This is a genomic window from Hoeflea sp. EC-HK425 (assembly GCF_902498795.1).
Classification (GTDB): Bacteria; Pseudomonadota; Alphaproteobacteria; order Rhizobiales; family Rhizobiaceae; genus Hoeflea; species Hoeflea alexandrii.
Genome location: NZ_LR701572.1, coordinates 3552805 through 3610239, shown reverse-complemented (window position 1 = coordinate 3610239; position 57435 = coordinate 3552805). Strand labels below are relative to the sequence as shown.

53 protein-coding genes (2 of these 53 cut by a window edge) are annotated in these 57435 nt (G+C 60.9%); 35 read left to right on the top strand and 18 right to left on the bottom strand.

The annotated features are described in order from the left end of the window. The 7 genes from gcvA to SPHINGO391_RS19985 all read left to right on the top strand — a co-directional run. On the top strand, positions 1-271 hold the 3' end of the coding sequence (gene gcvA / locus SPHINGO391_RS20015) for a transcriptional regulator GcvA (protein ID WP_152010494.1). 719 nt of this gene lie to the left of the window's left edge; 271 of the gene's 990 nt are visible here — the last part of the coding sequence; its start codon lies beyond the left edge, outside the window; it ends in the stop codon at positions 269-271. An 11-nt stretch (positions 272-282) separates the two neighbouring features. Continuing rightward, positions 283-1458 (top strand): aminotransferase, encoded by a 1176-nt coding sequence (locus tag SPHINGO391_RS20010; RefSeq protein ID WP_152010493.1) that lies wholly within the window; start codon positions 283-285, stop codon positions 1456-1458. A 401-nt stretch (positions 1459-1859) separates the two neighbouring features. Further along, positions 1860-4352 carry a TonB-dependent siderophore receptor gene (locus SPHINGO391_RS20005; protein ID WP_210385802.1) on the top strand — a complete coding sequence of 831 codons (2493 nt, stop codon included), beginning with the start codon at positions 1860-1862 and terminating at the stop codon, positions 4350-4352. Between the two features lie 64 nt (positions 4353-4416). Then, complete coding sequence (locus SPHINGO391_RS20000; protein WP_152010492.1) at positions 4417-5100, top strand: Fe2+-dependent dioxygenase; 684 nt, start codon at positions 4417-4419, stop codon at positions 5098-5100. A 2-nt stretch (positions 5101-5102) separates the two neighbouring features. Next, on the top strand, positions 5103-5990 hold the full coding sequence (gene exbB / locus SPHINGO391_RS19995; RefSeq protein WP_152010491.1) for a tonB-system energizer ExbB: 888 nt from the start codon (positions 5103-5105) through the stop codon (positions 5988-5990). A 5-nt stretch (positions 5991-5995) separates the two neighbouring features. After that, positions 5996-6469 (top strand): TonB system transport protein ExbD, encoded by a 474-nt coding sequence (gene exbD, locus SPHINGO391_RS19990; RefSeq protein WP_152010490.1) that lies wholly within the window; start codon positions 5996-5998, stop codon positions 6467-6469. Beyond that, the gene (locus SPHINGO391_RS19985; RefSeq protein ID WP_152010489.1) at positions 6466-7311 is read left to right on the top strand and encodes an energy transducer TonB; all 846 of its coding nucleotides are present in this window, start codon (positions 6466-6468) and stop codon (positions 7309-7311) included. Before exbD ends, SPHINGO391_RS19985 begins: the two co-directional genes overlap by 4 nt. Here SPHINGO391_RS19985 and SPHINGO391_RS19980 read toward each other — a convergent pair. The 3 genes from SPHINGO391_RS19980 to SPHINGO391_RS19970 form a co-directional block, all read right to left on the bottom strand. Further along, positions 7296-8393: an alpha-hydroxy acid oxidase gene (locus SPHINGO391_RS19980; RefSeq protein ID WP_152010488.1), complete on the bottom strand. Its 1098-nt coding sequence runs from the start codon at positions 8391-8393 to the stop codon at positions 7296-7298. The genes SPHINGO391_RS19985 and SPHINGO391_RS19980 overlap by 16 nt on opposite strands. Further along, on the bottom strand, positions 8390-8584 hold the full coding sequence (locus SPHINGO391_RS19975; RefSeq protein WP_152011648.1) for a hemin uptake protein HemP: 195 nt from the start codon (positions 8582-8584) through the stop codon (positions 8390-8392). Before SPHINGO391_RS19975 ends, SPHINGO391_RS19980 begins: the two co-directional genes overlap by 4 nt. A 251-nt stretch (positions 8585-8835) precedes the next feature. Beyond that, the gene (locus SPHINGO391_RS19970) at positions 8836-9795 is read right to left on the bottom strand and encodes a LysR family transcriptional regulator (RefSeq protein WP_152010487.1); all 960 of its coding nucleotides are present in this window, start codon (positions 9793-9795) and stop codon (positions 8836-8838) included. 107 nt (positions 9796-9902) lie between these two features. Between SPHINGO391_RS19970 and SPHINGO391_RS19965 the strand changes: the two genes are divergently transcribed. The 11 genes from SPHINGO391_RS19965 to recQ all read left to right on the top strand — a co-directional run bounded on the left by SPHINGO391_RS19965 (position 9903) and on the right by recQ (position 21161). Then, on the top strand, positions 9903-10769 hold the full coding sequence (locus SPHINGO391_RS19965) for an ABC transporter permease (protein WP_152010486.1): 867 nt from the start codon (positions 9903-9905) through the stop codon (positions 10767-10769). Then, a complete protein-coding gene (locus SPHINGO391_RS19960; protein ID WP_152010485.1) occupies positions 10769-11554 on the top strand; it encodes an ABC transporter permease in 786 nt (261 codons plus the stop codon). The genes SPHINGO391_RS19965 and SPHINGO391_RS19960 overlap by 1 nt, the downstream gene beginning before the upstream one ends. Positions 11555-11591: 37 nt before the next feature. Next, the gene (locus tag SPHINGO391_RS19955; RefSeq protein WP_152010484.1) at positions 11592-12737 is read left to right on the top strand and encodes an extracellular solute-binding protein; all 1146 of its coding nucleotides are present in this window, start codon (positions 11592-11594) and stop codon (positions 12735-12737) included. A 64-nt stretch (positions 12738-12801) separates the two neighbouring features. After that, entirely contained in the window at positions 12802-13890 is a 1089-nt protein-coding gene (locus tag SPHINGO391_RS19950; RefSeq protein WP_152010483.1) for an ABC transporter ATP-binding protein, read from the top strand. Further along, complete coding sequence (locus SPHINGO391_RS19945) at positions 13887-15233, top strand: aspartate aminotransferase family protein (protein ID WP_244615272.1); 1347 nt, start codon at positions 13887-13889, stop codon at positions 15231-15233. Before SPHINGO391_RS19950 ends, SPHINGO391_RS19945 begins: the two co-directional genes overlap by 4 nt. Before the next feature lie 11 nt (positions 15234-15244). Beyond that, positions 15245-16171 carry a 3-keto-5-aminohexanoate cleavage protein gene (locus tag SPHINGO391_RS19940; RefSeq protein ID WP_152010482.1) on the top strand — a complete coding sequence of 309 codons (927 nt, stop codon included), beginning with the start codon at positions 15245-15247 and terminating at the stop codon, positions 16169-16171. Between the two features lie 2 nt (positions 16172-16173). Next, a complete protein-coding gene (locus SPHINGO391_RS19935) occupies positions 16174-16659 on the top strand; it encodes an N-acetyltransferase (protein ID WP_152010481.1) in 486 nt (161 codons plus the stop codon). Then, positions 16656-17678, top strand: a complete 1023-nt coding sequence (locus SPHINGO391_RS19930) for a histone deacetylase family protein (protein WP_152010480.1) — start codon at positions 16656-16658, stop codon at positions 17676-17678. The genes SPHINGO391_RS19935 and SPHINGO391_RS19930 overlap by 4 nt, the downstream gene beginning before the upstream one ends. After that, positions 17675-18793, top strand: coding sequence for an FAD-binding oxidoreductase (locus SPHINGO391_RS19925; protein ID WP_152010479.1), 1119 nt, complete (start codon positions 17675-17677; stop codon positions 18791-18793). The genes SPHINGO391_RS19930 and SPHINGO391_RS19925 overlap by 4 nt, the downstream gene beginning before the upstream one ends. Positions 18794-18797: 4 nt before the next feature. Further along, complete coding sequence (locus tag SPHINGO391_RS19920) at positions 18798-19145, top strand: RidA family protein (protein WP_152010478.1); 348 nt, start codon at positions 18798-18800, stop codon at positions 19143-19145. Between the two features lie 153 nt (positions 19146-19298). Further along, positions 19299-21161 carry a DNA helicase RecQ gene (recQ, locus tag SPHINGO391_RS19915; protein WP_152010477.1) on the top strand — a complete coding sequence of 621 codons (1863 nt, stop codon included), beginning with the start codon at positions 19299-19301 and terminating at the stop codon, positions 21159-21161. Positions 21162-21225: 64 nt separating this feature from the next. On the opposite strand, the gene SPHINGO391_RS19910 is transcribed toward recQ, so the two are convergent. Then, positions 21226-22122 (bottom strand): hydrogen peroxide-inducible genes activator, encoded by an 897-nt coding sequence (locus SPHINGO391_RS19910; protein WP_152010476.1) that lies wholly within the window; start codon positions 22120-22122, stop codon positions 21226-21228. Between the two features lie 262 nt (positions 22123-22384). Between SPHINGO391_RS19910 and katG the strand changes: the two genes are divergently transcribed. Next, positions 22385-24556: a catalase/peroxidase HPI gene (gene katG / locus SPHINGO391_RS19905; protein WP_152010475.1), complete on the top strand. Its 2172-nt coding sequence runs from the start codon at positions 22385-22387 to the stop codon at positions 24554-24556. A gap of 90 nt (positions 24557-24646) precedes the next feature. Here the strand turns inward: katG and SPHINGO391_RS19900 are convergent, their stop codons facing one another. From SPHINGO391_RS19900 to SPHINGO391_RS19870, 7 genes are all read right to left on the bottom strand, one after another. Then, positions 24647-25864 carry a glycosyl transferase gene (locus SPHINGO391_RS19900; protein WP_152010474.1) on the bottom strand — a complete coding sequence of 406 codons (1218 nt, stop codon included), beginning with the start codon at positions 25862-25864 and terminating at the stop codon, positions 24647-24649. Position 25865: 1 nt separating this feature from the next. Then, positions 25866-26687, bottom strand: a complete 822-nt coding sequence (locus SPHINGO391_RS19895) for an HAD-IIB family hydrolase (RefSeq protein WP_244615270.1) — start codon at positions 26685-26687, stop codon at positions 25866-25868. Positions 26688-26698: 11 nt separating this feature from the next. Then, the gene (locus tag SPHINGO391_RS19890) at positions 26699-28483 is read right to left on the bottom strand and encodes a sugar phosphorylase (protein WP_152010472.1); all 1785 of its coding nucleotides are present in this window, start codon (positions 28481-28483) and stop codon (positions 26699-26701) included. A gap of 126 nt (positions 28484-28609) precedes the next feature. Next, positions 28610-29602: an aldo/keto reductase gene (locus tag SPHINGO391_RS19885; protein ID WP_152010471.1), complete on the bottom strand. Its 993-nt coding sequence runs from the start codon at positions 29600-29602 to the stop codon at positions 28610-28612. A gap of 140 nt (positions 29603-29742) precedes the next feature. Next, positions 29743-31113, bottom strand: coding sequence for an aspartate aminotransferase family protein (locus tag SPHINGO391_RS19880; RefSeq protein WP_152010470.1), 1371 nt, complete (start codon positions 31111-31113; stop codon positions 29743-29745). Positions 31114-31135: 22 nt separating this feature from the next. Continuing rightward, positions 31136-32644, bottom strand: coding sequence for an NAD-dependent succinate-semialdehyde dehydrogenase (locus SPHINGO391_RS19875; RefSeq protein WP_152010469.1), 1509 nt, complete (start codon positions 32642-32644; stop codon positions 31136-31138). An 88-nt stretch (positions 32645-32732) separates the two neighbouring features. Then, positions 32733-33233, bottom strand: coding sequence for an Lrp/AsnC family transcriptional regulator (locus SPHINGO391_RS19870; protein ID WP_152010468.1), 501 nt, complete (start codon positions 33231-33233; stop codon positions 32733-32735). 194 nt (positions 33234-33427) lie between these two features. On the opposite strand from SPHINGO391_RS19870, the gene eutB reads away from it, so the two are divergent. The 4 genes from eutB to doeB are packed head-to-tail and all read left to right on the top strand — an operon-like array spanning position 33428 to position 37613. Then, positions 33428-34432: a hydroxyectoine utilization dehydratase EutB gene (gene eutB, locus SPHINGO391_RS19865; RefSeq protein ID WP_152010467.1), complete on the top strand. Its 1005-nt coding sequence runs from the start codon at positions 33428-33430 to the stop codon at positions 34430-34432. 1 nt (position 34433) lies between these two features. Continuing rightward, positions 34434-35426 (top strand): ectoine utilization protein EutC, encoded by a 993-nt coding sequence (eutC, locus tag SPHINGO391_RS19860; protein WP_152010466.1) that lies wholly within the window; start codon positions 34434-34436, stop codon positions 35424-35426. 3 nt (positions 35427-35429) lie between these two features. Further along, positions 35430-36617 (top strand): ectoine hydrolase DoeA, encoded by a 1188-nt coding sequence (doeA, locus tag SPHINGO391_RS19855; protein WP_152010465.1) that lies wholly within the window; start codon positions 35430-35432, stop codon positions 36615-36617. A gap of 6 nt (positions 36618-36623) precedes the next feature. After that, positions 36624-37613 (top strand): N(2)-acetyl-L-2,4-diaminobutanoate deacetylase DoeB, encoded by a 990-nt coding sequence (gene doeB / locus SPHINGO391_RS19850; protein WP_152010464.1) that lies wholly within the window; start codon positions 36624-36626, stop codon positions 37611-37613. Positions 37614-37715: 102 nt separating this feature from the next. On the opposite strand, the gene SPHINGO391_RS19845 is transcribed toward doeB, so the two are convergent. Further along, a complete protein-coding gene (locus SPHINGO391_RS19845; protein ID WP_152010463.1) occupies positions 37716-39206 on the bottom strand; it encodes an aldehyde dehydrogenase family protein in 1491 nt (496 codons plus the stop codon). A gap of 3 nt (positions 39207-39209) precedes the next feature. Beyond that, on the bottom strand, positions 39210-40325 hold the full coding sequence (locus SPHINGO391_RS19840; RefSeq protein ID WP_152010462.1) for a mandelate racemase/muconate lactonizing enzyme family protein: 1116 nt from the start codon (positions 40323-40325) through the stop codon (positions 39210-39212). A gap of 116 nt (positions 40326-40441) precedes the next feature. Here SPHINGO391_RS19840 and SPHINGO391_RS19835 point away from each other — a divergent pair, with 116 nt between their 5' ends. From SPHINGO391_RS19835 to SPHINGO391_RS19805, 7 genes are all read left to right on the top strand, one after another. Next, the gene (locus SPHINGO391_RS19835; RefSeq protein ID WP_152010461.1) at positions 40442-41923 is read left to right on the top strand and encodes a PLP-dependent aminotransferase family protein; all 1482 of its coding nucleotides are present in this window, start codon (positions 40442-40444) and stop codon (positions 41921-41923) included. Positions 41924-42139: 216 nt separating this feature from the next. Further along, positions 42140-43216, top strand: a complete 1077-nt coding sequence (locus tag SPHINGO391_RS19830; protein ID WP_152010460.1) for an extracellular solute-binding protein — start codon at positions 42140-42142, stop codon at positions 43214-43216. Between the two features lie 112 nt (positions 43217-43328). Further along, positions 43329-44441, top strand: a complete 1113-nt coding sequence (locus SPHINGO391_RS19825; protein ID WP_152010459.1) for an ABC transporter ATP-binding protein — start codon at positions 43329-43331, stop codon at positions 44439-44441. A 13-nt stretch (positions 44442-44454) separates the two neighbouring features. Beyond that, positions 44455-45321, top strand: coding sequence for an ABC transporter permease (locus SPHINGO391_RS19820; protein ID WP_152011646.1), 867 nt, complete (start codon positions 44455-44457; stop codon positions 45319-45321). Next, complete coding sequence (locus SPHINGO391_RS19815) at positions 45321-46178, top strand: ABC transporter permease (RefSeq protein WP_152010458.1); 858 nt, start codon at positions 45321-45323, stop codon at positions 46176-46178. The genes SPHINGO391_RS19820 and SPHINGO391_RS19815 overlap by 1 nt, the downstream gene beginning before the upstream one ends. Positions 46179-46206: 28 nt before the next feature. Further along, positions 46207-47829: a GMC family oxidoreductase N-terminal domain-containing protein gene (locus SPHINGO391_RS19810; protein ID WP_152010457.1), complete on the top strand. Its 1623-nt coding sequence runs from the start codon at positions 46207-46209 to the stop codon at positions 47827-47829. 1 nt (position 47830) lies between these two features. Then, positions 47831-49135: an FAD-binding oxidoreductase gene (locus tag SPHINGO391_RS19805; protein ID WP_152010456.1), complete on the top strand. Its 1305-nt coding sequence runs from the start codon at positions 47831-47833 to the stop codon at positions 49133-49135. A 12-nt stretch (positions 49136-49147) separates the two neighbouring features. Here SPHINGO391_RS19805 and SPHINGO391_RS19800 read toward each other — a convergent pair whose 3' ends face one another. Genes SPHINGO391_RS19800 through SPHINGO391_RS19780 form a run of 5 tightly spaced genes read right to left on the bottom strand, consistent with a single transcriptional unit; the run spans position 49148 to position 53998 of the window. Then, positions 49148-50614, bottom strand: coding sequence for an aldo/keto reductase (locus SPHINGO391_RS19800; protein ID WP_152010455.1), 1467 nt, complete (start codon positions 50612-50614; stop codon positions 49148-49150). Further along, positions 50611-51576, bottom strand: coding sequence for a branched-chain amino acid ABC transporter permease (locus SPHINGO391_RS19795; protein WP_152010454.1), 966 nt, complete (start codon positions 51574-51576; stop codon positions 50611-50613). Before SPHINGO391_RS19795 ends, SPHINGO391_RS19800 begins: the two co-directional genes overlap by 4 nt. Further along, complete coding sequence (locus tag SPHINGO391_RS19790; RefSeq protein WP_152010453.1) at positions 51577-52491, bottom strand: branched-chain amino acid ABC transporter permease; 915 nt, start codon at positions 52489-52491, stop codon at positions 51577-51579. Continuing rightward, positions 52488-53219, bottom strand: coding sequence for an ABC transporter ATP-binding protein (locus SPHINGO391_RS19785; protein ID WP_152010452.1), 732 nt, complete (start codon positions 53217-53219; stop codon positions 52488-52490). The genes SPHINGO391_RS19790 and SPHINGO391_RS19785 overlap by 4 nt, the downstream gene beginning before the upstream one ends. Then, positions 53216-53998: an ABC transporter ATP-binding protein gene (locus SPHINGO391_RS19780; protein ID WP_152010451.1), complete on the bottom strand. Its 783-nt coding sequence runs from the start codon at positions 53996-53998 to the stop codon at positions 53216-53218. Before SPHINGO391_RS19780 ends, SPHINGO391_RS19785 begins: the two co-directional genes overlap by 4 nt. A gap of 99 nt (positions 53999-54097) precedes the next feature. Here SPHINGO391_RS19780 and SPHINGO391_RS19775 point away from each other — a divergent pair, with 99 nt between their 5' ends. The 5 genes in view from SPHINGO391_RS19775 to SPHINGO391_RS19755 are tightly spaced (at most 40 nt apart) and all read left to right on the top strand, a layout consistent with a single transcriptional unit that may run on beyond the window. Then, positions 54098-54823: a GntR family transcriptional regulator gene (locus tag SPHINGO391_RS19775; RefSeq protein ID WP_152010450.1), complete on the top strand. Its 726-nt coding sequence runs from the start codon at positions 54098-54100 to the stop codon at positions 54821-54823. Further along, a complete protein-coding gene (locus SPHINGO391_RS19770; protein WP_152010449.1) occupies positions 54820-55176 on the top strand; it encodes a TIGR04076 family protein in 357 nt (118 codons plus the stop codon). Before SPHINGO391_RS19775 ends, SPHINGO391_RS19770 begins: the two co-directional genes overlap by 4 nt. Continuing rightward, the gene (locus tag SPHINGO391_RS19765; protein ID WP_152010448.1) at positions 55163-56212 is read left to right on the top strand and encodes an aldo/keto reductase; all 1050 of its coding nucleotides are present in this window, start codon (positions 55163-55165) and stop codon (positions 56210-56212) included. The genes SPHINGO391_RS19770 and SPHINGO391_RS19765 overlap by 14 nt, the downstream gene beginning before the upstream one ends. Next, positions 56213-56620, top strand: a complete 408-nt coding sequence (locus SPHINGO391_RS19760; protein WP_152010447.1) for a hypothetical protein — start codon at positions 56213-56215, stop codon at positions 56618-56620. It begins immediately after the preceding gene. A gap of 40 nt (positions 56621-56660) precedes the next feature. Beyond that, positions 56661-57435 carry the 5' portion of an ABC transporter substrate-binding protein gene (locus tag SPHINGO391_RS19755; protein ID WP_152010446.1) on the top strand. The gene runs 482 nt beyond the window's last position, so the window shows 775 of its 1257 coding nt (coding positions 1-775); the start codon lies at positions 56661-56663; the stop codon falls past the right edge of the window.

Below are 57435 nucleotides of genomic sequence, written 5' to 3'. Positions count from 1 at the left end.
GTTGACGGCAGCAAGCCTGTTGACGAGGGGACAGGTGATCGTTCCCTTCAAGCTCGCCGTGCCGGCGGTGGATGCATTCTATGTCGCCTGCAGCAATGATGTGCGGTCGACACCCGCGGTAGAGGCCTTTATCGACTGGCTGTTCTCAAGCCTCGAGGAAGACGACGCCAAGGCCGAGCCGATGATTGCGGCCCGCCGGACCATTCGCCGGGCACAGGCCGCCAGCCCCGCCCATGACGACGCAACTTCCTTCGAACCGTCCAATCCATGAAAGCGCCTGCCATGCCTAGTCCCCGCATCAATCCGCTTGTTGCAACACTGTCTGCTCCACCGATCCCCGAGGTTCAGGCCTGGAAGAAGGCCTATGATGGGAGTCTGGGTCCGCTGATCGACCTGTCCCAGGCTGTACCCGGCTACCCGCCGCATGCCGATATGTTGGGCTGGCTCGGCGAGGCCGCCGGTTCGGTGGCCTTGGCCGGATATGGAGATATCGAGGGCGAGCCAGACTTGCGTGCGGCCTACGCATCCTGGGTGAGTAATGTCTATGCGGCCGAGATCGGTCCTGCAAACATCCACATCACCTCGGGCTGCAACCAGGCCTTCATGGCGGCGATGATGGCTATTGCCGGGCCAGGCGACACGGTGCTGCTGACCAATCCCTGTTACTTCAATCACGAGACGACGCTGGCGATGAGCGGGGTCGAGGTGCGGTATGTCACTTGCGATGCCGAGAACGGATTCCTGCCCGAACCTGCTGCCGTCGAGGCGATGATCTCCAGCGGGGTTCGGGCGCTGGCGGTGGTCACGCCGAACAATCCGACGGGGGCGACCTATCCGGACGGGCTGCTGCAGGCGTTGTTCGGTCTCTGCCGGGAGCATGGCATCTGGATGATTGTCGACGAGACCTATCGCGACTTCCTGCCGCTCGATCTCGGCAGGCCGCACGGGCTCTTTGCGTCGCCCGGTTGGGAGGACAATCTGATCGGGCTCTACAGTTTTTCCAAATCCTTCTGCATTCCCGGCCACCGGGTGGGCGCCATCACGGCGGGAGAAGCGGTTGTCGAACAGATTGCAAAGGTGATGGACAATCTGCAGATCTGCGCGCCGCGCCCGCCTCAGGCGGCACTGGCCCGAGCCATTCCCGCACTCGGCGACTGGCGCAGGGCAAACACGCTGGAAATCTCTGCGCGGGCTGCTGCACTGCGTGATGTAGTGGCGGGGGTCGGAGGCTGGGACATTGCGGCGATTGGCGCCTATTTCGCTTTCGTCCGGCACCCCTTTCACAACCTGAGCAGCCATGAAGCCGCCCACCGGCTTGCGCGCGATGCCGGGGTCATCACCATTCCCGGATCCTTCTTCGGCCAGGGGCTCGAACGCTATCTGCGGGTGGCCTTTGCCAATGCGGACGTTTCCACAATCGGCGGGCTGGGTGGCCGGTTCGCATCCTGCAGCGGTTGATGCAGACGTATTGCCGTCCGTTTTGCAGGCATTGGAGGTTTTCTTGCTGACGCGCAAGGACGTGATCTTGTTTCCGTGACCTGTCGCTGATTTGCCACATCGCTGCGGCGCGTTGGGTGTCGGCAGCTTTTTCCAGCAGATGTCCGTTTTGTGTTTTCCCATAAAAAACAATAACTTAAAAATCTCTTCTGGGGTTGTACAGCTGGCGCGGCATGTCGATTTCCACCCATTGGCTGCTTTTCGCGTCTTTACTTGACTGATTTGGTCAACTATTGAGTCGCTCATTGTAGCCCGCCAACCATCCCCTTTCGCGGATCGTGAGCCAGCCAACTCGTTACTCCTTGCGGCATTTCCGTGCGGGAGGCTCACCGATCTTTGTACATTTTTTAGGGGGATGGGACATGACAGTCTCGCTCAGGGGCGTGCCGGTTTCCGGGAATCGCAAAACTTCACACTCGCAGATCTCCGATATGCTCAGCGCCACGGTGGCAGCAGCCTGCTTCGTGGCCGTGGGAACACATCCGGGACTCGCTCAGGACGGTGATGCCATCGTTCTTCCGACGGTCGAAGTGGAAACGACGCAGCAAAAGGAACCCGCGGCTGCGGCTGCAGACCAGCAATCGGCGGCCGCAAGCCAGCGCGCAGCGCAACGGGCTGCGGCCGCAAGGGCCCAGCGCCAGGCTGAAGCCGCGGCCGCTCGCGCGGCGGCGCTCGAGGAAGCCAACCAGCGCGCGGAAGCCGAAGCCAGGGCTGCTGCCGAAGCGGCGGCAAAGGCCAAGGAAATCGCACGCGGCAACCCCTATGCCGATCCGGATGCCCCTTTCAAGAGCGACCGGCTTGCCAATTCCCGTCTGCCAGGGGCCATCGCCGACACGCCGCGCACCGTCACCGCGATCGGCAAGGAAGTGCTGGAGGCCACAGGCATGACCTCGGTCCGTGAGATCGCACGCACCACCCCGGGCATCTCGCTGGGTTTCGGCGAGGGCGGCAACTCCTACGGCGACAACATCTATATTCGTGGCTTCAAGGCCAACAACGACCTTTATGTCGACGGGGTGCGCGATTCCGGGATCAGCGTCCATGAAACCTTCAACACTGAACAGATCGAGGTGATCAAGGGGCCGGCAGGGACGATTGGCGGACGCGGCACCACCGGCGGCGCTCTCGACATCGTCAGCAAGAAGGCCAAGGACGTGTCGTTCTTCGAGGCTTCCACAACCGTGACCAGTGCGAAGACGAAGCGCGCAACGGTCGATTACAACCATGCCTTCAACGAACAGGTTCAGCTTCGCCTCAACGGGCTGGTGCAGGATGGCAAGGTCGCCGGGCGTGACAATGTCAATGATGACCGCCGCGGCCTCGCCGCTGCCGTGACCATCAAGCCGATCGATCTGTTCACGATCGAGGCGGACATTGCGCACACGGTGATCAAGCAGACGCCGGACTGGGGTGTTCCCTACCTGTCAAACAATGGCGGGCCGGTGACCGAGTACGGCGTTGACCGTTCGACCTTCTACGGCGTGGTCGGCCGCGACTACCAGGACGTGACCCAGACTGTCGGAACCATCAGGACGATCCTCGAATTCTCCGACAGCGCGAAACTGACCAACACCGCGCGCTACTCCCGCTCGATCAATGATTATGTGCTGACAGCTCCGAGCAGCCTGATCACCAACAACTCGACCGACATCAACGACTGGCAGGTGTCTCTGAGCTTCAAGAGCCGCTACCAGGAGACCGATGTATTCTCCGATGTTCTGGAACTGACCGGCGAAACCTCGCTGGGCGGGCTCTCGCACACCTATGTGGCGGGTCTGAGCTACAGCGACGAGAAGGTGAACACCTACTCTTACCAGAACCTGCAGAGCGAAGATTACCGGCCTCCGGCAGGGCAGCGCGGCTGCACGGTCAGCGCGGTCAATCCTGATCCGATCGCCCAGGGCTGCTGGTCGGGCGAAGCGCCGGTTCGTGGAACCGCCGCCACCACGACACGGGTGCGCTCGACCTCGCTCTATGCCCTCGACACCGTCGAGCTAAACGACCACTGGCTGGTCAATGGCGGCGTTCGCGTCGATTTTTACGACAACAAACGCAGTTCTGGCACCACCGACCTTGAGCGCAAGGACACCTTGTTCAACTGGAATGCCGGCGTGACCTACAAGCCGTGGGAGCACACGAGCTTTTACGCGGCGATTGCGAGTTCATCGAACCCGTCCGGACAGGAAATTGCTGCCGGCGGCAGTTTCTACGGCGGTCTTGATGATGGCGGCGTGTTGCTGGCTCCGGAACGCAACATGTCCTACGAGGCAGGCGTCAAGTACGAGTACAATGACGATCTGCTGCTGACGGCCGCGGTTTTCCAGACCGTGAAATCCAGCGCACGCGAGGATTATGATCCTGACGGTCGTGGCGGACCTGCGGCGACCCAGTACCTGGATACCCTCAAATACAGCATGACCGGCGTGGAGCTTGGTGTGTCGGGCAACCTGACCGACCGGATCAGCCTGTTCGGTGGGGCCGTCCTGATGGACAGCAAGATCCTGGAAAGCAAGACGACTGCGGATATCGGCAAGGATATTGCCAATATCGCGCATCATCAGTTCAGCCTTCTGGGTACCTATGCGTACAATGAGAAGCTGACCCTGGGCGCGCGCGTGACCTATGCCGGCGGGCGCAAGCTCGGCAGCGTAACGGCCAACGGCAACACGCTGCCGGACTACACCACGCTTGATCTGCTGGCGACGTACAAGTTCTCTGAAAACGCCGAGCTGCAGTTCAACGTCACCAATGTGGCGGACACCACCTACTATGACTCCGGTTACCGTTCCGGTTCGCCCTTCACCTATGTGGCGCCTGGCCGCGAGTTCTCGTTCAACCTGAAAGCCAAGTTCTAGGGCTTGCTGAAAAACCAGCGTTCCGGGCGGTCATCGTCCGGAACGCTCATGATGGGATAGCCAGATGCTGATCACAATTCCCGATCTCCTGAGCAAGGATGAAGTGCGTCATTTCCGGGAGGTGCTCGACAAGTCCGAATGGGAAGCCGGTTCCAAGACCGCCGGCGTGCAATCGGAAAGCGTCAAGCGAAACCAGCAGATGCCGGTCGGAAGCGATGCTGCGCTCAAGCTCGGGCAGTACCTGCTGCAGAAACTGTCCGCCAATCCGGTGTTTCTGTCCGCGGCGCTGCCGCTCAGAATCCTGCCTCCGATGTTCAACCGCTACGAGACCGACGAAACTTTCGGTGTGCATGTCGACAATGCCATTCGCCTCAACCACCTGACGCAGGAACGTCTGAGAACGGACCTGTCGATGACGGTGTTCCTCAGCGAACCGGATGAGTATGACGGCGGCGAACTCATCGTTGAAGATCATTACGGCGCCCAGGAGGTCAAGCTCGAAGCCGGGCACATGGTGCTCTATCCCTCGACCAGCCTTCACCAGGTGGTGCCGGTGACCCGCGGAGCGCGTGTTGCGTCCTTCTTCTGGCTGCAAAGCATGATCCGGTCGGATGCGCACCGCACCATGCTGTTCGATCTCGACCAGACCATACAATCGCTCGCCGTGCGCCTGGGTACGGGGGACAGCGAAGTGGTTCGGTTGACCGGGATCTATCACAACCTGATCCGTACCTGGGCAGAGACTTGATCATGAAGACGAAGCTGATCCAAATATGCATTCCGGGTATTCTCATGGTGCTGGCGGGCAGTGCCCTTGCCCAGGACGCGGTTCAGTCCGCAGTGCCCGGAGGCTGGCTCGAAGGCGTTGCTGCAGGGCTGAACGCCTGGCTTCATGAGGCGGGAGAAGACGAGTTGAGCGCCATGGGGATGTTCATGGCGGCCGACTGGGTGGTCAAGGCGGTGATGATCTCGCTCGCCTTTGCCTCGGTGCTGACCTGGTTGATCTTCTTCGCCAAGACCGCTGACCTGTTGTGGCAGCGATCCAGGTTGAAGCGCGGCTTTCGGCGCATGGATGCCCATGCGACGCTGGCCGGTTCCACGTCGATCTCCAAACACAGCAAGGGTGTCGTCGGACGGATGGTGGACGCGGCCGTGCGTGAGCGCGACCGCAGTGTCTCCGCAGGCCTCGACAAAACCGGCATCAAGGAGCGCGTGTCCTCGGAACTGACGCGGATAGAGGCTGGTGCTGCCAGAAGCATGATGTCGGGCACCGGCATCCTCGCCAATATCGGCTCGACAGCGCCTTTCGTCGGATTGTTCGGGACTGTGTGGGGCATCATGAACAGCTTCATTTCGATCTCCGAGAGCAACACCACCAACCTTGCCGTAGTGGCTCCCGGGATCGCGGAAGCCTTGCTCGCCACGGCGATCGGTCTGGTGGCGGCGATCCCCGCGGTGATCTTCTACAACCTGATTGCGCGTGGACTGGGCGGGTACAAGGTGATGCTCGCCGATGCCGCGGCGCTGGTCGAGCGGACGCTGTCGCGCGATCTCGATCTTGCCGAGCAAGCCACCAGGGGTGTGGCGGTGAGCCAGGAATTGACTTCGGCTTCTGATCTTGCCGAGGCTGCGGAGTAGGCGCCATGGCGGGCAAGATCAGCGACGACGACGAACTTTCGGAAAACCACGACATCAATATCACGCCGTTCATCGACGTGATGCTCGTGCTGCTGATCATCTTCATGGTCGCGGCGCCGCTTTCGACTGTGGACATTCCCGTCGAGCTTCCGGTAGCCGTGGCGGAGCCGCCGCAGCGCCCGCTGAAGCCGGTGTTCATCACGATTGCAGAGGATCTTTCGCTGTCGGTCGGCGAAACCGAAACCACATTCGAGCGGCTTTACATCGATGTCGGCATTGCCACTCTGCAGAAGCGTGACACCAGGCTTTACATCCGGGCTGACAAATCTGTGCCCTATGGCGAGTTCATCCGCGTGATGAACATTCTCAGGGCCGACGGGTTCTTGAAGATCGGACTCGTGGGACTGGATGAAAGTGCGGTCGGGCCGGACCAGCCGGGTCCGGCGACCGGCAACACGGGAGCAGGGCTGGAGCCATGAGCCTGGTCTATCAGCGGGGTGCATCGGGCGTCTGGGTCTGGGCTTGTGCTGCGGTCCTGAGTGGCGGTCTTCACGGCGGCCTGTCTTATCTGGCCTTGCAGGACCAGCCTGCCGCGGTGGCGGTGCAGCAGGTGGATGCCGGGATCACCGGCGCCATCATGTTCGATCTGTCGGACCTGATCGCCGCGCCGGCGGACATGGCTGAAGACAGCGCCGAAGCGGCGGAATCGGCTGAGGCCCCGACCATTACCGAAAGCCCCGAAGTGGTCGATCCGGCGAAAGCCGCGGATGAACCAATCCTTAGCCAGATTCCCTATGAGGTCGAGGACGAAAGCCTGAAGTTCGGGGTCGCCAGCCCGGATCCGGTCGAGGAGACGGAAGATCTGGCGCACGAAATCGCCACTGAATACAAGCCGGAAGATGTCGATCAGGCCAGCACCACCGGTGCGCAGGAGAGCGATGCGGCGTATGCATCGGTTGCGGCCGTTGCCACCGAGGAGACCGCGGACACCAGCAAGGCAACCGGTGAGGGGCTGACAGCGGAAGAAAAGGAAGCGGTGCGCGAGTGGCAGCGCGATATCGTGCTCAGGATCTCCAAGGTCCGGAAATATCCGCCGCAGGCGCGCAAGGAACGGATCGAAGGGGAGGTGCGGGTGCTCTTCACGCTCGACCAGTATGGCACGATCCTGTCTTCGCAGATCGACACTTCATCGGGTTCGCAGGTGCTGGATGAAGCGGCGCTTGCGGTGTTCGACGAGATCGGCAAGCTGCCGACCCCGCCAAGATACCTTGAGGGCGAGCGTTTCACGCTGCTGGCGCCGATACGCTATTCGTTCCGGTAGATAATGTCCGGCGTGATCTGTTCGAGAGACGCGCAGCCGGTCAGCATCATCGCGATTTCAAGCTCATCGCGGAGCAGGCGCAGCACATGGCTGACTCCTGCGGCTCCGGCGACTGTCAAGCCGGCGACTGGCAGTCGTCCGGCAAGCACCGCCGTGGCGCCAAGCGCCAGCGCCTTCAGAACATCGGTGCCACGCCTGATGCCGCCATCCATAAGTACCGGAACCGCGCCGTCGACCGCTTTTGCAACCGCCGGCAGCAACCGGATAGTGGCCGGCATGGTGTCGAGTGTCCGGCCACCGTGATTGGAAACGATGATGGCGCCGGCGCCTGCGTCGATTGCCTGCCTTGCATCCGCCGGGTGAACGACGCCTTTCACGATCACCGGCAGGGGGGAGTTGCGGCACAGCCATTCCACCTCGGACCATCGGGGCGTGATGTGGGCAACACGGTCGAAGAGGATCGATTCCGATGGTGCCAACGGGGCGAACTGGGCAGCCGGCATGTCTGCCAGATTGACGGCCGCGATGTCCGGCGGCAGCTGGAAACCGGTTCGGGCCTCGTTGTCCCGGGCACCCTGGACCGGCGCATCGACGGTCAGAACGATCGCGGCAAAACCCAGATCGGCGACGCGCTGGACCAATGCCCGGTTGGCATCGCGGGACGGGCCCCAGTAGAGCTGGAACCAGTTGCAGCCTGGGCTGGCGGCCCGCACCTCTGCCGCATCGATACTGCTCTGGCTGCTCAGCACCATGGCTGCGTCCTGTGCCGCTGCACCCATGGCCATGGCGGCTTCACCGTCGGGATGAACCAGTTTCTGGTAGGCGACCGGAGCCACGAGGATCGGGTGAGTCAGCGATTCTCCGAGCAGGGTCAGTCTTGTGGATCCGCCCCGCAGATCACGCAGCACGCGCGGAAGCAACTCCAGCTCGGAGAAAGCCTTCTGGTTGGCTGCAAGTGTTTGCTGGTCAGCAGCGCCGCCGAAGAAATAGGCCGACCGGTCGGCGCTCAATAGTGCCAGTGCCCGGCTTTCATAATCCCGCAATGTCGGCTGCAGGTCGGCCGCCGGGTGTTTCTCGCTCATTTGTTGAGAATCAGTTTGCCCTGGCGGGTAATCCGCAAACGATACATTGCCCCTTCGTGAGAGATAGTGATCTCGCGCCGGTCCTGAAACAGGGTGCTGGACGGTATGATGGCGGCCAGGGGGCTGGTCTGTGACGCCGGGGCGAGGGCGGCCCGTGGCGCGGACGCGGTTGAGCCGCTGGACAAGGACATCTGGCTTTGGAGGTTACGCATGAAAATACCCGGACACTCGCTGCGGTTCCACCTGCAGCTGAAATGGCAGGGGAGGCTGGTTGTTAATATATGACAAATTCACTCATATTTATTTTCGATGACCTTGTCCAGCGTCAAGGCCTTGCCGCACTTCAACAGCTCGAGGTGAACTGCCGAAAGCAGTTTGGCAGCCCCCTCTTGCTCGCACTGGTGACCTTCATCCTTTATGGACGGGCCGCGGGCTTGATCGCTTAGTCGTAGATGCGTTGTTCCATAGGTGTCCGCGCAATCAGGTCGATCAGTCCGGCCAGCATGGCGGCCTCTGCGCGGTTTGGCTTTGCGTGGGGGTTCCAGACCACATGCACATCGATGGCGGGCGGAGACTCGTAGGGCGGCAAACGCCAAAGCCTGCCCCGCTCGACATCCTCGCGCACCACATGCAGCGGCAGGGGGCCAATGCCGAGCCCGGCGATGATCATGCGGCGTACCTCCTCGAGATTGGGCGAAGTGCCGACGATGCGCGCATCAAGCTGTGCCTCGGCCCGCATCTCGGCTACCGGACGCAGCGCGTCGCCCATCTGGTCGGTGACGAAACTGACCGAGGAGTGACCGGCGAGATCGGCCATCGTCACGGCCTCGCGCCCGTAAAGCGGATGGGCGGGGCCGCAAAAGAGCCCGAAATACTCCCTGAACAGGCGCCGGTATTCGAGTTGCGGGCTGCGCTCCATCACAAGGCAGATGGCAAAGGAAGCGCGGCGCGCGGCAACGGCACTGAGCGCGCTGCGGCTTGCCATGGCTTCAATGGACAGCGTCGCGCGGGGGTGGTCGGTGTGAAACCTGTTCAGAGCGGCGTCGAGCAACGGGCTGACCACATGACTAGCCATGACAATGCGGACATGGCCGCTGACTTCATCCTCTACATCCCTGATGACCGTGCCCAGACGGAGGATGGCACCCTGAATGTCAATCGCCTCATCATAGAGCAATTGCCCGGCGGCCGTGAGTTCGAACCGGCCCGGCTTGCGGTTGATCAATCGCTTGCCAAGCCGTTCTTCGAGCCGCTTGAGGGCACTTGAGACGGTGGGCTGCTTCAGGCTGAGGCGTTCTGCGGCTTCGGTGACCGAGCGGGAATCGGCCAGCACCAGGAATGTGCGAAGCAGATTCCAGTCGAGTTCACGGGCGAGACGTTCGGGCGGTGTGAGGCTGCTCATTTCATTATTGATATCATCTATGCAGGCAATATCAATTATCTATTTGATCAATGTTGTTGAAGCGAACATCATGGTTCCAACGAAAAACGCCGGGGAGCGTTGGGAACATGAGCATCGAACAACGTGAAGCGCGGCAGCCATGGATTCTGCTGACGCCTGCACTGACGGCAATCGTCCTGCTGCTGATCGTTCCGCTTGTGTTCATCATCGTCTATTCGTTCTGGCTCAAGAGCGCGGCGGGCGCTGACACGCCGGGTTTTTTCCTCGACAACTGGCAGGAAACGCTGACCGACCCGTTTTACCGGGACATCCTGGTCAACACCTTGAAGATCGCCGCCATGACCACGGTGGCCTGCGCTTTGCTCGGCTACCCGGCGGCCTACTTCATCGCCCGTTCGAAGGGCAACCGGCTGGTTCTGCTGGTGCTCCTGATGCTGCCATTCTGGATCAGCTACATCATCCGCACGATGAGCTGGATCAATATTCTTGGCGTTTCAGGAGCGCTCAATTCGGCGATGATCTGGATCGGGGTCATCGATGAGCCGATCCAGATGCTGTACAACGAGACCACCGTGATCCTCGGTCTTGTGCATTTTCTGCTGCCGTTCATGGTTCTCAACATCTTTGTCAGTCTCGAGGGTATCGACACCAATCTTGAGGACGCCGCCAATTCGCTCGGGGCGACGCGCTGGCAGGGTTTCCTGCAAGTGACGCTGCCGCTGTCGCTGCCTGGACTGGCGGCGGGCGGACTGCTCTGCTTCGTGCTTGCAGCCGGCACCTACATCACGCCGGTCATTCTCGGCGGGCCGCGCGATGCGATGTTTGCCAATCTCGTCTACGAGGCGATTATCAGGCAGTTGAACTGGCCGCTCGGCTCCGCGCTATCGCTGATGCTTCTGGTTGTCCTTGGCGTGCTGGTGCTGATCTACAACCGCTATCTCGGCATGGCACAACTGGCGAAGGGGCTGGGCTGATGGGTTGGCGTCTGATCCGCATCTACACAATCCTGGTCTATATGTTCATGTTCCTGCCGATTGCGGTGGTGGTGCTGTTGTCGTTCAACGCCAACCAGTTCGGCAGCTTCCCGATGACGGGGCTGTCGACCCACTGGTTCGAGGTGTTGTGGGAAAATGACGCCATCATGCGGGCCTTTCGGACCTCGATCGTGCTTGGCCTGCTGACCGCGGTGATCTCCACCGTGCTCGGAGTACTGGCAAGCCTGGCGCTGGTCCGCTACAAGGTTCCGGGCCGCAACCTGATCACCACAATGCTGATCGCGCCGATCCTTGTACCAGAGGTGGTACTTGCGGTGGCCCTGCTTTTGTTCCTGAATTTCCTCGACATCGGCAAGAGCTTCACGCTTCTGCTTCTGGGGCACGTGATCTTCACGCTGCCTTTCGTCATTCTGGTGGTCCAGGCCCGTCTGGTCAGCATCAAGCGCGATGTGGAAGAGGCGGCGCTGAGCCTCGGAGCTTCGCCGCGGCAAACCTTCTTCGCGATCACGCTTCCTCTGCTGATGCCTGCGGTGGCCGCAGGCGGCCTGTTCGCCTTCACCATCAGCTTCGACGACATCACCGGAACGTTGTTCTGGAAACCGGGCGGGATTGAAACCGTGCCGACGCAGATCTTTTCGATGCTGCGCAATTCGATCTCTCCGGAGATCAACGCTCTTGGCACGGTCATGATCGTGCTGACGGTCGGGCTGCCGCTGATCGGCGCGGCGATCGCCCGGACACTTGCAACAAGAAGCGGTGGGTAAACCGCCAAGAGAACCTGAACCAGAGATGGAGAACAAGATGGACGATACAAAACGCTATGAACGACTGCGCGAGCGGTTCCAGAACGGTGATATCAGCCGCCGCAATTTCTTTGGCCTTCTCGGCGCCGCGGGCGCTGCCTATGGTCTGCAGATGCCTTTCGCCAGGCAGGCGTTCGCGCAGAGCGACGTGTCCCAGGTCCGCTTTGACGGCTGGGGCGGCGTTGTCTCGGAAGCGTTCCGCAAATTTGCTTTCGATCCCTACACCGAGAAGACCGGCATCACCGTGGTTGACGGCACCTTCCCCGGCGGCGACGAATATCTCGCACTCGTGCGCGCCAGCCAGCCCGGCGAATACAACATCGCCCACCTTTCCGGTGTGTTCGATTATGCCCGCTACGCGAGTTTCGATCTGACCAGCGAACTCAATGTTGCCAATATTCCGAACATGGCAAATGTCATGCCGGCACTGATGGATGCCTTCAAGTCGATCACGCCCGACAGCCTGAGTGCGGCGCCATACGATTATGGCACCACCGGCCTCGCATATAACCGCAAGTTCATCTCCGACGAGGAAATGAAGGAGAAGGGCGCCAAGATTCTCATCGACGAGAAGTACAAGGGCAAGATCGGCGGCTGGGGCGATTGGCGCACCCGGATGTGGTACGCAGCATTGCAGACCGGACAGGATCCGAACAACATTCAGGACACGGAAGCTGCCTGGGAAGCCGTGCGCAAGCACCGCGATCTGGCGCTGAAATACTGGGCCTCCGGGGCCGAACTGATGAGCCTCCTCGCCGAGGAAGAAATCCACGTTACCGAGGGCTGGTCAGGCCGGATCTTCGCGCTGCAGGAGCAGGGCCACGATATCGGTTACTACGATCCGCCGAACGGCTTTGGCTGGCAGGAGTGCCTGTTCGTTCTCCGCGGCAGCCCGATGTCGGCTTGCGAAGAACTGCTCAACTTCATGCTCGACAAGGAGACCTCGATCGCGGTGGCCGAAGGTCAGAATTATCCGCCAGCGCTCGACCCGACCAAGGTCGACCTCGGTGACAAGATTCCGACACTGCCCGCCTTCGATCCGACCGGCACCCTGTCGGGCCTCACCTTCGCCAATCCGGCTTACTGGAACGGCAACGAGGCAGAGTGGTCGAAGGAATTCGGCCGCGTCCAGCGCGGCTACTAAGCCAGCAACCGGTCCCGCCGTCATGGCGGGGCCGGTCCCCCTGCAAACCCGGAGGCATGATGTCGTGAGCGCCGTATCCCTGAGCAATATCGTCAAGCGCTTTGGCGACTATACAGCCGTCCACCAGATGTCACTCGACATCGAAGAGGGCAGCTTCGTCACGCTGCTTGGTCCCTCGGGCTGCGGCAAGACAACAACCTTGCGAATGATCGCCGGCCTGCTCGACCCGAGCGAAGGCGAAATCGCGATCAAGGGCAAGCGAGTCAATGACGTGCCGATCCACAAGCGCAATCTCGGTCTGGTGTTTCAGAACTATGCGCTGTTTCCACACAAGACCGTTGCCGACAACGTGGCCTTCGGCCTCAACTACCGCAATGTCGGCAAGGAGGAAGCCAGGCGGAAGGTGGCGGAAGCCCTGGAACTGGTTCAACTGCCCGATCTCGGCGCGCGCTATCCAAAGGAACTCTCCGGCGGTCAGCAACAGCGCATTGCACTGGCACGCGCGATCGTCATCGAGCCGGACGTGCTGCTGCTGGACGAGCCGCTCTCGGCACTGGACGCCAATCTTCGCGAGGACATGCGCGTCGAACTCAAGCGGATCCAGCAAAGCATCGGGGTGACCACGGTCTTTGTGACCCACGACCAGACAGAGGCGCTGGCGATGTCGGACCAGATCATTGTCATGTCGGAGGGACGGGTCGAGCAGATCGGGGCGCCCGAAGAGGTCTACAATACCCCGGCAACAGAGTTTGTGGCCCAGTTTCTCGGAGCGTCCAACCTGCTTTCAGCCAAGTGTACGGCAGTTGAAGGCGGGGAGATCCAGCTGGACCTTGCCGACTTCCCCCGCATTGTCATTCCCGGGGAGCGCGCGCCAAGCGTTGCCGGACCGGGCCCGGTCCGGCTCGTTATCCGTGCCGAGAAACTGCATCTGCACCCTGCCGGCTCGACAGCCGAGGGCATGCTGAGCGTTGACGCAATTGTCGAGAATGTCGATTATCAGGGCCAGTCGGCGCGCTACTTTCTGCGGGTCGGCGATCATCAGATGCAGGCGATCAACATGATCGAAGATCACCCGTTCGCGGCCGGCGCGAAGGTGGCCTTGCGGTTTCGTGCGAAAGACTGTGCTGCCTTGCCGGTGGAGACCAATCCGTGAAATCAGAAAGCAACCTGTTTTACCAGAGCCGTTCCCGACGGCCGGTGCTGGCCGAAGCGCGTGGCATTTACATGTGGGATGTCGACGGCAAACGCTATCTCGACGGCTCGTCCGGCGCCATGGTCAGCAATATCGGTCATTCCAATCCGCGTGTCATCGACGCCATGCGGCGGCAGATGGAGAAGTCGACCTTCGGTTACCGGCTGCATTTCGAGACCGAACCAAGCGAGCGGCTTGCGGCCAAGGTCGCTTCGCTGTCGCCTGAGGGCATGGAAAAGGTCTTCTTCGTCTCCGGTGGATCGGAAGCCGTTGAGAGCGCCATCAAGCTGGCAAGGCAATATGCCGTGACGGTGGGCCAGGGATCGCGCTGGAAAGTGATCTCGCGGTTTCCCAGCTATCATGGCTCGACGCTGGGCGCGCTGGCGCTGACAGGATATGCGCCGCTGTCGGACCCATTCGCGCCGATGATGCAGGCAATGCCGAAGATCCCGGCTCCGCGCGCCTATCTTGACGGGCTTGCGATGGATGATCCGGCGACCGGCCAGCATTATGCGGCCATGCTGGAGGCCTGCATCCTTGAAGAGGGTCCTGAAACCGTCCTCGCCTTTATCCAGGAGCCGATCGGAGGTGCCTCGACCGGTGCGCTGGTGCCGCCGGCCGGGTACATGCAGGCGGTGCGCGAGATATGCGACCGGTACGGCATCTTGCTGATCCATGATGAAGTCATGTCCGGCGGCGGCCGGACCGGCAAGTTCATGGGTGGCGAGCATTTCGGGGTTGCTCCGGACATCATCGCTATTTCCAAGGGGTTCGGTGCCGGCTATGCGCCGCTTGGCGCCATGATTGCCAGCGACCGGCTGATCAACCCGGTGCTCGATGCCGGCGGGTTCCTGCACGGTCATACCTATGCCGGAAACCCGCTCGCCTGTGCTGCCGGACTGGCGGTGCTCGAGGAAATAGAAACCGACGATCTCATGGGCAATGCAGCACGGGTGGGTGCGGTGCTCAAGTCGCGGCTGCAAAACCTGATGCAGCGTTACTCCTTCATTGGAGACGTGCGCGGCGAAGGGCTGCTGCTGGCCTTTGAACTGGTGTCCGACCGGCAGACGATGCAGCCCCTGCCAAAAGCGCTCAATGCCTATTCCGAGCTTGTGGAACTGGCCTATGCCGAAGGGCTGATCATCTATTCACGACGGACACGCGGTGGTGTCGATGGCGATCATTTCCTGGTCTGCCCGCCGATGATCACCACGGTGGACCAGGTCGACGAGATCATCGACATGCTGACGTCTGCACTCGACAAGTTTGCCGCCAAGGCTGGGCTTGCCGCCGAAATCGCCTGACTGGAGCCCGCATGTCGAAGATCATCATATCCTGCGCCGTCACCGGCTCGATTCACACACCGTCGATGTCGCCCTACCTGCCGGTGACTCCCGAGGCGATCGCCGAGCAGGCAATCGGCGCAGCGAAGGCGGGAGCGGCAATCCTGCACCTGCACGCCCGCGACCCCAGCGATGGCCGTCCTTCGGCCAGCGTCGAGCACTACATGGGGTTCTTGCCAACGATCAAGGCGGCCACAGATGCGGTGGTGAACCTGACGACCGGGGGCAGTGCGGTGATGACCCTGGAACAGCGATTGGCAGGACCTCTGGCGGCCGCGCCGGAAATGTGTTCGCTCAACATGGGTACGATGAATTTCGCGCTCTATCCGATGCTCGGCAAGCGCACCGAATGGCTGCATGACTGGGAGGAGCCGTTCCTGCGGGACTCCGACGACCTGGTTTTCAAGAATACTCCGCGGGACATCGAAAGCGTTCTGCGGCTCCTGGGGCAGGATCGCGGCGCCCGGTTCGAGTTCGAGTGCTACGATCTGGGCCATCTGCAGATGCTGCACCATTTCGTCGAGCGCGGCATGATCAAGGCGCCTATCTTCATCCAGTTCGTCATGGGCGTGCTCGGCGGCGTCAGCGCCGAACCGGAGCACCTGGCCCATCTCAAGCAGACCGCGGACAATCTGTTCGGTGACAGCTACATGTTCTCGGTTCTTGCGGCCGGCCGCCAGCAGATGGCGATGGCCAGGCTCGGAGCGAGCATGGGTGGTCACGTCCGTGTCGGATTGGAAGACAATCTCTATATCGCACGAGGCAGGCTGGCCCAGTCCAATGCCGAGCAGGTGGAGATGGTGCGTGAAATCGTTGAAGGCATCGGCAGGGAAGTGGCAACGCCCGATGAAGCCCGTGCCATGCTCGAGTTGAAAGGCCGGGACAAGGTTGGGTTTTGAGCATGGATGACATCATCATCAGGCGGGCGATTGCTTCGGATGCGGTGGATCTGAACCGCGCGCTTGGCCAATTGTCTGCCGACATGGGTGACCAGCACCGGGCCGGTGATGGCGACATCGCACGTTTTTGCTTTGGGCCTGCGCCCGTCTTCCACGCGCTGCTGGCCGTGGCTCAGGACGGTACCGTTGTCGGGGCTGTGGCCTATTCACCGTTTTTCTCCACCGTCTATGGAGGCGTCGGCGTTTACGTGTCGGATCTCTGGGTGGACGCACAAACCCGCGGCAAGAGACTCGGGCAGCGATTGCTGGCAGCGGTCCGCGCCGAAGGCATCAGGATGTGGGATGCGCAATTGATGCGGCTGAATGTCTATCACGACAATCCGAAGGCTTTGGCCTTCTATGAACGCATCGGCTTCGTCCCCGTTTCCGACACGCAGTATCTGACGCTGTCCGGCGAAGCACTCGAATCCCTGGGAGAGCAGGCATGAAGGCGGTATTTGACGCGCGTCAACGGGCGCATGATCCGAAACACTTCATGGCCAATGGCAGGCTTTCGGCCAATCCGGAACAGCCGCAGCGTATCGAGGAGTTGAGCCGTGGCGCTCGTGCTGCAGGCTGTGACCTCATTGCGCCAACAGATCATGGTCTCGGCCCGGTCGCTGAAATCCATTCGCCTGAATACCTGACCTTTCTCGAGACCATTCACGCCCGCTGGATCCGGACCGAGGGCGCTTCCGACGAGGTGATCCCCAACATCCATCCCGATCGCCGGACTGTTAGCTATCCCAAGTCCGCCACCGGACAGTCCGGCTTTCACCAGGCCGACACATCCTGCCCGATTGCGGCAGGCACCTGGCAGTCTGCCTACTGGTCGGCGCAGTCGGCGCTGACTGCGACTGATATCGTATTGGCTGGAGAGAGCGCGGCCTATGCGCTGTGCCGTCCTCCCGGTCACCATGCGTACGGAGATCTCGCCGGCGGGTTCTGTTTTCTCAACAATTCGGCGATTGCGGCGCAGGCCCTTTTGCGCGCCGGGCGTCGTCCGGCGATCCTTGATGTCGATGTGCATCACGGCAATGGGACGCAGGGCATCTTCTATCATCGCCGCGATGTGCTGACCGTCTCGATCCATGCCGATCCGGCACGGTTCTACCCGTTCTTCTGGGGGCATGCGCAGGAGCGCGGCGAGGGAGAGGGAATGGGGTACAATTTCAATCTGCCGCTGCCACGCGGCACCGGTGACACTGACTATCTCGCAACGCTCGACCTGGCGCTGTCACGGATACGCGCGTTCGGGGCAGACGTGCTGGTCGTGGCGCTTGGTCTTGATGCACACGAAAACGATCCGTTCCACGGCTTCAAGGTGACCACTCCGGGCTTTGCAAAGATCGCCGGGGCGATTGCAGGGATGGACCTGCCAACGGTGATCGTGCAGGAAGGCGGTTATCTGTCTTCCGATCTGGGCGACAATCTGACCAGCTTTCTCAAAGGGTATGAAGCAGGATGAGCACAGGTTCCGACATTCTGGTGATTGGCGGAGGCATTGCCGGCATCAGCGCGGCTGCACGGCTGGCGCCCGATGCCAGCGTCACTGTGCTCGAAGCCGAGCCGATGATCGGGCACCATTCCTCCGGACGCTCGGCTGCGATCTTCATTCGCAATTACGGCAATGCCACGTTGCGGGCACTCAACGCCGCATCGGCGCCGTTCCTGGCAGATCCCCAAGGTGTATGTGACACAAGCCTGCTGTCTCCCCGCGGAGAATTGCTGTTGGCGACCGAAGCGGATCTTTCCAAATTTGATGACTATCTCGATGGCAGCGATGGGCTTGAACGGCTCTCACCGGCCCAGGCACTCGAACTGGTGCCGATCCTGCGGGAAGACGCAATCGCTGCAGCGGCGATTGAATGGGACGCCCAGGACATCGACGTCGATCGGATGCTGCAGGGATTTGCCCGCAGACTCCGGGCGCATGGGGGTCGGATCGTCACGGGTGCGTCCGTGCAGTCGATTTCCCGTCAGGAAAGTGGCTGGACGGTTGTAACACCGGCTGGGAACTTTAGTGCGCCGATCGTGATCAATGCCGCGGGTGGCTGGGCCGATGCGGTTGCCGCCATGGCCGGTGTGCGTACCCTGAGTCTGGCACCGCTGCGCCGTTCGGCGGTGCTGATTCCCGCGCCGGATGGCCATGACATCACCCGATGGCCGCTGTTCGCCAATGCAGGTGATCAGTGGTACGCCAAGCCCGAAGCGGGCAAGCTGATGATCTCGCCGGCGGACGAGGATCCGGTCGAGCCACATGATGTCTGGGCCGAAGACATGGTGATTGCCGAGGGGCTTGATCGTTATGGGCAGGCCGTGACCACGCCGATCACCAGAGTTGAACACAGCTGGGCCGGAATGCGCACATTCGCGCCGGACAGGACGCCGGTGGTCGGCTTTGCAGCAGATGCTGAGGGGTTCTTCTGGCTTGCGGGTCAGGGCGGCTATGGTATGCAGACGGCGCCGGCGCTGTCGCAACTGGCTGCGGATCTGTGCCTTGGCAGGCTGTCGCCGCTGGGGCCGTCCGTACTCGATGCACTTAGCCCCGCGCGTGCGGCACTCAATCATCAAAAGGGATAGAAAAATGAGCGATATCAAACGTTTCGAAACCGGCCCGCGCATGAGCCAGGCTGTCGTCCATGGCGGGGTGGCTTATCTGGCCGGTCAGGTCGGCACCGCCGGGGCCAGTGTTGCCGACCAGACCAAGGACATTCTTGCCAGTATCGACCGGCTGCTGGAATCGGTGGGTTCGGACAAGAGCAAGATCCTGCAGACCACGATCTGGCTGGCCTCGATGGATGACTTTGCGGAAATGAACGCTGTCTGGGATGCATGGGTTTCTCCGGGCAACGCACCGGCACGTGCAACCGGGGAAGCGAAGCTCGCGACACCGGACTACAAGGTCGAGATCATCTGCATCGCCGCGGTCTGAGCCAGGTACTCGGGGATCAAATCGTAAAGCACGCCGCGTATCGATCGGGATGCGCGGCGTTTTCATGCGTGGAATTGTGGGCAGAACGGGGAAGTGCTCGCGGCGGCAGGGCTATCTGTGCCATAGTCGGGGTCTTCCCGAGAAAGCGATTCCATGCAGCAATCCCACGACCACGCCGATCCCCCTTATGCCGATGACAGGCTCGAAGAGCCGCTTGCGGTACTGAACCGGGTTTACGGCTACAACGCGTTCCGCGGACGCCAGTCCGAGGTCGTCGAGCAGGTGGTCTCGGGTGGCGATGCGGTGGTGCTGTTTCCCACCGGTGCCGGAAAGTCTTTGTGCTTCCAAATTCCGGCGATGTGCCGGGATGGGGTGGGAATTGTCGTTTCGCCGCTGATTGCGCTGATGCGCGACCAGGTGGAGGCGCTGAGGCAGCTGGGCGTGCGTGCGGCCGCGCTCAATTCCTCGCTGACGCGAGAGGAGTTCCTGGATGTCCGCGCGGCGATTGCCCGGGGCGAGCTCGATCTTCTCTATGTCACGCCGGAGCGGATCGTCACGCCGGGTTTCAGGGAGATGATCGGCAATGCGAAGATTGCCTTGTTCGCCATAGATGAAGCGCATTGTGTTTCGCAGTGGGGGCATGATTTCAGGCCGGAATACCGTGAACTCGGGCATCTTGGGGAAGCTTATCCGGGTGTGCCGCGCATGGCGCTGACGGCGACGGCAGACCCGCATACCCGTGATGACATCATCGACAAATTGGCGCTTGGCTCGGCGGAAGTCTTCACGACATCGTTCGACCGGCCGAACATTGCTTACGAGATTGTCGAGCGCGACCAGCCGCGCCAGCAGCTTTTGCGTTTCCTGTCACGGCACAAGGGTTCGAGCGGCATCGTCTATTGCCTTTCGCGTGCGAAAGTCGAGGACACGGCGGAATGGCTCAACAAGCAGGGTATCCGCGCGCTCGCCTACCACGCGGGCATGGCGCGCGAGGTTCGCGACGCCAACCAGGATGCCTTCCTCAAGGAAGAAGACCTTTGTCTGGTCGCCACCGTCGCCTTCGGAATGGGGATCGACAAACCCAATGTGCGCTATGTCGCCCATCTCGACCTTCCGGGATCGGTCGAGGCTTACTACCAGGAGACCGGTCGGGCCGGGCGCGACGGTCTGCCGTCGGATGTCTGGATGGCCTACGGCATGGCCGATGTCATCCAGCGAGGACGGATGATCGATGGCGGCGCATCGGGCGACGACATAAAGCGGGTTGAACGGGCCAAGCTCAATGCGCTGCTGGCCATCTGCGAAACCGCAGGCTGCCGGCGGCAGGCCATCCTTGCCCATTTCGGCGAAACACATCCGGGCAATTGCGGAAACTGCGACACTTGTCTCAAGCCGGTTGAGACCTGGGACGGCACCGATGCGGCGATCAAGGCACTGGCGGCGGTCTACCGGACCGGCGAGCGGTTCGGCACCGGGCACCTGATCGACGTGCTGATGGGCAACGAGAACGAGAAAACCAACCGCTTCGGCCATGTCGACATGCCCGTCTTCGGGGCCGGAAAGGATATTGCCGCCAAGACCTGGCAATCGGTCTACCGGCAGCTTCTTGCCGCCGGCCTGGTCAGTGTCGACCACGAGGCCTTCGGTGCGCTGAAACTCGAACCGGATGCGCGTGCGGTTTTCAAGCGCGAGCGAGAGGTCCGCTTCCGCAAGGACCGGCCGACCAAGGGAAAAGCGCCGCGAGGCAGTTCGTCACGCTCAATGGCGGCGAAATCGGCGCTTGAGGACGAAGCGGATATTGAACTGTTCGAGGCGCTGCGCGCCGCCCGCATGACGATTGCCAAGGAACTGGGGGTGCCTCCCTATGTGGTCTTCCCCGATACGACCCTGGTGGGATTTGCAACCAGCCGGCCGCTCGACCATGAAGCCATGATCGGCATTTCAGGGGTCGGACAGTCGAAGCTCGAGCGCTACGGGGATGCGTTTCTCGAGGTGATACTGGCACATCAGAAATAGGTGTCCGCAGCGAAGATCTGCTTGATGGAGCCTACCCAGCGTCTCAAGCCATCCGTTTGCAGGCCTACGCGCGGGCGCTCGTGGTTTTGCGGACGACTTCGGAGATCTGTCCGAGTTGTTTGGCCAGCGGGCTGGTCTTGCGCCAGATCATGCCGATGGTTCGCGAGGGTTGCGGGTTTCTGAAATGAGCGATCGAGACCGGTGCGGAGCGGGTTTCCACCGCGATGGCCATTTCCGGAATGAGCGTCACGCCAAGGCCGGCGCCAACCATCTGGACCAGCGTGGCAAGCGAACTGGCATCAAGCATTTCGCGAGGCCGGGACGATTGAATGTTGCAGAAAGAAAGCGCCTGGTCGCGAAAGCAGTGGCCTTCCTCGAGCAGCAGAAGTTTCATCTCGCGCATGTCCTCGTGCCCGGGAACCGGTTTGTCCTGGTCGGCAACAGGCCGCACCAGCACGAAATTCTCTTCAAACAGCGCAACCTCCGTCAGTGACGGTTCGGAGACCGGCAAGGCGACGATGGCTGCGTCGAGCCGGCCGTCAGCAAGTTCGCGGACAAGGATCGGGGTCAGCGATTCACGGATCTGGATATCGATGCTGCTGTTGGATGCCGTCAGGTCGGTGATGATCTCCGGCAGCAGGTAGGGCGCAATGGTTGGTATCACGCCAATGCGAAGACGCCCGACCAAATGATCACGTGACGCCCTTGCCAGTTCCCCCAGTTCGTCGACCGATCGGAGGATGCCGCGGACGCGGTCGGCAAACTCCTCTCCGAAATTCGTCAGTCTGACCTGGCGAGCGCCGCGCTCGAACAATTCGGTTCCCAGAGATTCCTCCAGTTCCCTGATCTGCACGGACAAGGCCGGCTGGGAAATCGCGCAAGCCTGCGCCGCGCGTCCGAAATGGCCGTGGAGCGCCAGCGCCTCGAAATACCGCAACTGCTTGAGGGTCAGGTTTCTCATAGTTTCAAATTATCAGAGTGATGAATTAAAACAACTTAATCCAATGGCGTATGTTTGCTATATGTCAATGTGAGGAGATGAGGAGAGGGTAGGATTCACACTGCTTCTTGTCTCGGCAACCAATAACGCCCAAGCCAAGCGTTGTTTCGTCAGGCAGCAATCCAGACGGATCGGGCCTTGGGCGAGAGTTGTCAAACCCAGACATTTCAAGGCCTTCATCAAAAGATGAAGCAGTCAACACAGGTAGGATCGGAGACATATAATGAACGCCATAGACAAAGTGAGTAAATGTCCCGTCATGCATGGCGGCAACACTCTTTCGGGTAGCGGTGTCGTCAGCTGGTGGCCAAAATCACTCAATCTCGAAATTCTTCACCAGCATGACACCAAGACAAACCCGCTTGGCAAGCACTTCGACTATCGCGATGAACTGAAGAAGCTCGATATTGAAGCTCTGAAGAAGGACATGCATTCGCTGCTGACCGACAGTCAGGACTGGTGGCCTGCGGACTATGGACACTATGGCGGCCTGATGATTCGCCTGGCCTGGCATTCGGCAGGATCCTACCGTCTGGCGGATGGGCGTGGCGGCGGCGGCGGCGGCAATATCCGTTTCGCGCCGCTCAACTCCTGGCCGGACAATGGCAACCTCGACAAGGCGCGCCGCCTGCTCTGGCCGCTCAAGAAAAAATACGGCAATGCCGTCTCCTGGGCTGACCTTATCCTGCTCGCCGGCACGATCGCCTATGAAAACATGGGCCTGAAGACCTTCGGTTTCGGCTTCGGTCGCGAGGACATCTGGCATCCGGAAATCGACACCTATTGGGGTGCCGAAAAGGAATGGCTGGCGCCGTCCGACAACCGCTACGAGGATGTCGGCAAGCCGGACACGATGGAAAACCCGCTCGCTGCCGTGCAGATGGGCCTCATCTACGTCAACCCGGAAGGCGTGAACGGTCAGTCCGACCCGCTGAAGACCGCCGGGCAGGTGCGCGAGACCTTCGCCCGCATGGCCATGGATGACGAGGAAACCGCCGCCCTGACAGCCGGTGGTCACACAGTCGGCAAGACCCACGGTAACGGCGATGCCGGTGCTCTCGGCGTTGAACCCGAGGCTGCGGAAGTCGAAAACATGGGATTCGGCTGGATCAACCCGAACCTGGGCGGCAAGGCATCCAACGCCATCACCTCGGGCCTCGAGGGGGCATGGACCACAAACCCTACCGTATTCGACATGGGCTATTTCGAGCTGCTGTTCGGCTACGAGTGGGAACTCACCAAGAGCCCGGCCGGTGCCAACCAGTGGCAGCCCATCGGCATCAAGGAAGAGCACATGCCTGTGGATGCGACCGATCCGTCGATCCGTCGCATGCCGATCATGACCGACGCCGACATGGCCATGAAGATGGACCCGACCTACAACACGATCTGCCAGAAGTTCATGGCTGATCCCGACTATTTCAGGGACACTTTCGCCCGCGCCTGGTTCAAGCTGACCCACCGCGACATGGGTCCCAAGGTCCGCTACGTCGGCCCGGACGTTCCGGAAGAAGAGCTGATCTGGATGGATCCGGTTCCGGCCGGCTCAAACAACTATGATGTCGGTGCCATCAAGTCGAAGATCGCGGCGTCCGGCCTCAGCGTTGCCGAGCTGGTTTCGACCGCCTGGGACAGCGCCCGCACCTATCGCGGCTCCGACATGCGCGGCGGCGCCAATGGCGCACGCATCCGTCTCGCGCCGCAGAAGGACTGGGAAGGCAATGAGCCAGCCCGTCTCGCCAAGGTTCTCGGTGTGCTCGAACCCATCGCAGCCGAATACGGCGCCAGCGTCGCCGACGTGATCGTGCTTGCCGGCAATGTGGGTGTCGAGAAGGCGGCGAAGGCCGCCGGCCATGACGTCTCCGTTCCCTTCGCGCCGGGCCGTGGCGATGCCACCGACGAGATGACTGATGCGGCATCCTTCGACGTGCTCGAACCGCTCGCTGACGGTTATCGCAACTGGCAGAAGGAGGACTATGTCGTCAGCCCGGAAGAGATGATGCTCGACCGGACCCAGTTGATGGGCCTGACGGCTCCCGAAATGACGGTTCTGATCGGCGGCATGCGCGCGCTCGGCGCCAATCACGCCGGCACCAAGCATGGCGTCTTCACCGACCGCGAAGGTGCGCTGACGACGGACTTCTTCGTCAACCTGACAGACATGGGCAATACCTGGAATCCTGTCGACGGTGGCATCTACGAGATCCGCGACCGCAAGACCGGTTCGGTCAAGTGGACGGCGACCAGGGTCGACCTCGTGTTCGGCTCCAACTCGATCCTGCGTGCCTATGCGGAGGTCTATGCCCAGGACGACGCCAAGCAGAAGTTCGTCAGTGACTTCGTGGCGGCCTGGACCAAGGTCATGAACGCCGACCGTTTCGACCTCGCTGCCTGATTTCAGCGTGACATTGTTCGGGCGCGGATGGAGTGAGCCATCCGCGCCCGAATTGCGTTTTTCATTGACGGTGCGGCCGGGTGGGGCCCGCTAGGTTTCGGCGCTGTCGGCGGCAACAGCCTCGTACATGTTCCGCAACAGATCCGGGTCGGCGGACTGAATCCGGCTCCAGTTCGGTATGAACGGCGTCTCCATCGGGTTTTCGAGAAAGATCTGGCCGGCGGCGACGATGTTGGCCGCAAACAGCTCCACGGCTTCCTCCTCCTGGTGCCGGTCCGTGTGCAGCCCGTTCATCAGCGCATCATTGTGATACATCTCGATCAGGTCGAGGGCGGTCCGATAATAGGTGGCCTTGATGGTGCGGAAGGTCTCCAGGTTGAAGACCACGCCATCGGTGGCGAGCTTTCGGAACAGCGCCTTGGAGATATCCACTGACATCCGCGAAAGTCCCTGAGTGGCATCGGCCTTGGAAAGGTCCTGGTGTTTGTGGTCATAAGCATCGGAGATATCGACCTGACAGACCGAACGGTTGGACAGATTGCGCCAGACCTCCGACAGCACGCCGATCTCCAGACCCCAGTCCGACGGAATGCGCATGTCGGGCAGCATGCTCACCCGCATGGCGAATTCGCCGGCGAGCGGATAACGGAAGCCCTTGAGATATTCGATGTAATCGAGGTGGCCGCAGACCTTCTGGATCGACAGAAGCAGCGGCGAAACCAGAAGCCGGGAGACGCGCCCGTTCAGCTTGCCGTTGGCGATGCGCGGATAATACCCCTTGCAGAACTGATAGGGGAACGCCGGATTGGTGACCGGATAGACCAGCCGCGCCAGCATTTCGCGTGAATAGGTTGTGATGTCGCAATCGTGCAGTGCCACCACGTCGGCGTTCTGCGAGGCCAGCGCATAGCCGATGCAATACCAGACATTGCGGCCCTTGCCGGGTTCGCTGGGCGCCAGGCCGGCGTTTTCGAGCTTGGTGTGGATGGCGTTCAGGCGCGGTCCGTCGTTCCACAGGATGTCGTGTTTCTGCGGCAGTCGGGAAAAATACTGCCGGGCAAAGCGGTACTGTTCGGCATCCGCCTGATCGAGCCCGATGATGACGTGGTTGATGTAGCTGGCGCCACTGAGTTCATCGATGATCTTGGACAGTGCATCCCGGCCGAGCTCGGAGAACAGTGACGGCAGGATCAGCGTGATCTTCCGCGTCGCTGCAAACTGGCGCAGCTGTGCTTCCATCATCTCGAGTGGCATGCGGCTCAAGTTGTGGAGCGTGGCCACGCTGCCATTCTGATGAAAATCGGCCATATCAGCTCCTGTTGTTCTCTGCCCGGTCGAGCAGCGAATTGATCACCTGGTTCCACCCTTCCGGACCGGCGGCTTCCGCGCGGACGATCCGGCCTGTGGCTTCGCCTTCGCATGGCGGGATGCCGGAATGGGCCGGATTGGGGATGACAACACCCAGGTCCGCCTGCTCGATCATCGCCAGATCATTACCGGCATCGCCAAGCGCCACGATGAAAGGCGTCATGCCCTGCCTTGAATGACGGGCGGCGATCTCCATCATACGCTCGGCCTTGTTTCCGCCAAATGACAGCGTCAGGAAGCGGCCTCCCTGCTGCACGATCAGACCCATTGCGGTGACCGCCTCAACAAACCTGGCCTTGTCCGCTTCGCTCCCAAGCCAGAGGCCGGGTTCGGAAAACCGGCGCTTGCGGGCATTTGCGGCATCGGAAATCGAGAGTCCGGTCAAGTCGGATACTTCTTGTGCGCTCCAGTCGCTGAAACCCTCGTATTGAGCACGCAGGCAAGGGGGCAACCGTTCCAGCGCCTGACATATCGCATGGTAGCTGGTTTCGGTCGCATCGCCTTCATCACTGGCTTCATCAACGGCTTCAAGGATGCCGGACCCGTTTTCGACGATGGCTTCGCAATCGGAGAAGCCGAGTTCTTTGCGCAACGGAGTGATTTCGGCGGCTGTCTTGCTCGAAGCGAGGATCAGAGGAATTTCAAGATGCCGCAGTCTTGCCAGTGCCGGAGCGGCTGCGGCATGGGAGTAGTTGCGGTGGTCGAGAAGCGTTCCATCGAGATCGCTGAAGACAATCAGGTTGCGGATGTCGAGGGCGCTCACGTGATCACCATTCAGTTGGTGATCCATCGGCACTGGTAAGGCGCGAATTCCAGGTCTCCGCCAAAGCCGCCGATGTGCTCGCCAGAGATCAGGTCAGACCAGGTGTCGCCGTCGATCAGGTTGAGCGACATCAGGGGAATCGAGATGGTCTCACCGGTGAGGTTGTGGATGGCGAAGATGCTTTGCGACCGGTCGATGCTCTGCCGCCAGAAGCCGAACAGCTGTTCGCCCAGTTGCAGGGTGAACTGCGTGGCGTTGGGGTGGAAAGCGGCCTGCTTCGAGCGCGTCTGAAGGATGGAGGTCAATGCGTTGAACACCCGGGCATGACGGCTACCGGGATCATCGAGCTGCGCCAGCAGGTCGGGATAGTGCCAGCGATGCCGGTTGATCGCGCGGTTGTGCCCGGATTTCTCGACGCCATCGTGATCATTGCCGGTGGCAAGAAGCGAGTGAATGTAGAAACCGGGAATGCCCTCGAGCCCCATGGCAATGATCTGGCTGCACAGGAAGCGCTCGATGTTCCACTCGTCCTCGCCCTCGATCGTGCCTTTCAGGGCATCAAACAGCGCGATATTGATCTCATAGGTGCGGGTGCTGCCGTCGGGCATCTTCCGCATGGAAAGACGCCCACCGAATTTCTCGGCCGTGTCGATGACGCGCTGAATATCTTCTTCACTCAGCAACCCCTCCGCCGGGCGCATGCCGATGCCGTCATGCGAGGCGGTGAAATTGAAATAGGTGCAGCCGAGCTGGGCCGGTGGCATCGACATCTGCCAGGCATTGAGATGCTTCGATGTGCCGTGGAGCAGGGCATGGAGCAACAATGGCGGCAGCGAGAAATTGTAGACCATGTGGGCTTCGTTGCGATTGCCGAAATAGCTCAGGTTCTCGGCATTCGGCACATTGGTCTCGGTGAGCAGGACCAATGGTTCGGCGGTGTAGTCGGCAAGCAGGCGGATCAGCCGCACGATTTCGTGGGTCTGGCGCAGATGGATCGAGGGCGAACCGACCTCCTTCCAGAGGAAGGCGATCGCATCCAGCCGCAAAGTCCTGACGCCCTTGGAGATGTGAAAGCGAAGGATCCGCAGAAACTCCAGCATGACCTCCGGATTGGAGAAGTCGAAGTCCACCTGGTCATGGCTGAAGGTGCACCAGACATGCCGGGTGCCCGAGGCTGTCTCGACCTCCCTCAGCAGCGGGTGGGCCCGGGGCCTGACCACCATGGAGAGATCATCGTCCGGCGAAGCTTCGAAGAAGAACCTGTCATAAGGCGCGTGGCCAAGCAGATACTCGTTGAAGAACGTGCTCTGGCTCGAGCAATGATTGATCACCAGATCCGACATCAGACGGAAGTTTTCGGCGATGCGGCCAATGTCCTCCCATGCGCCCAATCCGCTGTCGACGGCATAATAGTCGGTAATGGCGAAGCCGTCGTCCGAAGTGTAGGGAAAATAGGGCAGGATATGCACACCGGTGGCGGTACCCTTCAACCGTGTGTCGAGGAAGTCGAACAGCAGGTCCAGCGGCTTGTGTTCGCCGTTCACAAAGCTGTTGCCGTAGGTGATTACGTAGCTGTCTTTTTCGGACCAGAGCGTGTTGGCCGGCACCCGGCCCCGGCGTTTCGGATGCTCGTTACCGGGCCAGAAGGCCGCTATCGTCTGGTCCAGAAGGGCTGACTGGTCGCTGTCCGGGTAGATCGACTGGAGCAGCATTTGCAGCCCATCGCGCAATCTTCTGGGGATCGGCTTGGGGAGCGTCGCCGGCTTCTCCGGCGGATCTGCATAAAAAAATTCCATGTCCAATTTTTATGCATTTTTAATTTGGTGGCAAGCCGGTTTATGGGAATTAAGGGAAGCGGGGGCTAAGCCAGCCCCGACACCTCATTTTGGAGGTAACGGCATCCGGGTTTCGTTTGAGCTGCGTCAGCAATAGCCTTCCACACCGTTCGACTGTTCCCGTGAATAGCGGTCGCCGTGGGCGAAGCCCCGTGGCAGTATCCTGCCAATTTCCGCCAGTTCCGTCGCGCCAAGTCTAAGTTCGGCGCCCTTGACGCATTCCTCAAGATGGATTGCCGAGCGCGTGCCGGGGATCGGGATGACATGGCTGCCGCGGCTCAAGAGCCAGGCGATTGCCAGGGCAACCGGAGTGGTGCCGAGGTCGCCTGCATAGGCCTTGAAGGGGGCGACGGCTTCGATGTTGCGGGCCAGGTTGGGCTCGACGAAGCGTGGATTGTGCTTGCGGAAATCAGCCGCGCCAAAACTCGCCGGGTTAGGAGCCTGGCTTGCTAAAATCCCGCGTCCGAGCGGGCAGAAGGCGACCAGGGCAACACCGAGATCGCTGCAGGCCTCGACCATTCCAAGTTCCGGCTGTCTCGTCCACAGAGAGTATTCGCTCTGGACGGCCGTCATCGGGGCGACCGCGTGCGCCAGTTTCAGCGAACTCGGGGCAATTTCCGAAAAACCGAAGCCACCGATCTTGCCCTCTTCGATAAAGCGTTGAAGCGTGCCTGTAACCTCCTCGATCGGCCGATCCGCCTCCCGACGATGGACATAGAAGAGATCGACATGATCAACGCCGAGCCGCTTCAGCGATGCTTCAAGTTCGCTCCGGAGGTGGTCCGCGGAATTGTCGAAGTACCGGGCGCCGGTTGCTGGATCGCGACGGATGCCTGCCTTGGTGGCAACCCTGAAGTGACCCGGGTTGTGCCGGAGGTAGTTGCCGATCACCGTTTCAGAGATGCCCATGCCATAGACATTGGCCGTGTCGATCAGGTTCACCCCGAGATCCCTCGCAGCCGCCAGGGTCTCGTGGCTTTCCTGCTCGGTGGTGGGGCCATAAGGCCCTGCGAAATTCCAGCATCCGAGCCCAATCGCGGAAACGCTTGGTCCAGACAATCCCAATCGACGATGTTCCATGAGATCCTTGTACAGGGAAAATCCTCTGATCGACAATTCACAGGCGGTGATTGTCTGGCATGTTTTTCATCCATTGGAACTGCAAGGCCGGCCCGATGGGGGCCGGCCTGCTTTTTGATCCGGACTGGCCAGATTGCCGTTCAGCCGCAGACTTCCTTGAGAGCATCGGCCGTTGCCGAGACAATGGTGTCTGCCTCTTCCCGCGACAGGCAAAGTGGCGGGGCGAAGCCGATGATATCGCCCTGCGGCATGGCCCGTGCGATGACGCCGCGTTTGAGCAGGGCTGCGGCGACCGACGGCCCGACTTTCCTGGCCGGGTCGAAGAAGACGCGGTTGTCCCGGTCCTCGACCAGCTCGACCGCGCAGAGCATGCCTTCTCCGCGGACGTCACCGACATTCTTGTGCTTGCCAACTGCGTCCGTCATGCCCTTGTTAAAGTAGGCGCCGGTATCTCCGGCATTTGCGACGAGGCCAAGGCTGTCGATAAGCTTGAGATTGGCGACACCTGCCGCCGCACCGATCGGGTGAGCGGAGTAGGTCCAGCCGTGGCCAATGGCGCCGAATTCATCGGTGCCCTGTTCGAGAACCTGCCAAACCCTTTTGGAAATTATGGAACCCGACAGTGGGGCATAGGCCGAGGTCAGGCCCTTGGCGATGGTGATGATGTCGGGCTCGATGCCGTAGTGGTTTGATCCCATCATGGTCCCCAGCCGACCGAACCCGGTCACGACCTCGTCTGCGACAAGCAGGATATCATGCTTTCTCAGCACGGCCTGGATTGCCTCCCAGTAGCCCGCGGGTGGCGGCACGATGCCGCCGGTGCCGAGCACCGGTTCGCCGATGAAGGCAGCAATGGTATCGGCGCCTTCGCGTTCGATCATGGCTTCAAGTTCGCTCGCGCAATGGGCAACGAAATCGGCTTCCGACATCGAGAGATCGGCCCGCCGGTAGTAGTAGGGCGCCTCGGTGTGCAGCACCTGTGACAATGGCAGGTCGAACTTCTTGTGAAACAGATCAAGCCCGGTCAGGGAGCCGGTCATCAGGCCGGAGCCATGGTAGCCGCGCCAGCGCGAGATGATCTTCTTCTTCTCGGGCCGGCCCAGGATGTTGTTGTAGTACCAGATCAGCTTGACGTTGGTTTCGTTGGCATCGGAGCCCGAGAGGCCGAAATAGACCCGGCTCATGTTCTCCGGCGCGCGATCGATGACCATCTTGGCCAACGTCACGGAGGCTTCGGTGCCGTGGCCGACATAGGAATGATAATAGGCCAGTTCCTTGGCCTGCGCGGCAATGGCGTCGGCGACTTCCTGGCGGCCATAGCCGATGTTGACGCAGTAAAGGCCGGCAAAGGCATCAAGCAAACGATTGCCTTCGCGGTTGGTGATGTAGACGCCTTCACCCCCGGTGACGATGCGGTTGTTCAACTCACCACGGGCAAATTGTGCAAGATGCGTGGAGGGGTGGAAGAAGTGATCGTGATCCCATTGGTCGAGCTGATCGTTGCGCAACATTGTTGTTTCCTTCTTGATTGTGTCATGCCCAGTCGCGGCAGACATATTTGACTTCCGTGAAGGCCTCCATGCCAAGACGTGAGCCTTCGCGCTCCAGCCCCGACTGCTTCATGCCGCCAAAGGGGATGGGAGCACCGGTCACCTTGGTCCGGTTGACCGCTACCATGCCGAACTGCAGCAAACGGCTGGCGCGGTAAATCCGGCGCGGATCCTGCGTGTGCAGATAGGCAACAAGGCCATATTCGGTATCGTTGGCCCGCTGCAGAACTTCTTCTTCCGTGTCGAAGGAGGCAATGGCTGCGACCGGGCCGAATGTCTCTTCATGCATGATCAATGCATCAGCTGTGACATCGGCAAGCACGGTTGGCTCAAAGAACAATGTTCCGGCCTTGCGACGCTTTCCACCAGCAAGTAGACGCGCCCCCTTGGAAACGGCATCGGCAACATGCCCTTGCTGCTTGGCGACCGCTTTGTCGTTCATCAATGGTCCGATGTCTGGATTGTCCATGCCGATGCCAACGGAAAGCCTTGATGCTGCTTCCGAGAATTTCGCGCAGAACAGATCGTAGACCGGGCGCTCGACAAAGAACCGGTTGGCGCCAAGGCAATCCTGTCCGGATGTTGCGAATTTTGCCTTGATGGCCTCTTCGACAGCCTGGTCCAGATTGGCATCGGCGAACAGGATGAAGGGAGCGTGACCACCGAGTTCCAGGACCAGCCGCTTCACGGTGTCGGCGCCCTGCCTGTAGAGAAGCTTGCCGATCTCGGTGGAGCCGGTGAACGAGACAGCGCGAACGCGCTTGTCTTTCATCCATGGTTCAACAACAACCGGGGCAACGCCGGTCACGACATTGAATGCACCTTCCGGGAAGCCGGCGCGTTCGGCAAGCTCGGCAAGCGCCAGCGCCGAATAGGGTGTTTCAGCCGAGGGATGAGCGACAACGGTGCATCCCGCGGCCAGCGCTGCACTGGCCTTGCGGGTGAGCATGGCTGAAGGGAAATTCCACGGCGTGATCAGGGCTGCAACGCCCACAGGCTCGCGCCAGATCTCGACTTCGGCGTCAGGCAGGTGCGACGTCACGCTTTCGATGTTTGGCCGCTTGGCTTCCTCGGCGAAAAACTCCACGAAGGACGCAGCGTACTCGATCTCGCCACGCGCTTCCGAGATCGGCTTGCCCTGCTCCAGCACCATGATCCGCGCCAGGTCTTCGCTGTTTTCACGAATCAGTTCAAACCAGCGCCGGAGGATTATCGAACGCTGCTGCGGCAGCATGGCGGACCAGATGCTGAAGGCGGTTTCCGCGGCATCAACTGCGCCAGCGCTGTCAATGGCGGACAGGCTTGCAACATCACCGAGATGGCTGCCATCGGCAGGATTGATCACGGCAATCGTCCCTGACTTCGCGCCGGCCGTCCAGCGGCCGCCAATATAGGAAAAGCCGCGAAACAGCGCCGGATCGGTCAGATCAAGCGGCGTTGCGTCAAAGGTTGATGATCCGGCTCGCGGGGGATTTGTGCTCTGATGTGCCATGCCCGATGCTAGCGGCTGAGATCCAGAGGATTCCTCTGATGTGTCGGCTCCCGCCAGGCGGTTCGTCCAAATCTTGTCGGGCGAGGCGTTAATCTACCCCCGGTTCCAGCCCCATCAGAATTTCAAAGGGCGGGCTTGCCGAGTGTTTCACCGGCTTGGTGACGATGTAGGTGAAATAGCGCGCCAGCCCCGCGCCGCGGCCCAGCAGATCGTCGATCAGCCGTTGATAGCTGTCGATATCTCGGGTGATGATGTGCAGGAGATAATCAAAGCCGCCGCCCAGCGCCCAGCAGGACAGAATTTCATCATATGTTTCAACGGCTTGCTCAAATGCCTGAAAGGTCGCCGCGCGGTGGTTTTCAAGTTCTGCCATGACGAAGACCGAGACTTGAGGCGCCACGGATCTGAGCTCGATCTCCGCCTTGTAGCCTGAAATGATGCCCGCTTTTTCCAGCCGGCTCAACCGTTCCCAGCACGGTGTGGCACTGAGATTGACCCTTTTTGCGAGCTCGGTTTTCGATATCCGGCCCTCCCGAGAAAGGATTGCAAGGATCTTGATATCACGGTCATCGAGCTTGAATGGGGCCATGACGGAGACTTTTGAGCCAGCGCCGTGGGGTTGTCAATTTCCGGGATTACGGTCAACAATACTTCATGACAATTTGGCCTCCAGAATCCTCATGGTTAAACCACCCTGTCGGTAAATCCCTTGCGAAATCAAGGGTTCGCGCGGTTGGCTCTGGCCAATTACGTCCTTCCTACCCCGGTTTCCGGTGAGGCCGCATGAGCACGGCACAGCCCTTTGTCGAACTCGCGGAAATTGAAGCGGCGCGCTCCGCTATCGCCGCAACCGTGCGGCGAACACCGGTCAACAAGTCGCCATCTCTCTCCGAATTGCTGGGGTGCCCGGTTCATCTGAAACTTGAACACACCCAGATCACCGGCAGTTTTAAACTGCGCGGCGCGACAAACGCCGTGGCTTCTCTGTCCGATGCGGACAAGCAGCGCGGTGTGGCTGGCGTGTCGACCGGAAATCATGGGCGGGGGCTGGCCCACGCCGCGAAGGCTGCCGGGGTGAGGTGCATCATCTGCATGTCGCGGCTGGTGCCGCAGGCCAAGATTGACGGCATCAAGGCACAGGGTGCCGAAGTCCGGATCGTCGGCAACTCGCAGGATGAGGCGCAACTGGAGGTCGACCGGCTGGTTGACGAAGACGGGTTGACCATGATCCCACCCTTCGATCATCGCGCCATCATTGCAGGCCAGGGTACGCTGGGGCTGGAGTTGCTGGAGCAGGTGCCGGATGTCGCAACCGTTCTGGTGCCATTGTCCGGCGGCGGATTGGTTTCGGGCGTCGCCGCTGCACTCAAGGCCATGCGCCCGGATGTCAGGATCATCGGCATATCGATGGAACGCGGGCCCGCGATGCATGAATGCCTCAAGGCAGGAGGGCCGGTGCTGGTTAAGGAGCTGGCGACGCTTGCGGATTCTCTCGGCGGCGGGATCGGGCTCGGCAATCAGCTGACATTCGCCATGACAAGAGATCTGGTCGACGATGTCGTGCTGGTGAGCGAAGCAGAAATCGCTGCCGGTATACGGCACATCTATTGGCAGGAACGCCAGATCGTCGAGGGTGCGGGCGCCGTCGGCGTGGCGGCTTTGCTTTCGCGCAAGGTAGAGAGCGTCGGTCCGGTGGCTGCCATCCTCAGCGGCGGCAATATCGATATGAAACAGCATCATCGCGTCATATCCGGCGAAGATGTTGATGTTACCCAAGAGGCAGCGTGACATGAGCAACATCAGGATCCTGACCGAGGCGGATTTACGCGGCCTGGTGAAGCTGGATCTTGATGCCATTGAGTGTGTCGAGCAGGCTTTCGCCGCATTGGCCACCGGCGATGTGGTTATGCCGCCGATCCTGTCCATGCCGATCGCGCCGTTCAACGGCGAGGTTGACGTCAAAACCGCGTTCGTGCCGGGTATCGACAGTTTCGCGATCAAGATCTCTCCGGGCTTTTTCGACAATCCGGAAATCGGCCTGCCGAGCACATCGGGGTTGATGGTGCTGTTGTCGGCAAGGACCGGAATGCTCGAGGCTTTGCTGCTCGACAATGGCTATCTCACCGATGTCCGCACGGCTGCGGCCGGTGCGGTTGCCGCGCGGCATCTTGCGCGTGCCGACGCTTCACATGCCTGCATCCTCGGGGCAGGTTGCCAGGCCCGGCTGCAACTCAAGGCGCTGTGCCTGGTTCGTCCGATCAGGACCGCCACGATCTGGGCACGGGACGTCGTTAAAGCGCATACAGTGGCAGCGGAGCTTTCACAGGAACTCGGAATCGATGTGAGTGCCGTAAAGGATGCTGGCGCGGGGGTCAGACGCGCTGACGTGATTGTCACCACCACACCTGCGACAAGCCCGGTGCTTGAGGCAGCGTGGCTGCTGCCCGGTCAACACGTGACGGCAATGGGGTCGGATCAGGAGCACAAAAACGAAATCGATCCCGCATGTCTTTCAAAGGCTGATCTCTATGTCCCCGACCGCCTGTCGCAAACGCGGATCCTGGGCGAATTGCGCAGCGCCATCGCGGCGGGCCTGATCCCCGCCGAGACCGACTTTGCCGAACTCGGCGCCATCGTCTCCGGCGCCGTACCCGGGCGCACCGCGCCCGACCAGATCACCATCGCGGACCTCACCGGAACCGGTGTTCAGGACACCGCCATCGCCACCCACGCCCGACAGCGTGTTTCACATGCCGGACTCGGCACCAACTTCGAGAGCTGAAACATGGCCGAAATCGACACATTCCGATTCACCGACGCCGAATACGAGACCCGCCTGTCGCGGGTGAGGGCCGCGATGGAGGCCAAGGGGATCGACACGCTGATCACCTCGGATCCGTCCAACATGGCATGGCTTACCGGTTACGATGGCTGGTCTTTCTATGTCCATCAATCCGTCATCATAGGACCCTCCGGCGACCCGATCTGGTTCGGGCGCGAACAGGACGCCCAGGGCGCGCTGCGCACGGTCTGGATGAACGAGCCGGACCTGATCGGGTATCCGGATTACTTCGTGCAATCAGCTGAACGCCACCCGATGGAATACCTCGCCGCCAAGCTGACCGAGCGGGGGTGGCACATTGGCCGGATCGGCGTGGAGATGGATAATTACTGGTTCTCCGCCAAGGGATTTCTGTCGCTGAGCGCCGGGCTGCCCAACGAGCTGGTCGACGTCACCAACCTCGTCAACTGGTTGCGTGGCCCGAAATCTCCTGCGGAACTCGATCGCATGCGCAAAGCCGGCAAGATCGTCGAGAGGATGCATGCGCGTATCGCCGAGAAGATCGAGCCCGGCATGCGCAAGTGCGATCTGGTGGCCGAAATTTACGACGCCTCGCTGCGCTACGACGAGGGGTGGGGCTTTGGCGGCGATTACCCGGCGATCGTGCCGCTGCTGCCATCGGGCGCGGATGCCGCCGCGCCCCATCTGACCTGGGACGACAAGAAGATGGTGACCGGCGAGGGCACCTTCTTCGAGATTGCCGGCTGTTTCCGCCGCTATCACTGTCCGCTGTCGCGCACCATCTTCCTCGGCAAGCCGACACAGCAGTTCCTCGACGCGGAAAAGGCCGTGCTCGAAGGCATGGAGGCCGGATTGGAGGCCGCAAAGGCCGGAAACCTGTGCGAGGATATTGCAATCGCCTTCTTCGGCGTGCTTCAGAAGTATGACATCGTGAAGAACAACCGCACTGGCTATCCCATCGGTCTGTCCTATCCGCCGGACTGGGGCGAGCGGACCTGTTCGCTGCGCCCGGGCGACCGGACGGTGCTGAAGCCCGGGATGACGTTCCACTTCATGACCGGTCTCTGGATGGAGGGCATGGGCTTCGAGATCACCGAGAGCATCGCCATCGGCGAAACCGGCCCCGAATGCCTGTCGAACGTGCCCCGCAAGATGCTTGTGAAGGATTGATGCGAAATGAGCGGTAATCCCATCACCTCCACAATCCCGCTCGACGAGGACGGCGAACATCACGGTTTTCTGAGACTGCCCTACAGCCGTGACGATTCGGCCTGGGGGTCCGTGATGATCCCGATAACGGTGATCAAGAATGGCGTTGGCCCCAGCGCATTGTTGACCGGCGCCAATCACGGCGACGAGTATGAAGGTCCGATCGCGCTCATGGACCTGGCGATGAGCCTGAAAGCGGGCGACATTGAAGGCCGGGTGATCATCCTGCCGGCCATGAACTATCCGGCGTTTCGGGCGGGAACGCGTACATCGCCGATTGACCGGGGCAACATGAACCGGTCTTTTCCAGGCTCGCCGAGCGGTACCGTGACGGAGAAGATCGCGGACTACATCCAGACGGTTCTGCTGCCGGAGGCGAGCATCGTGCTCGATTTCCATTCAGGTGGCAGGACGCTGGACTTCATTCCTTTCGCATCGGCGCATGTGCTCGAAAACAAGGAGCAGCAGGCAGCCTGTGTGGCCGCCGTGGAAGCCTTCAACGCACCCTATTCGATGATCATGCTCGAGATCGACAATGTCGGCATGTATGACACCAGTGTCGAGGATCAGGGCAAGACCTTCGTCACCACGGAACTCGGCGGTGGCGGCACCTCGACGGCACGCTCCAATGCCATCGCCAAGAAAGGTGTGCGCAACGTGCTCAAACATGCCGGGATCATGAAAGGGGAACTGGACCTCTCTGCCTCGGTGATGCTCGACATGCCGGATGATGATTGCTTTGTCTTCTCTCACGATGACGGGATGATCGAAGCGATGAAGGACTTGGGCGAGGAGGTGGAGAAAGGCGAAATTGTGGCCCGTGTCTGGCCTGTCGACCGGACCGGCAGGCCACCGCTGGACTATCGCGCCAGGCGTTCGGGTATCCTTGCGTCTCGGCATTTCCCGGGGCTGGTGAAGGCCGGGGACTGTGTGGCGGTGATCGCGGTCAAGGTCTAGACGCGGCAAGGCGATCTTCGAAACACTGCGGAAACAGAAAAGGCCCGTCAGAAGTCTGCCGGGCCCCTTTATGAAGACTTCAGTCGCAGGAGGAGTGCCGCCCTAGCCGATGCGGGCGGCGATGCTCTTGACCTTGCAATAGCTCTTGAGGCCTTCGAGACCCTTCTCGCGGCCGAAGCCTGATTGCTTGTTGCCGCCGAAGGGCACTTCGATGCCGCCGGCAAAGTACTCGTTGATGTAGACCTGACCGGCGTCAATGTCGCGGGCGAGCTGGTGGGCTCTCGTGAAATTGCCGGTGAAGACACCGGCCACCAGTCCGAAGCGGGTGCAATTGGCCAGCTGCAACGCATGTTCGTAATTGTCGGCTTTCTGGACGGTGAGGACCGGGCCGAAAATCTCTTCCTGCACCAGTTCATCCTCGGCAGGCCGGTTGGCAACGATCGTGGGTTCTATGAAATAGCCCTTGCCGGTTTCGGGATCGCTCGATGCCTTGCCGCCGCTGATGAATTCCGCGCCGCGTTCCCGCGCCCGATCGAGAAAGCCTGCAATCTTTTCCTGCTGCATGGCCGAATTGACCGGTCCCATGTCGGGTGAGCGAAGACCATGACCCAGCGAGATCGCCTTGGCCTTGCGTCCGAGGGCTTCGACAAAGCGGTCGTGAATTCCAGCTTCGATCACCAGCCGCGAGCCAGCGGAACAGATCTGTCCGGCATGCTCGAAAATGGCGCCTGCCACATTGGTGACGGTGCCGTCGAAATCGCAGTCATCGAGCACGACCACCGGCGACTTGCCGCCGAGTTCCATCACCGAGCGGGTGACGTTTTCGGCGCAGGCGCGCATGACGCTGGCGCCGGTGGTCACCGAACCGGTGAAGGTGACATGGTCGATGCCGGTGTTGGAGACCAGCGGGGCGCCGACCTCGATGCCGGTTCCGGTCACGACATTGCAGACGCCGGCGGGCAGTCCGGCCTCAAACAGCAGTTCGGCCAGCAACAAGGCGGTGAATGGTGTCTGTTCGGCGGGTTTGGCAACCACGGTGCATCCGGCGGCAAGCGCCGGGGCCATGCCACGGGCGGCGGTCGAGATCGGGAAATTCCAGGGAATGATGTGAGCGGTGACGCCGACCGGCTCGAACTGGCTGTAGCCGACATAGTCTGACGGCAGCGGGAAAGTGCTTCCCTCCAGCTTGTCGCATGCGCCTGCGTAGTACTCAAACGTTCTCGCCGCGCCGGAGACATCCCCCCTTGCCTCGGAAATCGGCTTGCCGCTGTCGAGGCATTCGGTGATGGCAAGCCGTTCCGAGTTGCGGCGGATCAGCTCTGCGGTGCGTGCGAGAATGCGTCCTCGTTCGGCAGGCGGTGTCCGGCGCCAGAGGGCAAACGCCTTGCGCGAATTTTCGACGGCGTCAGCAACATCGTCGGCATTGCCGCGGGCAAAATCGGCAAAGGCCTCGCCGCGGCCCGGATCCTCGCTTTGCATGGAGCGCCCGGAGCGCGGAGCACGAAATCCGCCGTCGATGAAATGGCCATCGGGCAGGCGCAGTCCAGTGGCGTCATTGATGTAGGCGAGGAGGCTGTCGGGTTTTGTGAGCATGTGTCAGGCTCCCAACGAGCTGATCTGGTGACTTGATTGTTCGAGCCAGGCCGGGCTGACCTCGACGCCCCAGCCGGGTGCGTCTGTTACCGTCGCCTTGCCGTCGACGATGGCGTAGGGGGTTTCGACGAAGAGGCCGTCCTGCCAGGGATAGTAGTCCTCGCCCTCGATCGAGAACTCGAGATACTTGCCGGCATTGGGGATGGCGCGCAGCATGTGCATGGTGAACAGGGTGACCATCGACCAGTTGGCGCAGTGGGGCGTGCAGGGCAGGCCGGCCTTGTGGGCCATGTCCGCCACCCGCAAAGTACGGGTCAGGCCGCCGAGATAACAGATGTCGGGCTGGACGATGTCGACCGCCTTCATGTCGATCATCCAGCGCCAGTTCGGAAGCTCGCAATCCTGTTCGCCGCCGGTGACATCGATGGGCGGTGCGGACAGTGCTTCGGTGACCTGCCTGGTCTGCTCGTATTCCCAGTAGGGGCAGGGCTCCTCGAAATGGCTGATGCCGTTGTCGACCAGCATTTTTCCAATTTCGATGGCCTGGGCCGGCGAATAGCAGGAATTGGCGTCGACCAGCAGCGCAACGCTGTCATCCATGGCCTTGCGCATGGTGGGGACGATTTCCTCGGTTCGTCCGGGCCATTCATCCTTGCCGCGACCGCATTCCGCACCGATGCGGAACTTGAAAGCGTCAAAGCCGAATTTGTCGCGCAGTCGGCTCAGCCGCGTGGCCTCATCCTTCGGGGTGATGTCGCGTTTCATGGAAGAACCATAGGCGCGGATGGTTCCCGGTGTGCCGCCGATCAACTCACAGACCGGCTTGCCTTCGACCCTGCCACGCAAGTCCCAAAGCGCTGTGTCGAGGCCGCCAAGTGCACGCTTGAGATAGGAGCCGGGAAACTTGTGTTCCTTCTCGGGAATCAGGTCCACCAGGTGATCGATGTCGAGCGCCGACTGACCAAGCGCGTAGGGTGCCACCTGCCTGTGCACGATCTGCGCTGTGATGTCGGCATAATAGGGAGCGACCTGGCCCCAGCCAATGTCGCCGGTGTCGGTGGTGACCTTGACGAAGCAGACGAACTCGTTGGTGAAGGTTTCAATGTGGGTGATTTTCATGTGGTGTCATTCCATGCCGCAATTTTTTGGAAACCGTAGCGGGTCGATTGGACTTACGATAAGGTCCAATCTCGCAAAGCTTCCAGACCAATTTCGGCTGCCATGAGAGGCCATTCATGAAAACCAAGGCCGGAGCAATTCTCTCATCGATCCGGATCGATCGGAGCCTCGACCGGAAAATCAGCGTGCAGCTTTACATGGGGCTGCGCGATATCATCCTGTCCGGCGGGCTCAATGGCGGGGAGCGGTTGCCCGCAACCCGGACCCTGGCTTCCGAACTGGGCGTTTCGCGAACCACGGCGCTCGATGCGGTCAGCCGCCTGATCTCCGAAGGATTGCTGGAATCGCGGATCGGGGCCGGCACCTTCGTCAGCCACACGATGACCGGGCGCACACCGGTCAAGCCGAAAGCTGCCAAGATCGATGCGGAGCGGGCGCCACGCTTGTCGCCCTCGACAATGCGGGCGCGGGCGATGTTTGCCGAGAGACGGCGACTGCCGCACAAATCCCAGGCTTTTGTCACGGCCTTGCCGGCGCTGCATGCATTCCCGATGGCGCAATGGGCGCGGCTTTCGGCCCGGCACCTGAGATCCGACCGGGATGCGGTGATGGGTTACGGCAACCCCTATGGTCTGCCAAGGTTGCGGGCAGCTATCGCGACACATCTCAATGCCAGCCGCGGGATCCAGTGTGATCCGGAGCAGGTTTTCGTGGTTGGCGGTGCTCAGCAGGCGTTCTCGCTTGTCGGCGGCATGCTGCTGGACCGGGGAGAGAAGGTCTGGTTCGAGAATCCCGGTGCGATCGGGGCGAGGAATGCCTTCATTTCCTGCGGTGCCGAATTGGTTGCCGTGCCTGTGGATGATGAAGGGATCGTGGTTGCCGATGGTTTGGCGAAGGCTCCGGATTTCCGGCTGGCCTTTGTCACGCCTTCGCATCAGCAGCCGTTGAGCAAGGTTCTCAGCCTGTCCCGGCGGCTGGCACTGCTGGATGCGGCTGACCGGGCGGATGCGTTCATTGTCGAGGATGATTATGACGGCGACTTCTATTTCGGCGACCAGCCGCTGCCCACTCTCAAGAGCATCGATACCAATGGCCGTGTAATCTATGTCGGCACATTCTCCAAAACCCTGTTTCCTTCGCTGCGCCTTGGTTTCCTGGTAGCGCCTGCCAGCATGGTGGAGGCCATGTCGGCGATCTTCTCCGCGGCGTTGAGCGGCGTTCCGACCTGGCCCCAGGCCATCGTTGCAGATTTCATCGACGAGGGGCATTTCGCCACCCATATCAGGACCATGCGGCACCACTACAGGCAGCGTCACGAACTTCTGCACGCGCATGCCCGGCAGATCGAACCGCACATGCTTGTCCAGCGTGCCTCGGCGGGTTTTCACACGGTCGGCTATTTCACCGATCCCGGGCGCAGCGAAGAGGATTTTGTCCGCGAGGCAAATGCCGCGGGATTGACGCTCTCCGGGATTGGACGATACTGCCTTGCTCCGATCGATCGCAAGGGGGTGGTCATAGGATATGGTGCCGCCAACGAGGCCGATATCCGGCAAGGCATGGATGTGCTCGCGCGGCTATTCGCTACAGCGGTATGAATGAGGCACGAAGACTGCGTCTTGTTGGTGTCAGAAAGTGTCGAAAATTCAGAAACTTATGGTGTACACGAGTGAGTGGTCCTGTCACAAATTGGTATGATAAAATATCTATAATGGATATGCGGTGCAGTCCAATGAGGGGCTACGCTTCGTCACATCTGCGCGGGTTATAATCAATAATGCGCCGATATTCAGAGGGTTCAAAGGGAGATCAACATGATCATGAAACTAGCAATTGCCGGGCTTCTGGCCACGACCGTGATGGCCGCCGCGCCGGCGCAGGCAGAAACCCTGCGTCTGCTGACATGGGGCTCCTATGCTCCTGACGAGCTGGTGAAAAAGTTCGAGGAAAAATATCCCGACATTACCGTCGAGGTGACGTTCTCGAACAACGAGGAAATGATCGCCAAGCTGCGTGCCACCGGCGGCGCAGGCTTTGACCTGGCCCAGCCAAGTCATGACCGCATCTATGCCGTGCAGCAGGAATACAACATCTACAAGCCGCTTGATCTGTCGAAGATCAACACCGATACCATGCAGGCCAAGCTGCTGGATGGCGTCAAGGCCAACACCACCATCGACGGCGAAGTCTATGCCGTGCCGCACCAGTGGGGCACATCGGGCCTGATGGCCAACAAGACCATGGCACCGGACGTCAAGGCCTGGGGCGATCTTTGCGACCCGCAATACGCGGGCAAGACCTCCATGCGCCTGCGCCGCACGATCCTCCTGGGGATGGCGTTTGACATGGGCGAAGACCCGTTTGCGGCCTATGCCGATCTCGACAAGTACCAGGAGATCCTGGACAAGGTCGCCGACAAGCTGATCTCGTGCAAGGACAATCTGAAGGCCTACTGGAAGGGCGGTGACGACCTTTCGGCGATGATGATGTCGGGCGAAATCGTCGCCTCGGAAACCTGGGATTCGACCGCCTACAAGCTCTATGGCGAGAACAAGGACATTGTCTTTGTGCCGCCGAAGACCGGCGCGCTGGCCTGGATCGACACCTTTGCCATCCCGCGCAAGGGCGAAGCCGATGATGCCGCCTACAAGTGGATCAACTTCGTGCTCGAGCCCGAGAACGTGAAGACCATGTCGGCCAGCACCGGCGCGATTGCCGCTGTCGAAGGCGGCAAGGACCTGCTTCCGGATGACAAGAAGGCTGCCGTCAATGCCGCCTTCACCGACGAGGACATCAACAATCTGAAGTTCTTTGCCAACATCCCGGCAGGTGTCGAGGACATGGAAGGCAAGACACTTGAGAAGATCAAGGCTGCCACCGGCTCCGAATAAGCCGGGTCTTACATCTTCGACTGATTGAGACTGAGTGCGGCTGCGCAGCCCGTTTGTGTAGCCGCACTTCAAATTCCAAAGACCTGACATGACACACTGCACTGGGTACTCGATGCAATCAAACACCGAGAACGATCTGGAATGCATCCAGATCAAGAAGCACTTCGGCTCGGTGCGGGCCGTGGATGACGTCTCTTTCGAGATTCCGAAGGGCTCCTTCTTCTCGATCCTGGGCCCGTCGGGATGTGGCAAGACCACATTGATGCGGATGATTGCCGGTTTTGAGTCGCCGACATCCGGAGACATCCGGATCAAGGGCAAATCGGTCATCGGGACGCCGCCGAACCGGCGCAACGTCAAGATGGTGTTTCAGCACCTGGCCTTGTTTCCGATGATGAATGTCTATGAGAACATCGCCTACGGCCTGCGCTGCGCCGGGGCTTCCAAGGACGTCATCCGCACCAAGGTGCATGATGTTCTCGAACGCATCTCCCTGCCCGATGTCGCCAATCGCGAGATCACACAGCTATCCGGTGGGCAGAAGCAGCGCATCGCGATCGCCCGCTGCATGGTGCTGGACCCGGATGTGCTGCTGCTTGACGAGCCGCTCGGTGCGCTGGATCTCAAACTGCGCGAAGCCATGAAGATCGAACTGAAGCTCCTGCAGCACCAGTTCGACACCACCTTCGTCTACATCACCCACGACCAGTCGGAAGCACTGGTCATGTCCGACAATGTGGCGATCATGAACGAGGGCAAGTTTGTCCAGATCGGAACGCCGCAGGAACTCTATCACAATCCATCGGCCGCTTTCGTTGCGGGGTTTGTCGGCGATACCAACCGGTGGGCCGGAAAGGTAATCCGCGTCGAAGGCAATACGGTCGAGGTGGAAACCGAGGCTGGTCTGGCGATGCGCGGATCGGTTCGTGGCGCTGGCGCACCGGGGATCGGCGACAGGGTGAATGCTTTCGTCCGGCCCGAATTCATCACGGCCGAGAAAGCAGGTGGCTCTGCCGCTCAATCCGGAAATGGTCAGAACGTGATCGAGGGCAAGGTCGACAGTATTCTTTTCAACGGTGCCAACAGCCGGGTTCTGGTCCGCGACCGCGCCGGCGAGTTGATCGAAGCCGACGTGGTTCTGACCGGCGGAGCGCAGGACCTGAAGCCGAAGGATGACGTCACGCTTTCATGGTCGCCGGAACAGACCATGAGCTTCAAGGCTTGAGGGTGATACGATGATGCAAAGAGATATCAAGCGTCTGTCGCTGATCTTGCTGTTTGCGCCCTTCGCGCTGTGGATCCTGCTGCTTATCATCCTGCCGCATCTGGGAATGTTCTATATTTCGCTGCGGGAAAAGGTCGGGCCCCGGATGTATGAGTTCGGGCTCGAGAACTACATCAATTTCTTCACCGAACCGATCTACTGGAACACGCTGATCCGCACCGGGTCGATGTCGTTGCTGGTCACCGTATTGGCGCTGCTGCTGGGCTTTCCGATCGCCTACTACATCGCCAAGATTGCCGGTAACCGGACCCGCGGCGCGCTTTTCCTGATGTGCCTGATCCCGCTGTGGGTGAGCGATCTCATCCGCGCCTTCGGCTGGATCCTGCTGTTGAGGGAAACCGGGATCATTTCGAGCAGCCTGCAGTGGGCCGGACTGATCAACACGCCGATCGAGTTCCTCTACAACGATGCCACGGTGATCATGGGGCTTGTCTATACGGTTATCCTGTTCATGATCGTGCCATTGGTCTCGACGCTGGACGGCATGGATGATGCGATGATTGAAGCCGGCTACAATCTTGGCGGCAACGGACCGACCGTGCTCAGGCGGATCATCATTCCATATGCCATGCCCGGTATCGTTTCGGGCTGCATCGTCGTGTTTATGCTGACCGCGGGCAGTTACCTGACGCCGATCCTCTTGGGCGGCAAGAACTCGAGCTGGTTCACCGAGCAGATCTATGACCAGTTCATCACCCGCTACAACTGGGAATCGGGTGCTGCGTTCGGCTTCCTGCTGCTGGCCTTCACTTCGCTGGTGGTCTGGGGCGGTCTCAAGCTCTCCGGCCAGACACTCAACAGCACGGTGGCGCGAAGCTGATGGCTATCAAACCCAACACCGCCTTTCTCGCCAGCTACCGGATCTACGTTGGCCTGTTCTTTGTGTTTCTGGCAGCGCCGCTGGTTGCCGCGGGCGTTTTCGCCTTCAACGATTCGTTGTTTCCGTCGCTGCCTTGGCAGGGCTTCACGCTCGACTGGTTCTTCAACGATTCAGAGCCGAAACTTGGCATGTTTCATGACCGGCGGTTGCTGCGCGGGCTTTACTATTCCTTCGTGATCGCCAGCTTCGTGTCGCTGCTTTCCGTCTTTGTTGGCACCTGCAACGCCTTCCTGTTCGTCCGCTGCAAGTTCCCGGCCAAGGACTTCTTTTACATCATGATGGTGCTGCCGCTGGTCATTCCCGGCGTCATTCTTGGTATCTCGATCCTGCTGCTGGCCAGCAACATCGCCAATGGCGCGGAAGAAGCCTTGTCGCTTGATCTGGATTTTCTGCGCCCGGGCATCGTGCTGGTGGTGCTGGGCCAGTTCTCGTTCATCACCACGATCACGTCACTGGTGATCATTGCGCGATTGCGCAAGTTCGACGCGTCGATGGAAGAGGCGGCCTACAATCTCGGCGCCAGCCGGGCACGGGTGCTCAGGACCATCACGCTGCCATTCCTGTTTCCGGCCATGGCGGCGGCAGGTATCGTCGCCTTTCTGGTCTCCTTCGAGAACTTCAACACCACGCTGTTCCTCGTTGGTTCGGAAGCGCCGCTGACGATCACCATGTATGACCGGATGGTCAAGGTTGGCTCGACGCCGGTGCTCAATGCGGTTTCGTTCTTCCTGATGATCGGCTCGGCGCTGCTGGCGCTGGTTTCGATCCTGGTGCAACGCGACAAACCCCAAACCTGAGCCTCATAACCAAAGAGTGGCGTACCCCGTGAAGACCCATGACTTCGTGATTGTCGGCGCCGGCTCGGCAGGATGCGTGCTGGCCAACCGGCTGAGCGAGAACGGCAGATATTCGGTGTTGCTGCTCGAAGCCGGCGGACATGACCGCAATTTCAAGATCTTCATGCCGATCGGTTACGGCATGGCATTCTACGACAAGCAGATCAACTGGATGTACCGGTCCGAACCCGATCCCGGCACCGACAACCGGGTAAGCTACTGGCCGCGCGGCAAGGTGATCGGTGGTTCCTCCTCGATCAACGCGATGGTCTATATCCGCGGCCATCCTGGTGACTTCGACGATTGGGAGGCGATGGGCAATCCCGGCTGGGGCTGGAATGATGTTCTGCCCTATTTCAAGAAAAGTGAAACCAGCGACCAGGGCGAGACGGAATGGCGTGGCGGCAGCGGCCCTCTTTATGTTTCAACCATGGAACGCGACCTGCATCCCACCTGCCGGAATTTCATCCGGGCCGGGGAAGAGTGCGGGCTCAGCTACAATCCCGATTTCAATGCCGCCACCAATGAGGGCGTCGGGCTTTATCAGAACACCGCCAGGGGCGGGTTCCGGATGTCGGCGGCGCGGGCCTATCTGCATCCGGCGCGGCGGCGCCAAAACCTGAGGGTCATTTCGCGCGCCCATGCGACACGGATCCTGTTCAAGGGCAGCCGTGCGACCGGGGTGGAGTATGTCCGAAACGGAAAGATCGAACGAGTCTACGCGGGACGGGAGGTCATCATTTCGGGTGGCGCGGTAAACTCGCCGCAGCTCCTGATGCTTTCCGGGGTCGGCTCGGCAGAAACGCTCAAGCGGCATGGCATTGAGGTCGTGCATGACCAACCGAATGTAGGCCAGCACCTTCAGGATCATCTTTGCATCGACCATACCTACAAGGCTCGGGTGAAGACGCTCAATGACGACCTGAGGCCGCTCATCGGAAAACTGCGCCATGGCATCAACTATGTTCTCAGGCGCAGGGGGCCGCTGTCACTCGGGGTGAACCAGGCAGGGGGCTTCATCCGGACGCGGCCGGAGCTCGAGCGCCCCAACATGCAGCTCTATTTTTCGCCGGTAAGCTATACCAAGGCGCCGCCGGGCAAGCGTCCGTTGATGAGCCCGGACCCATTCTCCGGTGTGATCATGGGAACGCAGCCGACACGGCCGACCAGCCGCGGTCATCTGGGGCTGAAGTCGTCCGATCCGTTCGATGCGCCGGCGATCCACCCGAATTACCTGTCGACCAATCACGACGTTGCTGAACAGCTCGAAGGCGCGCGATTCCTACGCCGGCTTGCCGATTCTCCGGCGTTTGCGGAAATCCTCGAAGAAGAAATTCGCCCGGGACGCCAGGTAGAGACCGACGATGAGATGATCGCCGATATCCGCGCACGCGCTGGCACCGTGTTTCATCCGGTGAGCACCTGCCGCATGGGTGGCGACGCCAGTGACAGTGTCGTCAGCCCGAAGCTCAAGCTGCACGGGCTGGACAATCTTCGAGTAATCGATGCCTCGGTTTTTCCGGCCGTGACATCCGGCAACACAAATGCGCCGACCATCATGGTTGCGGAAAAGGGCGCCGACATGATCCTCTCCGACCACGCGGGAACATAAGATGATAAAATCGAGCGATTGTTTTACTCCCGATTTCAAGCCCACGCCCTACTGGTGGGATGCGAGCCCGCAGCAGCCCGATGACATGGCGAAACCGCCGGCGACTGCGGATGTGCTGATCATCGGGTCAGGTTACACCGGGCTGCATGCGGCGGTGCAGACCGCGCGCGCGGGATTGGAGACGGTCGTGATCGATGCGGAAGCAGCCGGCTTCGGCTGCAGCACCCGCAATGGCGGGCAGATCTCCACCAGCGTCAAACCGTCGTTTTCCACGCTCAAGCAGCGATATGGCGAGGCTCGCGCGGTTGACATCCTGAAGGAAGGTCAGGCCTCGCTCGATCATGTGGCCCGGTTCGTGGCCGAGGAAAAGCTCGATTGTGATTTTGGAGTGGTTGGCCGCTTCCACGGGGCACACACCGCGGGACAGTATGACAAGCTGGCAAAGGATTGCGAGAGCCGGCATCCCGGTTTCGAAACCGGCGCCTTCATGGTGCCGCGTGGCAGCCAGCACGGGGAACTCGGCACCGATGCCTATCATGGCGGGATCGTCTTTCCAAAGCATGCCAGCATCGATCCCGGCAAGTATCATGCAGGGCTTCTTGGCGTGGCAAAGGCGGCGGGTGCCAACATCATCAGCCAGTGCCGGGTGAATGATCTCGAGCGTTCAGCCCAGGGATTTGAAGTGTCGACCGACAAGGGACGGGTTCGTGCCAGCAAGGTGATCATCGCCACCAACGGCTACACGGGTCCGTTGTCGCCATGGCAGCAACGCCGGGTGATTCCAATCGGATCCTACGTCATCGCCACGGAGGAAATCCCCGCCGACGTGATGGACCGGCTGTTTCCCACCAACCGTATCCTCTCGGATACACGCAAGCTGGTCTACTACTACCGTCCGTCGCCGGACCGGAAGCGCATCCTGTTCGGTGGCCGGGTGTCGCTGCAGGAAACCGATCCGCGCAAGAGCGGGCCGAAGCTCTTGGCCGAGCTGGTGCGCTTGTTCCCCGAGCTGGAAGGAACCCGTATCAGCCATTCCTGGGCCGGGATCGTGGCCTTCACTTTCGACACGCTGATGCATTGCGGCGAAGACAAGGGGCTCTCCTATGCGATGGGCTATTGCGGCTCGGGCGTCGGGATGGCCGGTTATCTCGGCTCAAGGCTTGGAAAGGCAGCGGCTGGCGTCGATCCGGATCTGGGCGCCTTCAGTCAGATTCCGTTCCAGACGCGGCCGTTCTACACCGGAAAGCCATGGTTCCTGGCCCCTTCGGTTGCCGTCTATCGCCTGCGGGACCGGCTCGGGATCTGAGCCGGAGAGCCTTTAGTCCTGTTTCCTGCTGACGACGGCCTCGGCCTCGATCTCCACGCGGAAATCGCCGATCAGGTTGCCCACCAGGAACGTGGTGTTGGCCGGCGGATTGGTGGTGAAGCGAAGCCCGTGGGCGCGGGCCGCAGCCTCAATGTCCTCCTCGCCACGCAGATACATGCGGGTGCGCAGAATGTCCTTCGGGTCTCCGCCGAGCGCGCGCACTGATGCCGCGATCTTGTCGAGGATATAGGTTGTCTGGGCGCCGGCGTCATCAAGGGCAACCGTGCGGTCGACGCCGTGGGTTGCAGTGGTGCCGGAAACCACGATCCTGTCGCCGTCGCGCAGCGCCCGGCAATAGCCGGCGATCGGTTCCCAAAGGGATCCGGAGAAGACACGTGCCCGGTCGGGATTGTCCGGGTCGGTGACGGCCTGCATGGCGCTCGGCATCTCCGACAAGTGATGGCTCAGATCGCCCGATGCGGTGAGGAAGGGTGGCTGGCGGTACTCGTCGCCGCAATCGCCGGGGATCATGCGGGTCGCGGCGAAGGCCTGGTCGAGACGATCATGGTCGTCCGCATCGAGTTCGAACTGGAACAGCCGCAGATTGTCGGCGCGGTGCTGGTTTTCGCCGAGGCGCGCGCCGACAATGACGCCTGCGACATGGGCGTGCTCGAGAACCCAGCGGGTGGCGACGTTGGAGATCGAGACGCCATGCTTGCGGGCGATCTCGTCGGCAGCCTTGAGAATGCCCTGGTAGCCGTTCCAGCCTCCGGCAGCCTGGATGAACCTGAGATACTTGGATCCACTCCAGTCCTTGACCGCCTCGGGTTCGGGCTTGCCGATCCAGCGTTCGGAGAGGAAGCCACCGCAAAGGGTACCGTAGGCAAGCAGGTGGACACCATGCTTCTTGCAGATCTCCGCCAGATGCCCCGCGGCGCGGCGATCGATCAGCGAAAACGATACCTGGTTGGAAACCAACGGGATGCCTTCGGCCAATGCGAGATCAAGATGGGCGGCATCGAAATTGGTGACGCCGATTTCGCCGATCAGGCCCTCCTGCCTGAGCCGCTTCATCTCGTGCAGGGCATCGAGCCAGGCGGGATGTTCGAAGGTCCACCAGTGGAATTGCAGCAGGTCGACACGCTTGACGCCTAGTCTGTCGAGACGTTCCTGCACGCCGGCACGGACGATCTCCGGTGTCATCGGTCCGGGTTCGGGGCACCACTTGGTGAAGGCCCGGGGGCGGTCGCCACCCTGCCAGCTGCGCAGCAACTCGCCGGTGATCAGTTCCGAGGTGCCGTAGTGGTCCGCCATGTCGAAGGTGTCGAATCCTTCCCGGGAATAGTCGGCAAGCGCCTTCGCACCAGCGACCGGGTCTAGCGTGACGCCGTCCTTTTCCTGGTCGGCAACCTGCCACAGGCCGGTCAGAATGCGGCTGATCGAGAGGCCGGGCGCGAGATCCTTGCGGTCGGGTTTCATGGTTTGATGTCCTTGTTGCGGCGTCCGAGATGACGCGATACGGAGCGCACTTCGGGCAGGATGCCCTGCGGCCTCCACAATAGAATGACGCAGAGCATCACGCCGATGATGACGATCTGCAGCGAGGCCGCGCGGGCCTGCTGATCGGCGGGGAAAACCTCCGAGATCAGCGCACCGGACAGGGCCCAGATGGCCCAGACAAGAACTGCGCCGAGGATTGCGCCGCGGTTGTTGCCCGACCCACCGACGATCAGCATCGCCCAGACCTGGAAGGTCATCATCGGCAGGTAGTTGCCCGGTGCGATGAAGCCGATGAAATGGGCCTGTACAGCGCCTGCCAGCGCCATGATTGCACCGCCGAGGGCGAAGGCCTGGATGCGTAGAAGAACCGGGTTCTTGCCGAGCGCCTGGGCGGCGACCTCGTCTTCGCGCACCGCGCGCAAGGCGCGACCCCAGGGACTGCGCAGGAGATGTTCAAGCAGCAGATAACAAGCGAGGACGACCGCAGCCGTCAGTGCCAGGTTGAGACCATTGAAAGCAAAGGCTTCTCCCTGAAGCCCCGAGAAGGGCCGCGGGATGAAGGCCATGCCGAAGGCGCCGCCGGTCAGGCTCTCGGTGTTCTGGAAGACAAGCTGGAGCGCCACGGCAATGCCGAAGGTTGTGATGGCCAGGTAGTCCGACCGCATTCTCAGGGTCAGCAGGCCGACCGCAAGCGCGAGGCCGCCGCCGGCCGCAATGGCTGCCAGCCAGCCGAGTGCGATGGGGAGATCAAAGCCGCCGATGCGTTCGGCCGCGTTAGGTGTCGTCAGGGCCGCCGAAACATAGGCGCCGAGGCCGACAAAACCGGCGATGCCGACATTGAACAGCCCGGTTTGTCCCCATTGCACATTCAGTCCCAGGCAGATGATCGCGTAGGTGAGCGCAATGGTCAGGAAGAAGGCTGCGTAAGCGAGGAGTTCCATTCATGCCCCCTTCTGGCCGAAGAGGCCCTGAGGGCGCAGCATCAGCACCAGCACGAGAATGACGAAGGAGATGGCGGCGCGCCATTCCGCGCCGACGACCTGTACTGCGAAGGCTTCCGCAAGCCCTATGATCAGTCCTCCCAGCATGGCGCCCGGGATGGAGCCGATACCGCCGAGAATGGCGGCCGAGAACAAAGGCAGCAGCAGGTCGAAACCCATATAGGGACGGATCTGCACCAGCAGTCCGGCCATGACGCCGGCGATGCAGGCGAGGCCCGCACCGATGATCCAGGTGACGCGAATGACATTCTCGACATTGACACCGTAGACCCCGGCAAGGCTCGGGTTCTCCGAAACCGCCCGCATCGCCCTGCCGGTGGCGCTGCGGGTGACGAGGAGATGTAGCATCACCACGAGCACGGCGGTCATGCCGATCACCAGCAACTGGTCAGGTGTGGCGCGCATGCCGAGCCCCAGTGGCTTGGCAATCTGCAGCGCCTTGGTGAAGTAGGCGGGTTTGGCGGTGAAGATGAACTCAAGCAGCGACCGCAACGCCATCGACGCGCCGAAGCTTGCCATGACGATGATGATCGCATCGGCACCACGGGCCCGTAGCTTGCCGAACAGGATGCGGTCCAGTCCCAGCGTCAAAGCCACGGTCAGCGCCACACCGCCGAACATGGCAAGCGGAAGTCCCCAACCGAAGCTGAAGGGATAGACTGGCGCGCCGAGCCCGGCGGCAAGCCCGCCGAGGACACCAGCCACGGTCAATGTCAGGTAGGCGCCCCAGGCGAGAAAATCGCCATGGGTGAAGTTGGCAAAGCGCAGGATCGAATAGGTCAGGGTCAGGCCGATCGCGCCAAGACCGATGGTCGATCCGGCTATCAATCCGTCGATGATGGCTTGCGGGTTCATGTTCTAGCCTCCGCCGTGCGATGGCCAAGGAACAGTTCGCCCAGCAGCTTGCCGTCATGCAGGGTTTCCGAGGGGCCGTCATGGGCGAGCTTGCCGTCAACCAGAACAAGTGCGCGTTCTGTCAGCGTCAGGGCCGCGCGGACATTCTGCTCGACGAGGACAAGCGTCACGCCGGCTTCGGAGATACGGCGCAAGGTGTCGAACACCTGGCCAACGAGCTTTGGTGAGAGGCCGGCGGAAGGTTCGTCGAGCATGAGCACCTGCGGCTCGGTCAGAAGGGCACGAGCAGCGGCAAGCATCTGGCGCTGGCCGCCGGAGAGTGCACCTGCCAGTTCGCCAGGCCGGGCGGCAAGGTCGGGGAACATGTCGAGCATCGCTGCGATCCGTCCGGCGCGCTCGGCCTTTGGCAGCAACTGCGCCGCGATCTGCAGGTTTTCGAGAATCGTCAGGCGGGTGAAGATGTTCTCGGTCTGGGGCACGAACCCCATGCCGTTGCGCACCAGATGATGAGAGGCGAGTCCGGTCACATCGGTCTGTCCGAGCCGAACGTGGCCTGCGAAGCATGGCACAAGGCCGGCAATGGCCTTGATCATGGTGGATTTTCCGGCGCCGTTGGGGCCGAGAATCGAGACAGCCTCGCCTCGGATGATGTCGAAGCTCACACCCTTGACGATCGGCAGATCGGGATCATAGCCGGCGTGCAGACCGGCGACGGACAGCGCGGTCATGCGGGCATTCCCTCGAGGTAGACATCGATCACATCGGCGCGCCTGGTGACCTCTTCCGGCGCACCCTCGGCCAAGGACTTGCCGGCGGCCATGACGATGACGCGGGGACATAGGCGCGCAATCATTTCCATGTTGTGCTCGATCAGCAGAACCGCGATTCCCAGCTTGTTGATGGCACGAATGCGGTCGATGATCAGATCGAGAAGCGCGGGATTGACCCCGGCCGCCGGTTCGTCAAGCAGGATGAGCTTTGGCTCGGCCATCAGCACACGGGCAAGTTCGAGCAGTTTGCGCTGCCCGCCTGAAAGCACCGCTGCCGGTTGATCCTCAAGATGCGAGAGGGAAACGAAATCCAGGATGTCGCGAGCACGAACGACATTCGTTCGCTCCTGCGCGGCGACCTGGCGCGGGGCGATGAGCGCCGAAAACAATCCTTCGCCGAGCTGGTTCTGAGCCGCCGTCATGACATTCTCCAGCACCGTCATGCGGGGGAACGGGCGGGGAATCTGGAAGGTGCGGCCGAGGCCGGACAGGATCCGGGCTTCCGGCCGTGCTTTGGTGAGATCCTTGCCGGCCAGGTGGATGCTGCCAGCGTCGACCGGCAATGCACCGGCCAACAGGTTGAAGAGCGTCGACTTGCCCGCGCCGTTCGGCCCGATCACGCCCAGAATTTCCGAGGCGGCCAAATCCAGCGAAATGTCGTTGACGGCGCGAAATCCTCCAAAGGATTTGGTGATGCCGCGGGCCTTGAGAATTGGTGGCTGACTGGATCCGGTCATGAGGCTCAATCAAAGTTGATCAACTATCATTTATCATTTACACGATCATGTTTCAGGCCTAAAGTAAAGATCCAAACGAGCAAGGCGGGCATTGTCGGAATGAACATCCAGACCACCACCAAGTTTGACGGGCCCGGGCTCGACGCGCTTTCGCCCGTCGGCCGCGAGACCGTTCAGGACCGGATCTATCGGCAGCTCCGCATCGCTCTCATCCAGGCGCGGTTCGATGCCGGCGAAATCTTTCTCGCCGGAGACGTGGCTCAGCGCATGTCGGTCAGTTCGATGCCGGTACGCGAGGCTCTGGCGCGGCTTGTGTCTGAACGTGCGCTGGAAGCGATGCCGAACCGTCGGGTGCGCGTGCCGTTGCTTACACTGGAGCGGGCGCGGGATATCGCTCAGGCACGAACCCTGATCGAAAGCGAGCTGGCCGCCCGTGCGATTTCAAATCTGACCACTGACGATATCGAGCGGCTGGAAATGCTGACGGCAGAGTATGAGGATACGAGCGACGCCCAGGATGTCGCGACGCTGAACCATGCCTTCCATTTCCATCTGTACGAGGCGGCAGGCTCGTCGGTGTTCATGCCCATCGTTGAAAGTCTCTGGATGCAGGCAGGGCCCTATGTCCGGGCTGCGGCGAAGCTGCACAAGCCACTCACAGACACGGCCGCCACGCTGCATCACAGGGGCATTCTCGAAGCCATCCAGGCCGGCGACAAGGCCCGCGTTGCCAGCGAGTTGACGGCTGATATCAGCCAGTCATTCGCCATTCTGGAAAGGGCGGATCCGGATTTCTGGAACGAGGGCGAGGGAGGCGCATCATGAGCAAGGATGATGGCTTCGAGCTTTGGGATCTGAAGGTGGAAGTGGTTGCACCGGAAGGCGCAAAGATCTGGTGCGGCGCCAATGTTGGCGATTATTTCGAACTGCGTGGAGAGATGCTGCACCTGCCTGACGGGCAGGGAATCTCGATCTACTCGCTGGCTTCGGTGCTGCCCCTGCTGGCCGCCAAGCAGCGCCAGACAGATGCGAATGACTGGATGTCCACCGATGCCGAGATTGCCTGTCCGGACCCCAATTGTCCCTCGCGGTTGAGGATAACGCGTGCCGGGCTGAGGCGTTTCAGCCATTCCGAGACCACTGCCGTGCCACTGGGAGATGACAATGCAGACCTATGACCTGGCTCCGGGACATCGGATTTCCCGTGTCATCAAGGGTGGTTGGCAACTGGCCGGCGGGCATGGCGATATCGACCGGCAGGCCAGTATCGATGACATGATCGCCTTTGCCGATTCGGGGATCACGACATTCGATTGCGCCGACATCTACACCGGGGTGGAAGCCCTTATCGGGGATTTCCGAAAGGAGTATGAACGGGCCCGCGGCGCCGAGGCGCTTGACAAGATCAAGGTGCACACAAAGTTTGTTCCCGATCTGGGCAATCTCGCGACACTTACAAAAGCCGACGTGGCCGCCGCCATCGAGACCTCGCTCAAGCGCCTGAACATGGACCAGCTCAATCTGGTACAGTTTCACTGGTGGGATTATGAAGTCGACCGCCAGGTTGAAGTGGCCACCTGGCTTGCGGAGCTCCGGCAGGAAGGCAAGATCGCCAATATCGGCGGCACCAATTTCGACACGGAACAGATGCTGCGGATCATCGATGCCGGTGTGCCGCTGGTCTCCATGCAGGTTCAGTATTCGCTGATCGACGACCGTCCATCGCGCGCGATGACGACCGCGGCTGCCCAGCACGGGGTTCGCTTTCTTTGCTACGGGTCGGTCGGCGGCGGGCTGTTTTCCGAACGCATGCTCGGCGTACCCGAACTGACGCCGCCCTTCGAGAACCGGTCGCTGATCAAGTACAAGCTGATCGTCGACGAGTTCGGCGGTTGGGCGCTGTTTCAGGAGTTGTTGAAGGCATTGTCCGTGGTCGCGGCGCGGCATGGCAGCGATATTGCCTCGATCGCCAGCCGCGCGGTTCTCGAGCGTCCCGGCGTGGCAGCCGTTATCGTCGGTGCGCGCAACCGCAACCATCTCGAGCGCAACCTGGCGATCCCCGGCATCAAGTTGAGCGAAGAGGATTTCGCGGAGATCAATGCCGTTCTTGCGCGGGCCAATCCTGTGCCCGGCGATGTCTACACGCTGGAGCGGGACCGGAACGGCAAGCATGGTTCGGTGATGAAATACAATCTGAACAAACAGGGGCATTGAATGGCGGACCTGATCACGCGCGCCCAGGCCGAAGTCGTCAACCGGCATCATTTTTTCGTGGAATGGTTCACCGGCCGTGCCGGCGAAGCAGAGCTTGAGGCTTCACTGCGGGCCTTTGCGCCAGACATGGTGATGATTGAGCCCGACGCCAACACCATCGGCAGGGACGACGTCGTGGTCATGATCAGCAACGCCCGCGGCAAGCGCCCGGCGGATTTCGAAATCAGGGTGGACCTGATCTCGGCACGCCTCATCGACAGCGACACGGTTGCTGTCGTCTACGATGAACATCAGGTGATCGCTGGCGAAAAGTCCGCCCGCCGTTCCTCTGCCGTGTTCAGTGCCGATCCTGAAGCACCCGAGGGGGTGGTCTGGCGGCATCTGCAGGAAACCTGGATTACGACATAACAAAACGGGCGAGAGAGGCCCCATAACAAGGAGAACGAGAATGAACATGATCCGCAAATCCGGCCTTGCCTTGGCCATGCTTTGTGCCTCGGCGCTCAGCTCGCAAGCCTGCGACATCACCATTGGAATGGTGATGGAGCTCACCGGTCCCGCAGGGGCCTACGGGCAGGCTGGTGCCAAGTCCGTGGAGATGGCTTTCCGCGACCTTAACGAAGCTGGGGGTGTGCTTGGGTGCAATCTGGTCACCGATACCCGAGACAGCCAGAGCCAGGGCAATGTCGCCGTCGACCAGGCGACGCAGCTTGTCAATGTCAAGCAGGTGCCTGTGGTGATCGGCGGGATCATTTCGTCGGTCTCGATCCCGATCCTGACGTCTGTGACCGCCGCTGCCGGCGTCGTGCAGGTGTCGCCCGCATCCTCAAGCCCGACGCTCACGCAACTGAGCCGTGACGGCAAGACCGGTGGCTACTTCTTCCGGACCATCACGTCCGACGCGCTGCAGGGCATTGCGGCTGCCAAATACGCGATCGATTCAGGCCTGAAGAAGCTGGCCATCATTCACGTCAACAATGATTTCGGCGTCAACCTGATGCGCGAATTCTCCGCTTCCTATGAAGCGCTCGGCGGTGAAATCACATCTGTCACGCCCTACAACGAGAACCAGCCCAACTATGGTGCCGAAGTCACCGCAGCCATGGAAGGCAGCCCGGATTCACTCTACCTGATCAGTTATCCGGTCGACGGTGCAACCGTTGCCCGGGCCTGGATCAGCCAGGGCGGCCCGCAGAAGTTCCTGCTCAATGACGGGATGAACT

Coding starts and splice junctions, on each gene's coding strand:
- SPHINGO391_RS20010 (WP_152010493.1), top strand. CDS start 283: ATGCCTAGTCCCCGCATCAATCCGCTTGTTGCAACACTGTCTGCTCCA.
- SPHINGO391_RS20005 (WP_210385802.1), top strand. CDS start 1,860: ATGACAGTCTCGCTCAGGGGCGTGCCGGTTTCCGGGAATCGCAAAACT.
- SPHINGO391_RS20000 (WP_152010492.1), top strand. CDS start 4,417: ATGCTGATCACAATTCCCGATCTCCTGAGCAAGGATGAAGTGCGTCAT.
- exbB (WP_152010491.1), top strand. CDS start 5,103: ATGAAGACGAAGCTGATCCAAATATGCATTCCGGGTATTCTCATGGTG.
- exbD (WP_152010490.1), top strand. CDS start 5,996: ATGGCGGGCAAGATCAGCGACGACGACGAACTTTCGGAAAACCACGAC.
- SPHINGO391_RS19985 (WP_152010489.1), top strand. CDS start 6,466: ATGAGCCTGGTCTATCAGCGGGGTGCATCGGGCGTCTGGGTCTGGGCT.
- SPHINGO391_RS19980 (WP_152010488.1), bottom strand. CDS start 8,393: ATGAGCGAGAAACACCCGGCGGCCGACCTGCAGCCGACATTGCGGGAT.
- SPHINGO391_RS19975 (WP_152011648.1), bottom strand. CDS start 8,584: ATGTCCTTGTCCAGCGGCTCAACCGCGTCCGCGCCACGGGCCGCCCTC.
- SPHINGO391_RS19970 (WP_152010487.1), bottom strand. CDS start 9,795: ATGAGCAGCCTCACACCGCCCGAACGTCTCGCCCGTGAACTCGACTGG.
- SPHINGO391_RS19965 (WP_152010486.1), top strand. CDS start 9,903: ATGAGCATCGAACAACGTGAAGCGCGGCAGCCATGGATTCTGCTGACG.
- SPHINGO391_RS19960 (WP_152010485.1), top strand. CDS start 10,769: ATGGGTTGGCGTCTGATCCGCATCTACACAATCCTGGTCTATATGTTC.
- SPHINGO391_RS19955 (WP_152010484.1), top strand. CDS start 11,592: ATGGACGATACAAAACGCTATGAACGACTGCGCGAGCGGTTCCAGAAC.
- SPHINGO391_RS19940 (WP_152010482.1), top strand. CDS start 15,245: ATGTCGAAGATCATCATATCCTGCGCCGTCACCGGCTCGATTCACACA.
- SPHINGO391_RS19935 (WP_152010481.1), top strand. CDS start 16,174: ATGGATGACATCATCATCAGGCGGGCGATTGCTTCGGATGCGGTGGAT.
- SPHINGO391_RS19930 (WP_152010480.1), top strand. CDS start 16,656: ATGAAGGCGGTATTTGACGCGCGTCAACGGGCGCATGATCCGAAACAC.
- SPHINGO391_RS19925 (WP_152010479.1), top strand. CDS start 17,675: ATGAGCACAGGTTCCGACATTCTGGTGATTGGCGGAGGCATTGCCGGC.
- SPHINGO391_RS19920 (WP_152010478.1), top strand. CDS start 18,798: ATGAGCGATATCAAACGTTTCGAAACCGGCCCGCGCATGAGCCAGGCT.
- recQ (WP_152010477.1), top strand. CDS start 19,299: ATGCAGCAATCCCACGACCACGCCGATCCCCCTTATGCCGATGACAGG.
- SPHINGO391_RS19910 (WP_152010476.1), bottom strand. CDS start 22,122: ATGAGAAACCTGACCCTCAAGCAGTTGCGGTATTTCGAGGCGCTGGCG.
- katG (WP_152010475.1), top strand. CDS start 22,385: ATGAACGCCATAGACAAAGTGAGTAAATGTCCCGTCATGCATGGCGGC.
- SPHINGO391_RS19900 (WP_152010474.1), bottom strand. CDS start 25,864: ATGGCCGATTTTCATCAGAATGGCAGCGTGGCCACGCTCCACAACTTG.
- SPHINGO391_RS19890 (WP_152010472.1), bottom strand. CDS start 28,483: ATGGAATTTTTTTATGCAGATCCGCCGGAGAAGCCGGCGACGCTCCCC.
- SPHINGO391_RS19885 (WP_152010471.1), bottom strand. CDS start 29,602: ATGGAACATCGTCGATTGGGATTGTCTGGACCAAGCGTTTCCGCGATT.
- SPHINGO391_RS19880 (WP_152010470.1), bottom strand. CDS start 31,113: ATGTTGCGCAACGATCAGCTCGACCAATGGGATCACGATCACTTCTTC.
- SPHINGO391_RS19875 (WP_152010469.1), bottom strand. CDS start 32,644: ATGGCACATCAGAGCACAAATCCCCCGCGAGCCGGATCATCAACCTTT.
- SPHINGO391_RS19870 (WP_152010468.1), bottom strand. CDS start 33,233: ATGGCCCCATTCAAGCTCGATGACCGTGATATCAAGATCCTTGCAATC.
- eutB (WP_152010467.1), top strand. CDS start 33,428: ATGAGCACGGCACAGCCCTTTGTCGAACTCGCGGAAATTGAAGCGGCG.
- eutC (WP_152010466.1), top strand. CDS start 34,434: ATGAGCAACATCAGGATCCTGACCGAGGCGGATTTACGCGGCCTGGTG.
- doeA (WP_152010465.1), top strand. CDS start 35,430: ATGGCCGAAATCGACACATTCCGATTCACCGACGCCGAATACGAGACC.
- doeB (WP_152010464.1), top strand. CDS start 36,624: ATGAGCGGTAATCCCATCACCTCCACAATCCCGCTCGACGAGGACGGC.
- SPHINGO391_RS19845 (WP_152010463.1), bottom strand. CDS start 39,206: ATGCTCACAAAACCCGACAGCCTCCTCGCCTACATCAATGACGCCACT.
- SPHINGO391_RS19840 (WP_152010462.1), bottom strand. CDS start 40,325: ATGAAAATCACCCACATTGAAACCTTCACCAACGAGTTCGTCTGCTTC.
- SPHINGO391_RS19835 (WP_152010461.1), top strand. CDS start 40,442: ATGAAAACCAAGGCCGGAGCAATTCTCTCATCGATCCGGATCGATCGG.
- SPHINGO391_RS19830 (WP_152010460.1), top strand. CDS start 42,140: ATGATCATGAAACTAGCAATTGCCGGGCTTCTGGCCACGACCGTGATG.
- SPHINGO391_RS19825 (WP_152010459.1), top strand. CDS start 43,329: ATGCAATCAAACACCGAGAACGATCTGGAATGCATCCAGATCAAGAAG.
- SPHINGO391_RS19820 (WP_152011646.1), top strand. CDS start 44,455: ATGCAAAGAGATATCAAGCGTCTGTCGCTGATCTTGCTGTTTGCGCCC.
- SPHINGO391_RS19815 (WP_152010458.1), top strand. CDS start 45,321: ATGGCTATCAAACCCAACACCGCCTTTCTCGCCAGCTACCGGATCTAC.
- SPHINGO391_RS19805 (WP_152010456.1), top strand. CDS start 47,831: ATGATAAAATCGAGCGATTGTTTTACTCCCGATTTCAAGCCCACGCCC.
- SPHINGO391_RS19800 (WP_152010455.1), bottom strand. CDS start 50,614: ATGAAACCCGACCGCAAGGATCTCGCGCCCGGCCTCTCGATCAGCCGC.
- SPHINGO391_RS19795 (WP_152010454.1), bottom strand. CDS start 51,576: ATGGAACTCCTCGCTTACGCAGCCTTCTTCCTGACCATTGCGCTCACC.
- SPHINGO391_RS19790 (WP_152010453.1), bottom strand. CDS start 52,491: ATGAACCCGCAAGCCATCATCGACGGATTGATAGCCGGATCGACCATC.
- SPHINGO391_RS19785 (WP_152010452.1), bottom strand. CDS start 53,219: ATGACCGCGCTGTCCGTCGCCGGTCTGCACGCCGGCTATGATCCCGAT.
- SPHINGO391_RS19780 (WP_152010451.1), bottom strand. CDS start 53,998: ATGACCGGATCCAGTCAGCCACCAATTCTCAAGGCCCGCGGCATCACC.
- SPHINGO391_RS19775 (WP_152010450.1), top strand. CDS start 54,098: ATGAACATCCAGACCACCACCAAGTTTGACGGGCCCGGGCTCGACGCG.
- SPHINGO391_RS19770 (WP_152010449.1), top strand. CDS start 54,820: ATGAGCAAGGATGATGGCTTCGAGCTTTGGGATCTGAAGGTGGAAGTG.
- SPHINGO391_RS19765 (WP_152010448.1), top strand. CDS start 55,163: ATGCAGACCTATGACCTGGCTCCGGGACATCGGATTTCCCGTGTCATC.
- SPHINGO391_RS19760 (WP_152010447.1), top strand. CDS start 56,213: ATGGCGGACCTGATCACGCGCGCCCAGGCCGAAGTCGTCAACCGGCAT.